This window comes from Acidovorax sp. Root70 (assembly GCF_001428225.1).
Taxonomy (GTDB): Bacteria; Pseudomonadota; Gammaproteobacteria; order Burkholderiales; family Burkholderiaceae_C; genus Acidovorax.
Map to the genome: position 1 here is coordinate 280,234 of NZ_LMHQ01000012.1, position 57,671 is coordinate 337,904.

At 65.7% G+C, this 57,671-nt stretch carries 47 protein-coding genes (2 of these 47 only partly in view); 17 read left to right on the plus strand and 30 right to left on the minus strand.

Features of this window, described 5'->3' with window-relative positions; all coding sequences use genetic code 11:
• Positions 1 to 365, minus strand: the 5' portion of a protein-coding gene (locus ASD94_RS08915; RefSeq protein ID WP_369750496.1) for a nucleoside deaminase. The gene continues 151 nt to the left of window position 1, outside the view; the window shows 365 of its 516 coding nt (coding positions 1-365); the start codon lies at positions 363 to 365; the stop codon falls past the left edge of the window.
• A gap of 450 nt (positions 366 to 815) precedes the next feature.
• Between ASD94_RS08915 and ASD94_RS08920 the strand changes: the two genes are divergently transcribed.
• Positions 816 to 1,811 carry an isopenicillin N synthase family oxygenase gene (locus tag ASD94_RS08920; RefSeq protein ID WP_056641498.1) on the plus strand — a complete coding sequence of 332 codons (996 nt, stop codon included), beginning with the start codon at positions 816 to 818 and terminating at the stop codon, positions 1,809 to 1,811.
• Positions 1,812 to 1,903: 92 nt separating this feature from the next.
• Here the strand turns inward: ASD94_RS08920 and ASD94_RS08925 are convergent, their stop codons facing one another.
• The 24 genes from ASD94_RS08925 to ASD94_RS09040 all read right to left on the minus strand — a co-directional run bounded on the left by ASD94_RS08925 (position 1,904) and on the right by ASD94_RS09040 (position 30,116).
• Positions 1,904 to 2,320, minus strand: a complete 417-nt coding sequence (locus ASD94_RS08925) for a VOC family protein (protein WP_056641501.1) — start codon at positions 2,318 to 2,320, stop codon at positions 1,904 to 1,906.
• On the minus strand, positions 2,317 to 3,324 hold the full coding sequence (locus ASD94_RS08930) for an isopenicillin N synthase family oxygenase (protein WP_056641505.1): 1,008 nt from the start codon (positions 3,322 to 3,324) through the stop codon (positions 2,317 to 2,319). The genes ASD94_RS08925 and ASD94_RS08930 overlap by 4 nt, the downstream gene beginning before the upstream one ends.
• A gap of 13 nt (positions 3,325 to 3,337) precedes the next feature.
• Positions 3,338 to 4,366, minus strand: a complete 1,029-nt coding sequence (locus ASD94_RS08935; RefSeq protein WP_056641508.1) for an ABC transporter substrate-binding protein — start codon at positions 4,364 to 4,366, stop codon at positions 3,338 to 3,340.
• 364 nt (positions 4,367 to 4,730) lie between these two features.
• Positions 4,731 to 5,528, minus strand: a complete 798-nt coding sequence (gene otnI, locus ASD94_RS08940) for a 2-oxo-tetronate isomerase (RefSeq protein ID WP_056641511.1) — start codon at positions 5,526 to 5,528, stop codon at positions 4,731 to 4,733.
• Between the two features lie 25 nt (positions 5,529 to 5,553).
• Positions 5,554 to 6,621 (minus strand): alpha/beta fold hydrolase, encoded by a 1,068-nt coding sequence (locus ASD94_RS08945; protein ID WP_056641514.1) that lies wholly within the window; start codon positions 6,619 to 6,621, stop codon positions 5,554 to 5,556.
• A gap of 63 nt (positions 6,622 to 6,684) precedes the next feature.
• Entirely contained in the window at positions 6,685 to 7,374 is a 690-nt protein-coding gene (locus ASD94_RS08950; RefSeq protein WP_056641800.1) for an aldolase, read from the minus strand.
• A gap of 17 nt (positions 7,375 to 7,391) precedes the next feature.
• The gene (gene otnK, locus ASD94_RS08955) at positions 7,392 to 8,669 is read right to left on the minus strand and encodes a 3-oxo-tetronate kinase (protein WP_056641517.1); all 1,278 of its coding nucleotides are present in this window, start codon (positions 8,667 to 8,669) and stop codon (positions 7,392 to 7,394) included.
• Entirely contained in the window at positions 8,666 to 9,580 is a 915-nt protein-coding gene (gene ltnD, locus ASD94_RS08960) for an L-threonate dehydrogenase (protein ID WP_056641520.1), read from the minus strand. The genes otnK and ltnD overlap by 4 nt, the downstream gene beginning before the upstream one ends.
• 37 nt (positions 9,581 to 9,617) lie before the next feature.
• Positions 9,618 to 10,985: a GntP family transporter gene (locus tag ASD94_RS08965; protein WP_056641522.1), complete on the minus strand. Its 1,368-nt coding sequence runs from the start codon at positions 10,983 to 10,985 to the stop codon at positions 9,618 to 9,620.
• 368 nt (positions 10,986 to 11,353) lie between these two features.
• The gene (locus tag ASD94_RS08970) at positions 11,354 to 12,133 is read right to left on the minus strand and encodes a FadR/GntR family transcriptional regulator (protein WP_056641525.1); all 780 of its coding nucleotides are present in this window, start codon (positions 12,131 to 12,133) and stop codon (positions 11,354 to 11,356) included.
• 112 nt (positions 12,134 to 12,245) lie between these two features.
• Entirely contained in the window at positions 12,246 to 13,289 is a 1,044-nt protein-coding gene (locus ASD94_RS08975) for a patatin-like phospholipase family protein (RefSeq protein ID WP_056641527.1), read from the minus strand.
• A gap of 130 nt (positions 13,290 to 13,419) precedes the next feature.
• On the minus strand, positions 13,420 to 13,908 hold the full coding sequence (locus ASD94_RS08980; RefSeq protein WP_255357434.1) for a nucleoside deaminase: 489 nt from the start codon (positions 13,906 to 13,908) through the stop codon (positions 13,420 to 13,422).
• Positions 13,901 to 14,668 carry an ABC transporter permease gene (locus ASD94_RS08985; RefSeq protein WP_055394856.1) on the minus strand — a complete coding sequence of 256 codons (768 nt, stop codon included), beginning with the start codon at positions 14,666 to 14,668 and terminating at the stop codon, positions 13,901 to 13,903. The genes ASD94_RS08980 and ASD94_RS08985 overlap by 8 nt, the downstream gene beginning before the upstream one ends.
• Positions 14,669 to 14,686: 18 nt before the next feature.
• Positions 14,687 to 15,511 (minus strand): ABC transporter ATP-binding protein, encoded by an 825-nt coding sequence (locus ASD94_RS08990; RefSeq protein WP_056641538.1) that lies wholly within the window; start codon positions 15,509 to 15,511, stop codon positions 14,687 to 14,689.
• A 72-nt stretch (positions 15,512 to 15,583) separates the two neighbouring features.
• Entirely contained in the window at positions 15,584 to 16,615 is a 1,032-nt protein-coding gene (locus ASD94_RS08995; protein ID WP_056641540.1) for an ABC transporter substrate-binding protein, read from the minus strand.
• A 280-nt stretch (positions 16,616 to 16,895) separates the two neighbouring features.
• The gene (locus ASD94_RS09000; RefSeq protein ID WP_056641544.1) at positions 16,896 to 19,202 is read right to left on the minus strand and encodes an NADP-dependent malic enzyme; all 2,307 of its coding nucleotides are present in this window, start codon (positions 19,200 to 19,202) and stop codon (positions 16,896 to 16,898) included.
• Between the two features lie 377 nt (positions 19,203 to 19,579).
• A complete protein-coding gene (locus tag ASD94_RS09005; RefSeq protein WP_056641548.1) occupies positions 19,580 to 21,067 on the minus strand; it encodes a nucleobase:cation symporter-2 family protein in 1,488 nt (495 codons plus the stop codon).
• A 198-nt stretch (positions 21,068 to 21,265) separates the two neighbouring features.
• Positions 21,266 to 21,970 carry a GntR family transcriptional regulator gene (locus ASD94_RS09010; RefSeq protein WP_056641552.1) on the minus strand — a complete coding sequence of 235 codons (705 nt, stop codon included), beginning with the start codon at positions 21,968 to 21,970 and terminating at the stop codon, positions 21,266 to 21,268.
• Positions 21,971 to 22,008: 38 nt separating this feature from the next.
• Positions 22,009 to 23,289 carry a C4-dicarboxylate transporter DctA gene (locus ASD94_RS09015; RefSeq protein ID WP_056641554.1) on the minus strand — a complete coding sequence of 427 codons (1,281 nt, stop codon included), beginning with the start codon at positions 23,287 to 23,289 and terminating at the stop codon, positions 22,009 to 22,011.
• Positions 23,290 to 23,481: 192 nt separating this feature from the next.
• A complete protein-coding gene (ggt, locus tag ASD94_RS09020; protein ID WP_056641557.1) occupies positions 23,482 to 25,269 on the minus strand; it encodes a gamma-glutamyltransferase in 1,788 nt (595 codons plus the stop codon).
• A gap of 168 nt (positions 25,270 to 25,437) precedes the next feature.
• Entirely contained in the window at positions 25,438 to 26,673 is a 1,236-nt protein-coding gene (locus tag ASD94_RS09025; RefSeq protein WP_056641560.1) for an ArgE/DapE family deacylase, read from the minus strand.
• Positions 26,670 to 28,448, minus strand: coding sequence for a 2-oxo-4-hydroxy-4-carboxy-5-ureidoimidazoline decarboxylase (gene uraD, locus ASD94_RS09030; RefSeq protein ID WP_056641562.1), 1,779 nt, complete (start codon positions 28,446 to 28,448; stop codon positions 26,670 to 26,672). The genes ASD94_RS09025 and uraD overlap by 4 nt, the downstream gene beginning before the upstream one ends.
• Positions 28,449 to 28,453: 5 nt before the next feature.
• Positions 28,454 to 29,434, minus strand: coding sequence for an allantoinase PuuE (gene puuE, locus ASD94_RS09035; RefSeq protein ID WP_056641565.1), 981 nt, complete (start codon positions 29,432 to 29,434; stop codon positions 28,454 to 28,456).
• Positions 29,435 to 29,447: 13 nt separating this feature from the next.
• Positions 29,448 to 30,116 (minus strand): GntR family transcriptional regulator, encoded by a 669-nt coding sequence (locus tag ASD94_RS09040; protein WP_015012869.1) that lies wholly within the window; start codon positions 30,114 to 30,116, stop codon positions 29,448 to 29,450.
• A 108-nt stretch (positions 30,117 to 30,224) separates the two neighbouring features.
• Here ASD94_RS09040 and uraH point away from each other — a divergent pair, with 108 nt between their 5' ends.
• Complete coding sequence (gene uraH / locus ASD94_RS09045; protein ID WP_056641567.1) at positions 30,225 to 30,575, plus strand: hydroxyisourate hydrolase; 351 nt, start codon at positions 30,225 to 30,227, stop codon at positions 30,573 to 30,575.
• Between the two features lie 49 nt (positions 30,576 to 30,624).
• Here uraH and ASD94_RS09050 read toward each other — a convergent pair whose 3' ends face one another.
• Positions 30,625 to 31,173, minus strand: coding sequence for a hypothetical protein (locus ASD94_RS09050; protein ID WP_082576810.1), 549 nt, complete (start codon positions 31,171 to 31,173; stop codon positions 30,625 to 30,627).
• A 174-nt stretch (positions 31,174 to 31,347) separates the two neighbouring features.
• On the opposite strand from ASD94_RS09050, the gene xdhC reads away from it, so the two are divergent.
• The 3 genes from xdhC (at position 31,348) to ASD94_RS09065 (ending at position 34,087) form a co-directional block, all read left to right on the plus strand.
• Positions 31,348 to 32,160, plus strand: a complete 813-nt coding sequence (xdhC, locus tag ASD94_RS09055) for a xanthine dehydrogenase accessory protein XdhC (RefSeq protein WP_056641569.1) — start codon at positions 31,348 to 31,350, stop codon at positions 32,158 to 32,160.
• A gap of 198 nt (positions 32,161 to 32,358) precedes the next feature.
• Positions 32,359 to 33,603, plus strand: a complete 1,245-nt coding sequence (locus ASD94_RS09060; protein ID WP_056641573.1) for a urate hydroxylase PuuD — start codon at positions 32,359 to 32,361, stop codon at positions 33,601 to 33,603.
• Between the two features lie 106 nt (positions 33,604 to 33,709).
• Positions 33,710 to 34,087, plus strand: a complete 378-nt coding sequence (locus tag ASD94_RS09065) for a DUF4288 domain-containing protein (protein ID WP_056641576.1) — start codon at positions 33,710 to 33,712, stop codon at positions 34,085 to 34,087.
• A 189-nt stretch (positions 34,088 to 34,276) separates the two neighbouring features.
• Here ASD94_RS09065 and ASD94_RS09070 read toward each other — a convergent pair whose 3' ends face one another.
• Positions 34,277 to 36,154 (minus strand): phosphodiesterase, encoded by a 1,878-nt coding sequence (locus tag ASD94_RS09070; RefSeq protein WP_056641578.1) that lies wholly within the window; start codon positions 36,152 to 36,154, stop codon positions 34,277 to 34,279.
• 101 nt (positions 36,155 to 36,255) lie between these two features.
• Here ASD94_RS09070 and ASD94_RS09075 point away from each other — a divergent pair, with 101 nt between their 5' ends.
• Entirely contained in the window at positions 36,256 to 37,611 is a 1,356-nt protein-coding gene (locus ASD94_RS09075) for a glycerate kinase (RefSeq protein WP_056641805.1), read from the plus strand.
• A 73-nt stretch (positions 37,612 to 37,684) separates the two neighbouring features.
• Here ASD94_RS09075 and ASD94_RS09080 read toward each other — a convergent pair whose 3' ends face one another.
• A complete protein-coding gene (locus tag ASD94_RS09080) occupies positions 37,685 to 38,725 on the minus strand; it encodes a porin (RefSeq protein ID WP_056641580.1) in 1,041 nt (346 codons plus the stop codon).
• A gap of 290 nt (positions 38,726 to 39,015) precedes the next feature.
• Between ASD94_RS09080 and ASD94_RS09085 the strand changes: the two genes are divergently transcribed.
• Both ASD94_RS09085 and ASD94_RS09090 read left to right on the plus strand, forming a co-directional pair.
• The gene (locus ASD94_RS09085; protein WP_056641584.1) at positions 39,016 to 39,639 is read left to right on the plus strand and encodes a Crp/Fnr family transcriptional regulator; all 624 of its coding nucleotides are present in this window, start codon (positions 39,016 to 39,018) and stop codon (positions 39,637 to 39,639) included.
• 336 nt (positions 39,640 to 39,975) lie between these two features.
• Entirely contained in the window at positions 39,976 to 42,132 is a 2,157-nt protein-coding gene (locus ASD94_RS09090; RefSeq protein ID WP_056641586.1) for a diguanylate cyclase domain-containing protein, read from the plus strand.
• A gap of 793 nt (positions 42,133 to 42,925) precedes the next feature.
• Here the strand turns inward: ASD94_RS09090 and xdhB are convergent.
• Both xdhB and xdhA read right to left on the minus strand, forming a co-directional pair.
• Positions 42,926 to 45,274: a xanthine dehydrogenase molybdopterin binding subunit gene (gene xdhB / locus ASD94_RS09095; RefSeq protein ID WP_056641589.1), complete on the minus strand. Its 2,349-nt coding sequence runs from the start codon at positions 45,272 to 45,274 to the stop codon at positions 42,926 to 42,928.
• The gene (gene xdhA, locus ASD94_RS09100; RefSeq protein WP_056641592.1) at positions 45,271 to 46,782 is read right to left on the minus strand and encodes a xanthine dehydrogenase small subunit; all 1,512 of its coding nucleotides are present in this window, start codon (positions 46,780 to 46,782) and stop codon (positions 45,271 to 45,273) included. The genes xdhB and xdhA overlap by 4 nt, the downstream gene beginning before the upstream one ends.
• A 104-nt stretch (positions 46,783 to 46,886) precedes the next feature.
• On the opposite strand from xdhA, the gene ASD94_RS09105 reads away from it, so the two are divergent.
• The 9 genes from ASD94_RS09105 to ASD94_RS09145 form a co-directional block, all read left to right on the plus strand.
• On the plus strand, positions 46,887 to 47,819 hold the full coding sequence (locus ASD94_RS09105) for a LysR family transcriptional regulator (RefSeq protein WP_082576811.1): 933 nt from the start codon (positions 46,887 to 46,889) through the stop codon (positions 47,817 to 47,819).
• A gap of 79 nt (positions 47,820 to 47,898) precedes the next feature.
• On the plus strand, positions 47,899 to 49,503 hold the full coding sequence (locus ASD94_RS09110; protein WP_056641600.1) for an ABC transporter ATP-binding protein: 1,605 nt from the start codon (positions 47,899 to 47,901) through the stop codon (positions 49,501 to 49,503).
• A complete protein-coding gene (locus ASD94_RS09115) occupies positions 49,496 to 50,566 on the plus strand; it encodes an ABC transporter permease (RefSeq protein ID WP_056641603.1) in 1,071 nt (356 codons plus the stop codon). Before ASD94_RS09110 ends, ASD94_RS09115 begins: the two co-directional genes overlap by 8 nt.
• Entirely contained in the window at positions 50,566 to 51,486 is a 921-nt protein-coding gene (locus tag ASD94_RS09120) for an ABC transporter permease (protein ID WP_056641606.1), read from the plus strand. Before ASD94_RS09115 ends, ASD94_RS09120 begins: the two co-directional genes overlap by 1 nt.
• A gap of 109 nt (positions 51,487 to 51,595) precedes the next feature.
• Entirely contained in the window at positions 51,596 to 52,762 is a 1,167-nt protein-coding gene (locus tag ASD94_RS09125; RefSeq protein WP_056641608.1) for a BMP family ABC transporter substrate-binding protein, read from the plus strand.
• Positions 52,763 to 52,891: 129 nt separating this feature from the next.
• Positions 52,892 to 53,875: an aromatic ring-hydroxylating dioxygenase subunit alpha gene (locus ASD94_RS09130; RefSeq protein WP_056641611.1), complete on the plus strand. Its 984-nt coding sequence runs from the start codon at positions 52,892 to 52,894 to the stop codon at positions 53,873 to 53,875.
• A complete protein-coding gene (locus ASD94_RS09135) occupies positions 53,875 to 54,927 on the plus strand; it encodes an adenosine deaminase (RefSeq protein WP_056641615.1) in 1,053 nt (350 codons plus the stop codon). The genes ASD94_RS09130 and ASD94_RS09135 overlap by 1 nt, the downstream gene beginning before the upstream one ends.
• A gap of 215 nt (positions 54,928 to 55,142) precedes the next feature.
• Positions 55,143 to 56,717, plus strand: a complete 1,575-nt coding sequence (locus tag ASD94_RS09140) for a methyl-accepting chemotaxis protein (protein ID WP_056641808.1) — start codon at positions 55,143 to 55,145, stop codon at positions 56,715 to 56,717.
• Positions 56,718 to 56,890: 173 nt separating this feature from the next.
• Positions 56,891 to 57,671, plus strand: the 5' portion of a protein-coding gene (locus ASD94_RS09145) for a BMP family ABC transporter substrate-binding protein (RefSeq protein ID WP_056641617.1). 320 nt of this gene lie beyond the right edge of the window; 781 of the gene's 1,101 nt are visible here — the first part of the coding sequence; it begins with the start codon at positions 56,891 to 56,893; its stop codon lies beyond the right edge, outside the window.

Below are 57,671 nucleotides of genomic sequence, written 5' to 3' on the forward strand. Positions count from 1 at the left end.
AGGCGCTCGGCATCAATGCCAAACACCACGCGCCCAATGCCCGACCAGAAGATGGCGCCCGCACACATCACGCAGGGCTCGGCCGATGAATACAGCGTGGCCTTGGCCAGGGCATCGCGCCCCACGCGCGGGCTGAGCTGGCGCACAGCATTGGTCTCGGCGTGGCCGGTGCAGTCGCCGGTCTCGGTGGTGTTGCAGTAGGCCTCGGCCAGCAGGCGCCCTTCGGCACTGATGACCACTGCACCAAACGGACGGTTGCCGCGCGCGCGGGCAGTGCACGACCACGCGATGGCCTGGCGCAGGTAGGTGCCGTCGGTGTCGTTGATGGGGGTGGGGTCGTCAAAGCTGGCTGGGGGTGCAGACATGAGCGCGTGCATGGTGTAGGTGTCTCCGTCGATGGTGGTGGGTGGCTGTCGTTGTGCAACGCAGGACTGTCTGCACGCCCGCCGTTGTGGTGCAGGGCGCTATGCATTTGGCATGCCAATCACAAACAGTGACATGTATGCATGGCTTTTGATGCGCTGTGCCCAAGCGCTCTAAACCTGCTTGGATACACAAACAAGGCGCCGCGGGCATTCTTCTTGCATCGCTTTTGGCAAGAGTAGAAGCGTTCACTGCGTTGCCCCCTGTGCCATCCTGCACGGGGCGATGCCAGTCGGAAATTGCTCTTGAAGCCCGCTGTGCGCACAGCGGTGTGCGTTGGCACATCGTGGCTTCAAGGGTTGAAAGGACGGCCGCCGCAGGCGGTGTCACCCACTCTTGAAGCACCCAGCGGGAGGGCCTTTCTTCCTTCCACTTGTCTTCAGGAGAACTGCATGACCACCACCGCCACCTACGACCTCGCCGAGCTGCAAAAAGAAACGCGCATGGGCGCGATGGGCTCGGAAACCGCAAGCCGCGAGATCCGCCGCATCGACCTCAGCGACTTTGCGCAGCGCAAGACCGAGATTGCCGACCAGCTGTGGGACGCCGCCGTCGATGTCGGCTTTTTCCAGATCGTGAACCACGGCATTGACCTGGCCGAGGTGCACAACGCCTTTGCGATGACCGAGCGCTTCTTTGCGCTGCCCGACGCCGTGAAGGCGCAGTACCCGCTCAAGAAAGCGCTGAATGTGGGCTGGGAGAGCCGCGCGCAGGTGCGCCCCTCCACTGGCACGCCGGACCAGAAGGAGTCGTACCAGATCACCCGCCCGCACATGGAGGGCCTGTGGCCCACCGACGAGGAGCTGGCGGGATTTCAGTCCACCATGCTCGCCTTCGAAGGCCAGTGCTGGCAGGTGGCCATGCAGGTGCTGTCGTGCTTTGCGTGGAAGCTGGGGTTTGACGAGGCCTTCTTTGCCCGCGCGCACGACCCTGTGCAGGCCAGCTACCAAAGCACCTTGCGCCTGCTGCACTACTTTGCGACCCCGCCCGAGCAACAAGCCAGCCTGGGCCTGTGGCGCGCCGGGGCGCATACCGACTTTGATTGCCTGACCCTGCTCTTTCAGCGCCAGGGCCAGGGCGGCTTGCAGGTGTGCCCAGGCAAGGAGATGGAAACCCAGGCGTGGACGTCCGTGGAGCCCGACGAGCAGGCCATCACCTGCAACATCGGCGACATGCTGATGCGCTGGAGCGACGACCAGTTGCCCAGCAACTTCCACCGTGTGAAGAACCCGCTGCCCGGCGAGTACATGGGGCCGCGCTACAGCATCGCTTTCTTTGCCCAGGCCAACCGCGATGCCATCATCGAAGGGCCGGGCAAGAAGTACCCGGCGATTGCTGCCGGCGACTACCTGAACCAGCGGGTGGCGGCCAACTTCAAGGCCTATTGAGGCGCGATGGATGGTACAGGGGTGGGCGTTGGTTCACCCCGCTCATGCTTTGGCGGGCACCGCCGTTGTTGGCCTGACCGGGTAGGGGCGGCTCAAGCAACGTTGCGCGGCACGCCCACAGCGCTGACCCGGAACACGTTGTCCTCCGGGTCCGCCAGCACCGCCTGCCATTGGCCGTAGTAGGTGGAGTAGGGTGGCTTGATGATCTGCCCGCCCAGGGCTTTTGCTTTCTCGCTGGTAGCGTCCACGGCGTCCGGTGCGTCCAGCATGAAGGTGGCGTAGCCTGTCACGCTGCGCGGTGACGGCAAGGTGGCACCGGGTTGCCGGTCGGCCAGGCCCAGCAGGGCATAGGCCTCGGGTGCGTTGAAGCCGAGCTGGAAATGCTCGGTCTCCACCGCCCGGTAGATGGCCGAGCGCGTCCCCGGCGCCTCGGGCAAGTGCAGCAGGGCTTGATAGAACTGCAGTTGTGCCTCGATGTCCTGGCACAGCAGGTTGAACCACAGCCTCATGCCATCACCGCCTCGCTGGCTGGGGCGGTGGATGTGGTGGTCTGACCCAGGCCGTAGGTCTTGCGGTACATGGCCTGCAGGTGCTCGCCCACAGTGCAGGGTGCAAAGCGCGGCGATTCACCGGCAGGCACGCAGGTGGGGATGGGGACCACCTGGGCCTCGTAGTCGGGCGTGTAGAAAAACGGAATGGAGTGGCGCGGTGCGCCCCCGCTGTGCATGTTGCGCACGCGGTGCGGGTTGGACCGGTACAGCCCGTTGGTCCAGCGCGGAATCATGTCGCCCAGGTTCACTACCAGCGCGCCCTCGATGGGTGTAGCGGCCACCCATTCGCCGGTGGGCAGCTTCACCTCCAGCCCGCCATGGTGGTCCTGGGCCAGCAGGGTGATGGCACCCCAGTCCGTGTGCTCGCCCGCGCCAAAGGTGAGTGCATCGGCGCTTTCAGGATGGGGTGGGTAGCGCAGCAGCCGCAGCGTGAGCATGGGGCTCTGGTGCGTGTGGTCGAAGTAGTCCTCGGGCAGGTCGAGCGAGAGTGCCAGCAGCTGCATCAGCCGCAGGGCCAGTTGCCGCATGGCGGCGATGTAGGTGCGGCTCTGGGTGGCCAGCTCGGGCAACCCCTCAGGCCACTGGTTGCTGCCATAGGAGTGGTAGCCGCGCTGCACGTACGGATGTTCGGCAGCGTAGTCCAGCCCGCAGTAGAAGCTCTCCTTAAGGTCTGGCCGAGCGCTGGCGTCCAGGGTCTGCCCGCCCAGGCTTTCGTAGCCCCGCATGGCGGGTGAGTGGTGCAGCGAAATCGCTTCCTTGGATCCCAGCGGCAGGTCGAAGAACTGCTGCGCCAATTCAAACTGGCGCGCAATGACGTCCAGCGGCACCCCGTGGTCGCTCACGTAGAAGAACCCTGCGCCCATGCAGGCCTGGCGCAGTTGGGCGGCTACGGCCGTTACTGCGGGGCTGCGCGGAGCACCCGGCTGCAGGGCGCCGCTGAGGTCGATGAGGGGGATGCCCATGGCTTTTCCCTGGTCAGGCTTTGAGCTTGCGGTCGGCGGCAGGGGGCAGGAAGCGGTCGGTCCAGATGTCGGCCACCGCCAGGCTGCTCTTGAGGCCGAAGGCCGCCACGGTCTCATCGATGGTGGCCTGCAGGCGCCCAGGTGTGGCAGCGCCCCAGCCGTTGGCGCGTGTCTCGGCGGTCTTCATGGTGCCGTCCACGATGAGCTGCAGGCGCTCGAACTCGATCTCTTCATGGGCTAGGGGCTCGCGGGCCTTGATGGCGGCAGCGCCGGCGCGCGGGTCGGCAATCGCATCGACCCAGCCGCGTGTGGTGGCCTTGACGAAGGCCTTCATGGCGTCCGGGTTGTCTTGCATGCTCTTGGGGTTGGCGATCAGCCCGTTGCCGTAGGACCTGAGGCCATAGTCCGAGAAGCGAAACACCGTGATTTGATCCGGTGTCAGGCCCCGCGCCTTCAGGTTGAGCAGACCGGTGAAGAAGAAGTACGCCGCTGCGTCAAAGTCACCTTTCACGAAACGCGTGTCGCCGATGTCGGGGGCCACGTTCTCCCATTTCACGCCGCTGCCGTCAAAGCCCTGCGCCTTGGCAAAGGCCGGGAAGAGCTTGCGTGAGGCATTGAAGGGCTGGCCCAGAATGGTCTTGCCCGCCAGGTCGGCGGGCTTCTTGATGGCGCCGTCTTTGCGCACCATGACCGAGTTGGGGTTCAGGTCGTACTGGATGGCGACCGCCGCCAGTTTGGACTGCGGGTTGGTGGTGTTGAACTCGATCATGGTCGAGAGGTCGGCCGACGCCACGTCATACGCACCGCCCGCCACCAGGCTGATGGCCGAGGCGGACCCGTTGCCCGTGTCGATGGTGACATCGAGGCCCGCATCCTTGTAGTAGCCCCGCTGCTGCGCCAGCAAAAAGCCCGCGCCCGAGGCCTCGACCTTCCAGCCCAGGTTGAACTTGAACTTTTGCAGATTGCCCTGGGCGCGCACAAATGGTGTGGCAGACAGCAGGGCAGCGGCGCCAGTGGCGCGGATGAGGGAACGGCGTTGCATGGTGGAGCACTCCTGGTCGTTGGCGGATAACCACGGGGGAGTGAAAAGCCAGGCTTCACACCCCTCCGAACGGGGTGCATGCAATCAACCGACAGGGCGCTGAGGCTGCAAGGCGGGAGCAGCGGCCTCCTGAAGACGCACAGTCCTGCGCGCCCGTGGTGGCGTCAGTCCATTGCATGCTTCAAGAGCAATTTCCGGGCGGTGGCCGCTGAACGCTTCTACTCTTGGCGCCGGCGTATTTGCAGGATCTGTGCCATGCGATCCCGTCGTATGGGCTATACCCGAACACCCTTGCGCGCCACACCGTGGTGCGCGCTGCACCAGCGTCTGGCGTGCAGCGGCAACTGTGGTGCGAGGTAGGTCTTTACAGCCAGGGCTTGAGCCAGCCCAGCCCGTCGCTGGTGGCGTGGGCGGCTGCTCCGCGCGCGGGGCGGTATTCGCAGCCAATCCAGCCGTCGTAGCCCAGGCTGTCCAGCAACTTGAACAGGTAGGTGTAGTTGATCTCGCCCACATCGGGCTCGTGGCGCTCGGGCACACCGGCAATCTGGAAGTGGCCGACGTTGCCGGTGGGCAGGTACTGGCGCACCTTCATGGCCAGGTCACCTTCCACGATCTGACAGTGGTACAGGTCCATCTGCACCCTCACGTTGGTGGCACCGATCTCGGCGATCAGCGCATGGGCCTGGTCCTGGCGGCTCAGGAAGAAGCCGGGCATGTCGCGGCCGTTGATGGGCTCCAGCAGGATCTGGATGCCGTGGGGCGCGGCCTGCTCGGCGGCGTAGCGCACGTTGGCGACGTAGGTGGCGCGCACGGTGGCGGCGTCTGCCCCTTGGGGCACCAGCCCGGCCATCACGTGGATGCGGGGGCATTGCAGGGCCTTGGCGTATTCAACGGCCTTGGCAATGCCTTCGCGGAACTCGGCTTCACGCCCCGGCAGGCAGGCCAGCCCGCGTTCGCCCGCGTCCCAGTTGCCGGGCGGGGCGTTGAACAGCACCTGTTGAAGGCCGTTGGCTTGCAGGCGTGTGGCCAGTTCTTGCGCAGGGTAGGCGTAGGGAAAGAGGTACTCCACCGCCTTGAAGCCATCGCGGGCAGCGGCGGCAAAACGGTCGAGAAAGTCCACGTCGTTGTAGAGCATGGACAGGTTGGCGGCAAAGCGGGGCATGAACAGGTTCCTGAGGAAAAAGAGGTCAGCGGCGGGGTGCGGTTGTGAGCACCTGCGCCAGCCGGTCTTGGTAAAAGCGCGCTAGGCCCACCGTGCTGTGGCCGAGGGTGTCGGCGCTGGCAGGGATCACGTAGGCCTGTGCGTGCGGGATGCGGGCGATGGCTTTGTCCAGCACACCCAGTTCGGGTGGGTTGCGCTCATCGTCTGCCGAGTTGATGGCCAGCACGCGCGCGGTGATGCGTTCCAGCCCTGGCTCGGGGTCGTAGTCGCGCGAGGCTTCCCACTGGTAGATGTGGTCGTTGGCATCGCCACGGAAAGGGGCTTTGAGCCGCTGCTCCACCAGCGCATCGGCCGCAGCGCGGTTGGGGGCCAGCTTTTGCAGGCCCTGGTTGCCGCCGTTGGTGCCGGTGCCAAAGAACACCGACGCAAACTGTAGGCTGCGGGGCTGGCGGGTGTAGTTGCCGCCTTGCCATTCGGGGTCGTTGCGGATGGCTTCGACCAGCAGGCGGCGCATCATCCAGTTGCGGCCCGACATGGCGGTGGGCAGCGAAGCCATGGGCACGGCAATGTCCATGAAGTCGGGGTAGCGCTGGGCCCACACCCAGGTGTGCATGCCGCCCATGGAGTTGCCGATGATGGCGCGCACATGGCGCACGCCCAGGTGTTCTGTCAGCAGGCGGTACTGGGCCTGCACCATGTCGTCATAGTTGTAGGCCGGAAAGGCGGCGCGCAGGCCGTCCGACGGCTTGCTGGAGCGGCCGGTGCCGATGGCATCCGGCAGGATGATGAAGTGCTTGCGTGCATCCAGCGGCTGGCCGGGGCCAAACAGCGTGCCCGCAAAGCCGGGCGTGAGCATGCTCTCTGCCGAGCCATTGGTGCCATGCAGCACCAGCACGGGCTCTCCGGTGGGCTCGCCCACGGTGGAGTAGGCCAGCTTGAGTTCGGGCAAGGTCTGGCCGGTGTGGAAGCGGAAGTCCTTGACAACCCATTCCCCGCGCTTGGGGGTAGGGTAGTCCGCAGCCGCCGAACTACCTGTGGCCAGCACGCCCAGCAGCATGGGTGCAAAGGCTTTGCGCCAGAAAGAAAGGGTCATGGTTTGTCTCCTTGTGTGTGTTCTTTCGTCCCCGTGTCTTGCGTGCAGCCAGTCCGTCACCAGTTACCAGTGGGCACCAAAGCTCTGGCGCAGCTCCTCGATCTGGGGCTCGGTCAGCGGTGTGGGGCGGGGCTGGCACAGCATCCACAGGCGCGCGGTTTCTTCCAGTTCCTCCAGCACAGCCATGGCGGCGGCGGGCGTTTCGTGCCACACGTTGGGCCCCAGGCGAGCCAGCATCACCGCGCGCACAGGGCTGCCCTGGGCGGCATAGCGGCCAATGGTCTGCGCCACCAGCGCCGCCGCAGCCGGGTCGCCAGGGCGGTGGTACGGGATGTGCGGCACGCGGCCCACCTTCATGACGAAGTAGGGCGTGATGGGCGGCAGCAATTGCGCGTCAGGCCCCAGCGGGTCGTTGGCCGTCATGTCGGCCTGCAATGAGCAGGCCACCAGATGCGTGCTGTGCGTATGGATCACGCAGCGCGCTGGGGCCGCTGTCGATGCCGAGGCCTCGTAAATCTGCCGGTGCAGCGCAATCGTCTTGCTGGCCCGGTCGCCTGCCACCTGCTGGCCTTGGGCGTCCAGGCGCGCCAGCCGATCGGGCTGCAGGGAGCCCAGGCAGGCGTCGGTGGGGGTGATGAGGTAGCCATCGGCCAGGCGCACGCTGATGTTGCCTGCGGTGGCGTGCACATAGCCCCGCTCAAACAGGCTGCGGCCCACGCGGCAGATCTCGTCGCGGGCTTGGGACTCATCCATGAAGGCGGGGGGAGAGGTCATGCCTGCAATTGTGCAAAAGCCTTGGTGAAAAAGTCGGTACTGCCAAAATTGCCCGACTTCAGCGTGATGTGCAGCCCGTCCTTGGCGGCGGGCGCCACCGCATGGCACCACGGCACCCCGGGGTCGATCTGGGCGCCAATGCGCATTTGCGTGATGCCCAGGGCCTGCACGCAGGCACCGGATGTTTCACCGCCCGCCACGATGAGCTGGCGCACACCGCGCTGCACCAGGCCGCGTGCAATGGCGGCAATGGTGTCTTCCACCATGGCCCCGGCCTTTTCAGAGCCCAGCTTGCCTTGAATGGCGCGCACGGCCGAGGGTTCGGCGGTGGAGTACACCAGCACCGGGCCTTTGCCGATGTGGCCTTCCGCCCAGGCCAGCGCTTCAGCGGCCACATCCACACCTGCGGCGATGCGCAGCGGGTCGATGGCCAGGGCGGGCTTGCCCGCCTTGATGAAATCCATGACCTGCTGGTTGGTCGCCACCGAGCAACTGCCCGACACGATGGCCTGCAGGCCCTGCGCAGCAGGCAGGCGGGCGGCCTCGTTGCTGGGCGCCACGCCAAAGTTGCCCGGCAGGCCAATCGCCACGCCCGAGCCTGCGGTGACCAGCGGCATGCCCTTGAGCGCGGGGCCCAGGCGCAGCAGGTCGGCGTTCGACACCGCATCCACCACGGCCATGCACACGCCCTCGGCCTTCAGTTGGTCGATGCGCGCGCGGATGGCAGCCTCGCCCTGTGCGACCACGCTGTGGTCGATCAGGCCCACGCGCCTTTCGGTCTGCGCCTGCAGCACGCGCACCAGGTTGGGGTCGGTCATGGGCGTGAGCGGGTGGTTTTGCATGCCGCTCTCGCTGAGCAGAACATCGCCCACAAACAGGTAGCCCTTGAACACGGTGCGCTTGTTGTCGGGGAAGGCGGGCGTGGCGATGGTGAAGTCAGTGCCCAGGGCCTGCATCAGCGCATCGGTCACGGGGCCGATGTTGCCTTCGGCCGTGCTGTCAAAGGTGGAGCAGTATTTGAAATAGATCTGCTCGGCGCCCTGCGCCTTGAGCCACTGCAGCGCAGCCAGCGACTGGGCAATGGCTTCGTCCTTGGGAATGGTGCGCGACTTGAGTGCGACCACGATGGCATCGGCCTCGGCATCCAAAGGTGCCGTGGGCACGCCCATGGCCTGCACCACGCGCATGCCTGCGCGTACCAGGTTGTTGGCCAGATCGGTCGCGCCGGTGAAGTCGTCGGCAATGCAGCCCAGCTGGGCACGTGCGCGTGTCATGCCTTTTTCTCCTTGCCTTCGGGCAGGGTGATGCCGGGGAAGATCTTGATCACGGCGCTGTCGTCTTCTTTGGCAAAGCCTGCGGTGGAGGCTTGCATGAACATCTGGTGCGCGGTGGCCGCCAGTGGCAGGGGGAATTTGCTGGCGCGTGCGGTGTCCAGCACCAGGCCCAGGTCCTTCACAAAGATATCGACGGCCGACAGCGGCGTGTAGTCGCCCGCCAGCACATGGGCCATGCGGTTTTCAAACATCCAGCTATTGCCCGCGCTGTTCGTGATCACTTCATACAAGGCGCTGGCTTCCACGCCTTCGCGCAGGCCCAGGGCCATGGCTTCGGCGGCCACGGCGATGTGCACACCGGCCAGCAGCTGGTTGATGATCTTGACCTTGCTGCCTGCGCCCGCCTTGTCGCCCAGGCGGTACACCTTGCCGGCCATGCCGTCGAGCACGGCGCCTGCAGCGGCATAGGCTTCTGGTTTGGCCGAGGTCATCATGGTCATCTGGCCCGATGCGGCCTTGGCGGCGCCGCCGGAGATGGGCGCGTCCACATAGTGCAGGCCCAGGGCGTTCAGGCGGGCTTCCAGCGCCACCGACCAGTTGGGGTCCACCGTGGAGCACATCACAAAGGTGCTGCCGGGGCGCATGGTGCTGGCCGCGCCGCCCTTGCCATCGTCGCCAAACAGCACGCTCTCGGTCTGCGCGGCGTTGACCACCACCGACACCACCACATCACTCACCGCTGCCAGTGCAGCCGTGCTGGCGTGTGCCGTGCCACCGTCTGCCACAAAGGCATCGGCTACGCCAGGGCGCACGTCGCACACGTGGATGGTGAAACCGTTGTTGCGCAGGGTCTTGGCAATGCCAGCGCCCATGGCGCCCAGGCCGATGATGCCGACGGTGGGTTTTGTCATGTTGTCAGTCCTTCAAAGAATTTCAATACGAGGGCACTCAGGCCACCAGCACCCACAGCAGGGCGGTGAGGGCAAAACCCGCCAGACCCAGCACGGTGGTCAGCACGGTCCAGGTGCGCAGGCCATCGCCCACGCTCAGGCCCAGGTAGCGGGTCACGATCCAGAAGCCCGAATCGTTGACGTGCGACAGGCCCAGGCTGCCAAAGCCAATCGCAACCGTGAGCAGCGCTACTTGCAAGGGGGAATACCCGCCACCCGCCATCGCATCGGCCAGCAAACCGCAGGTGGTGATGATGGCCACGGTGGCCGAGCCCTGCGCTGCGCGCAGCGCCAGCGAGATGATGAACGCCAGCAGGATCAGGGGCAGGTGCGTGGCCGTGAGGCTTTGCGACAGCGCAGCGCCAATGCCGCTGGCCGTGAGCACCTTGGCAAACACGCCGCCCGCGCCCGTCACCAGGATCACGGTGGCAGCAGGCGGCAGGGCGGACTCCATGATGGCGTTGGTGCGCTCGCGGTTCCAGCCCTGGTTGCGGCCCAGCAGAAACATCGCCAGCCCCACGGCCACCATCAGCGCAAAGATGGGCGAGCCGATGAAGCCCAGCACATTGCGCAGGTTGTCGCCCTTGGGCAGCAGCGTGGCGCCAGTGGTGCCCGCCATGATGAGGGCCAGGGGGATGACGATCAGCGCCATGATGGTGCTCACGCCAGGTGCGCTGCGTGCCTTGGACGCTGCACTGTCTTCGCTGTTGCCAAAAGCCGCAAACTGTTCAGCCGTGGTGGGCAGCAGCGGGTAGCCCTTGCGGTTGAGCCAGCCCGACACGACCTGCGCCAGCGCCGCCAGCGGGATGCAGATGGCCAGGCCAATGATGGTGATCCAGCCAATATCGCCCTTGACGATGGCCGCCCCGCCCACGATGCCGGGGTGCGGTGGCACCACCACGTGCGCGGCCAGCATGATGCCCGCTACGGGCAGGCCGAACTTGATGGGGTTGACGCCCGCTGCTTTGCAAAAGCCGTAGACGATGGGCACCAGGATGATGAAGCCCACATCAAAAAACACCGGGATGGCCAGCACCAGCGCGGCGGCCGTGAGGGCCATGGGCACCCGTGTGGGGCCCAGCAGCTGAGTAAAGCGGTTGGCCAGGCTGGCCGCGCCACCCGAGACCTCGATCATCCGCCCCAGCATGGAGCCCAGCGCTACCAGGATGGCCACCGACCCCAGCGTGCCGCCCATGCCCGCAATCAGCGTGCTGATGATGTCGCCAATCGGCATGCCGGTGGCAAACGCCACGAGAAAGCTCACCAGCATCATCGCCACGAAAGCGTGGACCTGCCAGCGGATGATGAGCAACAGGAGCAGGCCAATGCTGCCGGCGCCGATGCCGAGAAGTGCGAGGGTGGACATGGAAGGGATATCTCCGGGAGGAAAGGTGTGGCGCAACGACCCGAGGCGATGAGGGACCGCGAGGGGTGTTGTCATTCACCATGGTTGGTGTGTTTATATGGTTATCATACAAATTATCGCAAACCACAAGGATACGGGTTAACCCGTGGCCCACGGCTGTCCGCGCGGGTGGCGATGCAGTGTTTGAAGTGTTTTTGGGCTCAAGTGCCAGTGCGATATGCACTAATTGCTATCAAATAAATAGCAAAATGGCTGTGTGCCATGTCGTGAAGCCGTCGGCCCCCGCTCCCCAATACACCCTGTAAGGCATGCCGGGGCCCATCAAGCGCTCGCTCAAACCCTCGGACGGGCATGCCGCACAGAGCTCCTCAGAACACCAGCGGTGCTGACGCTGCCACCAGCGGCTGCGCGAGACGCGCGCCGTCTTGCGCCCAGAACGAGAGGTCGGCCTGCTCGATGCGGGCCAGTGCATTTCGCATGTGCTGCGCCGCGGCGGCGCGCGCGGCCACCGGATCGCCCTCCTCGATGGCTCGCACGATCTGCGTGTGCTCGTGGGTCACCGCGTCGGCAAAATCGGTGCGCCGCGCTTCGTTGGCGCGCGTGACGCGGGTGGCGCCTTTGAGAAACTGGGCCAGATAGTCCAGCGTGCTGATCATGAAAGGGTTGCCCGCCGCTTGGGCAATGGCGCGATGGAACAGCACGTCTTCCTCCACCCCGTCGCGGCCTGCGCGCACGGCGTCGGCAATCTGCTGCATGGCCTGGCGGATGGCGGCCAAGTCGGCATCGGTGCGCCGCAGGGCGGCCAGCTCAGCCACTTCGGCTTCGAGCGCGCGGCGCACTTCCACAATCTGCATCACGGCTTCGCGCGATGCCGCGAGGGGCATATCGAACTGCAGGGGCTCGATGCCAGGTGCCTGCACATACACCCCGCTGCCTTGGCGGGAGTCCACCAGACCCAGTGATTTGAGCCGCGAGATGGCCTCACGCACCACCGTCCGGCTGACCTGGAACTGCTGCGCCAGCGCGGCCTCGGTGGGCAGTTTGTCGGCCGCCTGGATGCGGCCCGCGCGGATCTCGGCCTCCAGCGCGCTGGCGACCTGGTCCGATAGCTTGGCGCTGGGCTTGACGGCGGAAAACGGCGAAGACATGGTGGGTCGGGCAGTGAATGAGCGTGAGGGCGGTGCCGGGCTGCATGGCGGCGCCCGGTCGCGATTGACTGTACCCGAAGGGCGTAATGGCCTGGATCGGTGGCTTGCCGCTCTACTTGGGCGTTGGGCAGGAGTCGTCCAGCTTGGCCAGGCCCGCCAACTTTTGCAGCCGGCTGCGGTTGTCCAGGCAGGCCTGGTACTGCGCCTCGGCCGCTTTCTGCTGGGCCTGCGCCGCCGCCTTGGCGCGTTCGGCCTGCAGCTGGGCCACACGCTCGCGGATTTGCGGCATCACGGCCAGTGCGGCCTTTTCGCCTTCCACGATGGCATTGGCGCGCTGGCTGAAGTCGGCGGCACCAATGTCCAGCACCTGCGGGCGGACGATCACATCGGCCCGCGCCAGCTCGGCCTGGCCCAGCTTCTGGCCCATGATGGCAATCGACTGGTTCAGCGCGCCAAGCATGTTGCCCGGCGCCTGGCCCCGGGCCTTGTTGGAGATGTCTACCGCGATCACGATGTCCGCGCCCAGCTGGCGTGCTGCATCCACCGGCACGGGGCTCACGATGCCGCCATCTACAAAGTGGTATTTGCCGATGGTGACGGGCTGGAACACGCCCGGCACGCTGCTCGACGCGCGCACGGCCTGGCCGGTGTTGCCGCGGGCGAACACGGTGCGCTCGCCGTCTTCCAGCCGCGTGGCGACGACGACAAAGGGCTTGGCCATCTGCTCCAGCGGTTTGCGGCGCACCTGCTCGTTCACATAGTCTTCCAGCTTCTGCCCCAGCACCAACCCGCCCGATGACAACTGCAGGTCGCGGATCTTGGCTTCGTCCAGCGCCACGGCTTTTTCTTGCATCTCGAAGGCGTTCATGCCACTGGCATACAGCGCGCCCACCACGCTGCCTGCGCTGGTGCCCGAGACCACGGCAGGCGCCAGTCCATTGGCCTCCAGCATCTTGATCACGCCAATGTGCGCAAAGCCCTTGGCCGCGCCGCCGCCCAAGGCGATGCCGATGCGGATGGGGGGCGTGGTGGATGGGGTCGCAGCGACCGATGTGGCGTCGCCCGCCGCTGGCTGTGTAGGTGCGGTGCCGCCGCATGCGGCCAGACCTGCTGCGGCCCCAAGGGCCAGAAGGCGCAAAAGAATGGTCAAGCGCATGCGGTGTGATCCTGCTGTCGTCCAAACGGGGCGGGCAGTATAGCGGCAGGGTGCCGGGGCACCCTTTGATGGTGTCTTTTGCTCCTGAAAGAGGAGCTGCTTGCGCTTGACATACAAGCGCGATAGCCCGCTACCGCCAGAAGTCGCGGTGCAGGGCCGTGATCTCGTCCTGCAGCGCGGGCACCGGGCCCAGTACCTCGGTGGGGCGCTGGCCGCTGGCAAACACCGTGCGGCAGGGCAGGGCCAGTGTGGGGTTCTCGGGGTGGTCGCCCGTCAGGGCGAGCAGGGCGGTTTCCTCAGCGCCATACAACACGCGGCCGATGCCCGCCCAGTAGATGGTGCCAGCGCACATGGCGCAGGGTTCAAAAGTGGTGACCAGCGTGCACTGGGCCAGGTAGGCGCCGGGGTAGTTGGCCGCCGCCGTGCGCGCCAGCGTGCTCTCTGCGTGGTTCACGGTGTCGATGTTGCCCTGCTCGGCCAGCACCGTCTCGCCATCGGGTGCAACCAGCAGCGCGCCAAACGGGTGGCGGCCCATGTCCTTGGCGCGCTGGGCTACGGCGTTGGCGCGGCGCAGCAGCGTGGCTGCCTGGGCTTCGCTCAACGCGGACGTGCTATTCACCTTGAGAACCCCGGTGCGCCCAACCCGTGGTGCGTTTTTCGATCCAGCTGAACAGCTCGTACATCACCATGGCCATGGCGCCCACCACCATCAGGCCCGCAAAGGCCAGGCCCATCTGCATGGACGAGCCCGCGCTGATGAGCAGGTAGCCGATGCCTTCGTTCGCAGCGGTCATCTCCGACACCGTGGTGCCGACAAAGGCCAGCGTGATGGCCACCTTGAGCGAGCCGTAGAAGTACGGCATGGAGCGGGGCAGGCCCACCTTGGTCAGCACGTCCCAGCGCTTGGCGCCCAGCACCCGCAGCACGTCTTCCAGCTCGGGCTCCAGCGTGGCGAGGCCCGTGGCGATGTTGACCATGATGGGGAAGAAGCTGATGAGGAACGCCGTGAGGATGGCCGGGCCCACGCCGATGCCGAACCACACCACCAGGATGGGCACAAAGGCGGCCTTGGGCAGGGCGTTGAAGGCGGTCATCAGCGGGTACACGGCGGCATAGGCCAGGCGCGAAGAGCCAATCACAAAGCCCAGCAACACGCCCACAACGATGGCAATGCCAAAGCCCGCCATCGTGACCCAATAGGTGCGCCAGGCGTGGGCGGCGATCACGCCGCTGAACTCGACCAGCTGCGTGGCAATGACCCAGGGACTGGGGAAGAGAAATTCAGGGACGCTGAAGGCCGAGCAGATGATTTGCCACAGCAGGATGGTGGCGGTCAGTAGCAGCCAGGGGGACCAGCGCTCTACGGTTTTCTTGTGCATGGTGGGGCGGTCTTCGGTTTACTGCTGGATGGGCGCGCCTGCTTTTCGCAGGGCGCCGATGTGGCCGCGCAGCTTGTGCACGATGTCGGTGAACTCCTTGGTGTAGGTCACCTCCAGGTCGCGCGGGCGGGGCAGCTCGATCTCTTTGCGCACCACAAACCGGCCGGGGCTCTTGCTCATCACATACACCGTGTCGGCCAGGAACACCGACTCGCGCAGATCGTGCGTGACCAGGATCACATTGAACTGCTGCTCGGTCCACAGGTCGCGCAGGATGCACCACAGCTCTTCGCGGGTGAAGGCATCGAGTGCGCCAAACGGCTCGTCCAGCAGCAGCATCTTGGGCTCGTGGATCAGCGCGCGGCAGATGCTGGCGCGCTGCTGCATGCCGCCCGACAGCTGCCAGGGGAACTTGTCTTCATAGCCAGCGAGTCCCACCTTTTGCAGCAGCTTGCGGGCGCGTTCTTCGTATTCCTTGCGCTTTTGCTTGAAGTGGCTGCGGTAGGGCTCAACGATTTCGAGCGGCAGCAGCACGTTGTCCACCGTGGTGCGCCAGGGCAGCAGCGAGGGCGCCTGGAAGGCCATGCCCGACACCTTGAGCGGACCCGTCACCGGCTGTCCGTCGATGAGGATCTTGCCCATCGACGGCATCTTCAGCCCCGTGGCCAGCTTCATGAAGGTGGACTTGCCACAGCCCGAGGGGCCGACGATGGCGATGAACTCGCCGCGCCGCACCTGCAGGTCGATGGCTTCGACCGCAAACTGGTTCTTGGCGCGCAGCTCGTCGTTGTAGGCGAGCCAGACGTCCCGGAAGTCCACAAAATAGTTGTCAGCAGCCTGCATGGAAGTTTTTATGCTCAGAATGGCCGAAAGCGCTAGTGAATCGTGCGCTTTCTGCTATCAAATTAATAGTAATTACTTCTTGGGCAGGATGTTCAGCTCGGCAGCGCTGGGCAAGAAGCTGGCGTTCCACACATCGTCGGCGTTCACACGGGTCTTGGTGTTGAACGCATCGGACACCTGCGACGCCATCAGCGAGAGGCGGCCGGGCTTGAGCTGGCCAAAGCCTTCGGCGCGGGCGTCGGGGCTGTTGATCACGGTGTCGATGGCCAGCTGCAGGCGGCGGGTTTCGAGCGGCACGTTCACGATGCCGTCGCGCGCCTTCACGTGTTCGATGGAGGCTGCAGGGTTGGCAATGACTTCCTTGGCGCCCTTGGTGAAGGCCGACAGGAACGCCTTGATGGCACCCGGGTTCTCCTTGATGAGCTTGGGGCTGGCGATGATCACGTTGCCGTACAGCTTCACGCCAAAGTCGGCATAGGGCAGCACCACCACGTCGGCGGCCTTGGCGCCACGGGCTTCCAGGTTGAGCAGCGAGGTGAAGGTGAAGCCGGTGATGGCGTCCACGTCGCCGCGCACCAGCATGGTTTCGCGCAGTGGCGGGTCCATGGCGGTCCAGGTCACGGCGCCGATGCCGTTGGCCTTCTGGAAGATGGGGAATGCGCGGCGGCCTGCGTCGAACACGGGGGCGCCCAGCTTCTTGCCGGCCAGGTCGGCGGGCTTGGTGATGCCACTCTTTTTCAGCGCCATGACCGAGGCGGGTGTGTTGTTGTAGACCACCATCACCGCCACGGGCTTGTTCTGCGCGTCGGGGTTGTTGGCGTGGAACTCCATCACCGCGGCCAGGTCGGCAAAACCCATGTCGTACGTGCCCGATGCCACGCGCTGCACCGCACCGCCGGAGCCGTTGCCCGCATCCACCGTCACGTCCAGGCCTGCGGCCTTGAAGTAGCCCTTGGCCACGGGTTGCAGGAACAGCGCCGCAGGGCCTTCAAAACGCCAGTCCAGCTGGAACTTGATGGGCGTAGAGGCCTGCGCCTGGGCCAGCGATGCGCTGCCGATCAGGGCCAGGGCGGCGGCGGTTTGCATGAACAGTCTTTTTTTCATTCGGGGCTCCTGTCGGGCAAGGGGAAATGCGGTGAGGGAAGGTATTGGCCCCATCCAGGGGCCATGCACCTGCAGTCAGCAAAAACGATGCCCGGTTTGCGGATGCGGGTGTTTTGCCGTGCCCCATTGTTCACCGAAGTGGTGCATGTCAGCATGCTGGGTTTCCCGAAATGGTGCAGACGTGATGCGGGGGGTGGTCGTGCCCATGAAAAACGGGGCCCTGGGGCCCCGTTGAATCGGTGGGTGAGCTGGCGCTCAGGGCCAGCGAGGCATAGCGCGCTCAGCGTGGCCGTGCGGCTGCGCTGGCCACGGCCAGGGCCGTCATGTTGAGCACGCGGCGCACGGTGGCGGCCGGGGTCAGGATGTAGGCCGTGGCAGCGGCGCCCATCAGGATGGGACCCACGGTGACGCCACCGCTGGTGGTGGTCTTGAGCACGTTGTAGAGGATGTTGGCGGCATCCAGGTTGGGGCAGATCAGCAGGTTGGCCGAGTCCGTCAGGGTCGAATCCGCCATGTAGGCGTTGCGGATGTTCGGCTCCAGCGCGGCGTCGCCGTGCAACTCGCCGTCGCATTCGATCTGGGGGTGAGCGGCCACAAACAGGTCGCGCGCCTCGCGCATCTTGCGGGCCGATGCGCGCTTGGACGAGCCATAGCTGGAGTGCGACAGGAAGGCGACCTTGGGCGGGATGCCAAAGCGCTGCACCTCCTGCACCGACATCCAGGCGATGTCGGCCAGCTGCTGGGCCGTGGGGTCCTCGTTCACATAGGTGTCGGCAATGAACAGCGTGCCCCGGTTGGTCATCAGCGCGTTCAGCGCCGCGTAGTTGTTGGCGCCTTCCTGGCGGCCGATGATGCTGTGGATGCGCTCCAGGTGCGTCTCGTACGTGCCCACCAGGCCGCAGATCATGGCGTCGGCATCACCCAGCGTGACCATCAGCGAGGCGATGATGGTGTTGGACCGGCGCACGGCGGCCTTGGCCACTTCGGGCGAGGCACCGTTGCGCTTCATGAGCTGGTGGTAGTGCTCCCAGTACTGGCGGAAGCGCGGGTCGTCCTCAGGGTTGCACACCTCCACGTCTTTGCCCAGCTGCATGCGCAGGCCGGCCTTGGCAATGCGTGCGGCAATCACGGCAGGGCGGCCGATGAGGATGGGGTGGGCGATCTTGTCGTCAATGGCCATCTGCGCGGCACGCAGGGCGCGCTCGTCTTCACCGTCGGCGTAGGCCACGCGCTTTTGCGCATCGGGCAGGGCCTTGGCCGCATTGATCACGGGGCGCATCAGCATGCCGGTCTGGTAGACAAAGCGCGACAGCGTTTCCTTGTAGGCCTCCATGTCTTCGATGGGACGCGTGGCCACGCCCGACTCGGCAGCGGCCTTGGCCACGGCGGGGGCGATCTTGAGGATCAGGCGCGAGTCGAACGGCGTGGGGATCAGGTAGTCGGGGCCGAAGGTCAGCTCTTTGCCCGCATAGGCGCTGGCCACTTCTTCGCTGATGTCGGCCTTGGCCAGGTCGGCGATCTGGCGCACGCAGGCCAGCTTCATGGCTTCGGTGATCTTGGTGGCGCCGCAGTCCAGCGCGCCACGGAAGATGTACGGGAAGCACAGGACGTTGTTGACCTGGTTCGGGTAGTCCGAGCGGCCCGTGGCGATGATGCAGTCAGGGCGGATGGCCTTGGCCAGTTCGGGGCGAATTTCAGGCTCGGGGTTGGCCAGCGCCAGGATGATGGGCTTGGGGCCCATGGTCTTGACCATCTCGGCCGTGAGCACGCCGGGGGCCGAGCAGCCCAGGAACACGTCGGCGCCGTTGACCGCATCGGCCAGCGTGCGGGCGTCGGTCTTTTGCGCGTAGGCCGCTTTCGATTCGTCGTAGCCGCCGGGGCGGCCTTCGTAGATCACGCCCTTGGAGTCGCACACAAAGATGTTCTCGACCTTCACTCCCAGGCCTACCATCACGTTCAGGCAGGCAATGGCGGCTGCGCCCGCGCCCGACACGGCAATCTTGACCTGGTCGATCTGCTTGCCCACCAGCTCAAGGCCGTTGAGCAGCGCTGCGCTGCTGATGATGGCCGTGCCGTGCTGGTCGTCATGGAACACCGGGATGTTCATGCGCTTGCTGAGTTCGCGCTCGATGTAGAAGCACTCGGGCGCCTTGATGTCTTCCAGGTTGATGCCGCCCAGCGTGGGCTCCAGCGCCGCGATGATCTCGATGAGCTTGTCGGGGTCGCGCTCGGCCAGTTCGATGTCGAACACATCGACGCCGGCAAACTTCTTGAACAGGCAGCCCTTGCCTTCCATCACCGGCTTGCTGGCCAGCGGGCCGATGTCGCCCAGGCCCAGCACCGCCGTGCCGTTGGTGATCACCGCGACCAGGTTGCCGCGCGAGGTGAAGTCAAACGCCTTGGAGGGGTCGGCGGCGATGTCGAGGCACGGATAGGCCACGCCCGGCGAGTAGGCCAGCGACAGGTCGCGCTGGTTGGACAAAGGCTTGGTGGGGGTGACCGAAATCTTGCCCCGGGTGGGGTTGCGGTGGTATTCGCGCGCAGCGTCGCGCAGGGCCTGTTCGGCGGCGGAAATGTTCTGTGTCATGCGGAAATCCTGGAAGTCCTGGGCGGAAAGCAAAAACAAGGGTACCCGATGGCGTGGGCGGCTAGCATGCAGGTTTATGCGGATGCAGCATAAGAGCCTGTTCAAAGTCTTTTTGGAGTCGCACAAGTCCCTTGCCGGGATGGGATGCAAGGCACGGGGCGCAGTGGATAGCCCGGCTATCCACAAGCGCCGCAACGCCGCAGACCGCCCGGCAAGGCACTTGCCCGAAGGGTTGGAGTGAAATCGGGTGATTGAACGCCCCGGCTGCTTGCATGGGCACGAGCCCCTCTAAGGCCAAAACCCCCTGGCAGCCGTGGCGGACAGGGGGCGGGGCCACGCGGGCGGTGGCGGGTTTTCGGCAGCGGGCAGGCGGGATGCTAGTGGGCGTCGGCCTGGCGTGCGGCGTTGACAGCGGCGGAGGTGTCGCGGCTGGCGCCATTGAAGAAAACGTTCAGGGCCACCGCCGTGATCGAGGCCAGGAGGATACCGGATTCGATCAGGGGGTGGATGGCATGCGGCATCCACTGGCGGAAGTTGGGCGCGATCAGCGGCACCATGCCCACGCCGATGGAGACGGCCACGATCATGGCGTTGAAGCGGTTGGTCTTGAAGTCCACCCCGCCCAGAATGCGGATGCCCGTGGCGGCCACCATGCCGAACATCACCAGCCCCGCGCCGCCCAGCACCATGGTGGGCAGCGACTCGACCAGCGCGGCCATCTTGGGCAGCACGCCCAGCACGATCAGGATCACACCACCGGCCACGCACACAAAGCGGCTCTTGACGCCGGTGACGGCCACCAGCCCAACGTTCTGCGAGAAGCTGGTGTACGGAAAGGTGTTGAAGATACCGCCCAGCAGCGTGCCCAGGCCGTCGGTGCGCAGGCCGCGCGTGAGGGCCGCCTGGTCCACCTTGCGGTCGGTCATCTCGCCCAGTGCCAGGAACATGCCGGTGGATTCGATCATGACCACGATCATCACCAGGGTCATGGTCAGGATCAGGATGGGATCGAACACGGGCCCGGCAATCTCGAACGGCAGCACCAGGTCAAACCACTGCGCCTTGGCCACCTTGTCGAAATTCATCATGCCCAGCGCCACGGCCACCACTGCGCCGATGACGATGCCCAGCAGCACCGAGATGTTGGCAATGAAGCCCTTGGCGAACTTGGCGATCAGCAGGATGGACAGCAGCACCAGGCCCGAGATGCCCACGCCGGTCAGGTCCGCGTACTTTGGGTTGGGCACCGTAGGCACCACGGCAAAGCCCTTGGGAATGGGGGGCAGTGATGAGCCCGGTGCGCCAGCGACGGACTGCATCTCGCTCAGCCACTTGACGTGTTCGGGGTTCACCACATTGGGCGCCGTGGGGCCCACGGGGTTGCCGAAGATCCAGTTGATGCCCACGCGCATCAGGCTGATGCCGATGACCGCAATGATGGTGCCAGTGACCACGGGCGGGAAGAAACGGAGCATGCGGCTCACCAGCGGAGCAATCAGGATGGAGATCACGCCCGCGCCGATCACCGAACCAAAGATCAGCCCGGCCCCGGCCGTGCCGCCCGTGCTCTGCGCCATCGAGATCATGGGCGCCACCGAGGCAAAGGTCACCCCCATCATCACCGGCAGCTGAATGCCAAACCAGCGCGAGGCGCCCAGTGCCTGGATCAGCGTGACCAGCCCGCACACAAACAGGTCGGCCGAGATCAGCTTGGCCACCTGGTCGGGCGTGAGGTTGAGCGCGCGGCCCACGATGAGCGGCACCGCCACGGCACCCGCATACATCACCAGCACATGCTGCAGGCCAAGCGCCGTCAGTCGCCCCAGGGGCAGGTGTTCGTCCACGGGGTGTACGGGCGGGTTCATGGGGGTCCTTCGGCGGGTTGGGAGTGTGAATACGAGAGGAACACTGGCGCCAGATGGTGCACAGATGTCCATACAAAAATCGTATACAAAATGACCGGGCGCGCTTATCCCGGTTAACCCTTAGACGGGCGCAGCAATTTCCCGCCTGCCGTGGTGGAGGCGGTTGTACGGAGGGTGGCCTGTGTGCCTTCGGTGTGGCTAGCTCAGGTCCGTGGCTGCCGCCTTGGTGCGTGGGCTGGTCAGCGGTGCCAGCGATTCCCGCAGCCGGTCGCGCACCAGCGGCTGGCCGGGGTTGAGGGCGCCTTCCACATGGCCGATGTGGGCCAGCATGCGTTCGCGGGCCAGGGAAGTGTTGCCGGCCTCCAGCGCCTCGACGATGGCGGCATGCTCGGCGCAGGACTGGCTGGCCGCGTGCTGCGACTGGTACAGCGATGCGGCCAGGGTGGTACGCGCCGTGAGGTCGCGCAGGATGTCGCTCAGGCTGCGGTGGCCCATTGCCTCGGCCAGGCAGACGTGAAAGTCTGCGAGCAGAAAGGCGCGCGTGGCAGCGTCCGCGCCTTCGATGGCCTGCTGCTCGTCGGCGATGTGCGCACGCAGGCGGCGGGTCACGCTTTGCAGCGGTCGGCCCGCATCGGCCAGGATGCCTGATTCGATGATGCGCCGGGCGGAGAACGCGTCGCGTGCATCCTCCACCGAGGGCTCCACCACGTACCAGCCCCGGCGTGAGCGCACTTCCACAAAGCCCCGTGCCTGCAGCTGCATCAGGGCCTCGCGCACCAGCGTGCGGCTCACGCCGAACAGGTCGGCCAGCTCCTGCTCGCCCAGGCGCTCGCCGGGCGAGAGTTTTTGCGCGAGGATGGATTCCACCACCTGCTGGGCGATCTGGGTCTGGTTGATGCTCATGGCCGGATTGTCGCGTGCTGCAAAGGTGCGGCGCCCAATCAGGCGCGTGGCATGGGTGGCTCGCGGCCGTCCAGCACGGCATGGGCGCGTTCGCGGTCGATGTCGCCCTCCCACGCCGCCACGGCCACGGTGGCGACGCAGTTGCCAATGAGGTTGCCCAGCGCGCGGGCGATGCCCATGAACCAGTCCACCGACAGCACCAGCACAAGACCAATCGCCGGGATGGCAGGGATGGCCTGCAAGGTGGCGGCCAGCACGACGATGGCCGAGCCGGGCACGCCGTGTGCACCCTTGGAGGTGACCAGCGAGATCGCCAGGATGGTCAGCAGGTCGGCCATGGAAATCGGCGTGTTGGTGGCCTGGGCGATGAACACGGCCGCCAGCGTGATGTAGATCGAGAATGCGTCGAGGTTGAACGAGTAGCCCGTGGGGATCACCAAGCCTACGGTGGAGTCGCGAATGCCCATGTGCTTGAGCTTGGCCATGATCTGCGGCAGCACGCTGTCGGACGACGTGGTGGCAAACACCACGGCCAGCTCCTCGCGCAGATAGCGCAGCAGCTTGAAGAGGCTGAAGCCCGACACCCGCATGATGAGGCCCAGCACCACCACCACAAAGATGGCCACAGCGGCGTAGAACAGCGCCACCAGCATGCCCAGCTGCTTGAGGGAGCCCAGTCCGTACTTGCCCACGGTGAACGCAATGGCGCCCAGCACGCCCAGCGGAGCCAGCTTGATGATCAGGCCCATGGTCTTGAACAGCACATGCGACAGGTCGTCGATCAGGCTGGTGACCCGTGCGCCACGTTCACCGATCAATGCCAGGGCGCACCCAAAAACGATGGAGAAAAGCAGGACCTGCAGCACATCGCCGTTGGCAAACGCGCTCACGGCAGTGGTGGGGATCAGCTTGAGCAAGAAGTCGGTGAAGCCGCCCCCGGTGAGCTTGCTGGCGTTCTCGGCGTAGGCGCCCATGGCTTTGGGGTCGAGCGCCTTGGGGTCCACGTTCATGCCCACACCAGGCTCGAACCAGAACGCCAGCGCCAGGCCCAGCACCAGCGCGATGGAGGTGACCACCTCAAAGTAGATCAGCGATTTGACGCCCACCCGGCCCACCCGCTTCAGGTCGCCCGTGCCTGCGATGCCATGTACCACCACGCAGAAGACGATGAGCGGGATCAGCATCTTGATGAGCTTGATGAAGCCGTCGCCCAGGGGCTTGAGCGCGATGGCGGTGTCAGGCCACACCAGCCCCACCACCACACCGGCTATCAAGGCCAGCACCACCTGGCCAAAAAGGGATTTGAAAAACCGGGGCATGACAACTCCTTCAGTGGCTTTTTGAACGCAAATCTTGCATACAAGAACTGTAGGCAAGTCTGCAGAGCGGCGTATGAGGGTATGCCCGCATGGTGTCGCGAAGGCTGCAATAAAAAAGGCCACGCATTTGTGGTGCGTGGCCTGGCAAATGCTGACAAGCGCAGCTAGCCCGCACTTGGCGGGCACTGGCAATCAATAGCCGAGGGTCTTGCCGTCGGGGTTGCGCGGGTCCGAGTAGCCGTACAGCGCGCCACCGCGGATCTGGATGGTCTGCGTGCGGCCCATCGAGGGCTTGACCGCAATGTTGTGGCCGCGCTGCTTGAGCAGGGCGATGGTGTCGGGCGACAGGCCCTTTTCCACGCGCAGCTCGTCGGGCGTCCACTGGTGGTGCACGCGGGGTGCGGCAGCGGCCTCGGCGGGGTTCATGCCGAAGTCGATGGTGTTGACCACCGTCTGCAGCACCGTGGTGATGATGCGCGCGCCGCCGGGGCTGCCGGTGACCAGCGTGGGCTTGCCGTCCTTCAGCACCAGGGTGGGCGTCATGGACGACAAGGGGCGCTTCTTGGCGGCCACGGCGTTGGCGTCACCGCCGACCAGGCCGTAGGCATTGGCCACGCCGGGCTTGGCCGAGAAGTCGTCCATCTCGTTGTTGAGCAGGATGCCCGTGCCCTTGGCCACGATGCCGCTGCCGAAGTTGGTGTTGAGCGTATACGTCACGGCCACGGCGTTGCCGGCCTTGTCCACCACCGAGTAGTGGGTGGTCTGGTCGCTCTCATACGGCTGGGGCTGACCCGGCTTGATGCTCTTGCCGCTGCGCGCGGTGTTGGCGTCGATGCCCTTGGCCAGCGATGCTGCGTAGCGCTTGGAGGTCAGGCCCTTGAGCGGGATCTTCACGAAATCCGGGTCGCCCAGGTACTCAGCGCGGTCGGCGTAGGCGAGCTTCATGCTCTCGGCCATGTAGTGGATGGTCTGCGCACTGTTCGGGCCCCACTGGGCCAGGGGCAGGGGCTCCAGCATGTTCAAAATCTGCACCAGGTGCGGGCCGCCAGAGGAGGGGGGCGGCATGGTCACGATCTCATAGCCACGGTAGGTGCCGCGCGTGGGCACGCGCTCGGCCACCTTGTATTCGCGCAGGTCCTGCAGTGTGAGGGCTCCGGCGTGCGGCGCCATTTCTGCGGCGATCTTCTGGGCGATATCGCCTTCGTAGAAGGCCCTGGCGCCCTGCTGGCCGATCAGGCGCATGGACTGGGCCAGGTCTTTCTGCACCAGCGGGTCGCCCATCTTCAGGGGCTCGCCGTTCTTCCAGAAGATGGCCTGGGTGGCGGGCCAGTTGCCCATGTTCTTCTTCTCTTGCTGCAGGATCTTGGCGAGCGTCTCGCTGACCGGGAAGCCCTTGTCAGCCAACTCGATGGCGGGGGCGATCACGCGCGACAGGGGCAGGGTGCCCCAGGTCTTGAGCGCATGCTCCATGCCGGCCACGGTGCCGGGCACGCCCACGGCGTAGTGGGTGTACAGCGACTTGCCGTCCACCACATTGCCCTTGGCATCCAGGTACATGTCCCGCGTGGCCTTGATGGGCGCCACTTCGCGGAAGTCGAGCGCAACGCTCTTGCCGGTCTTGGCATCGTGCACCATCATGAAACCGCCGCCGCCCAGGTTGCCCGCGTTGGGCAGCGCCACGGCCAGCGCAAAGCCAATGCCCACGGCGGCATCCACGGCGTTGCCACCGGCCTTGAGGATGTCCAGGCCAATCTGCGAGGCCAGTTCCTGCTCGGTGGCGACCATGCCATTGCGTGCCACCACGGGGTGGAACACATCCATGTCGAAGTCGTAGGCTGCGCTGGCAGCCTGGGCTGAGGCGGTCTGCTGTACTGCGGCTACCGGCTGAGCCTTGGCCACCGGCGGCGTGCTGCCGCAGGCCGTGAGGCTGGCCAGGGCCAGCGCGACGCTGCCGGCCAGCAGCGTTTGGCGAATGTTCATCGGATATCTCCTGGGGTGTTGGTTTTGCAAATGACAACGGGCGAACCCATCGGATGGGTGCGCCAGCGTCAGTGTAGGTCGGTCAATGGGTGGCTGGAGGCAACCCAGTCATGACATTGAAGCGCGGTAGCGATGCGCTTCTTGCATTACCGATTGTGATGCTGCAAATCAGGCGAGCAGGTCATTCAATGCACGCGCAATCACCTTGGTCGCGCGGCGCAGGTCTTCCAGCTGCAGGCGCTCGTCGGCGCGCTTGGCATGCGACTCCAGCACCGTTCGGGGGCCCGCGCCATAAATCACGCCGGGGATGCCGCGCTCCACATACAGGCGTACGTCGGTGTACAGCGGTGTGCCCACGGCAGGCACTGGTTCGCCGATCACTGCTTGTGCGTGCTTCTGGATGGCGTCCACCAGCGGTTGGTTGCCGGCCAGCGGCGTCATCGCGTTGGCCAGCAGCAGGCGCTTGATCTCCACGCTGACACCGGCGCGCTCACCTGCGGCCTGTTCGATCACGCGGCGGATGGTGGCTTCGACCTCCACCGGGTTTTCCTCGGGGATCATGCGGCGGTCGAGCTTGAACATCACCTTGCCGGGTACGACGTTGGTGTTGGTGCCGCCCTCAATGCGGCCCACGTTCAGGTAGGGGTGCTTGATCCCCTCGACCTTGGACGTGACCTTCTTGTACTCGTCGTTCTGTGCGTACAGCGCGTTCAGGATGTGCACGGCGCCCTGCAGGGCATCCACGCCGGTGTGGGGCACGGCGGCATGGGCCATCTTGCCGTGCACCGTAACTTCCATCTGCAGGCAGCCGTTGTGGGCGGTGACCACTTCATAGCTGAAGCCTGCGGCAATCATCAGGTCCGGCTTGGTCAGTCCCTTTTGCAGCAGCCAGCCGGGGCCGAGTTCGCCGCCAAACTCTTCGTCGTAAGTGAAGTGCAGCTCTACCGCGCCCTGGGTGGGCTTGGCCACGGCTTCGAGCGCGCGCACCGCGAACGTGAAGCTCGCAAAGTCGCTCTTGCTCACGGCGGTGGCGCGGCCGTACATGGCGCCATCGACGATCTCGGCACCGTAGGGGTCGTGCGTCCAGCCTTCGCCGGGCGGAACCACGTCGCCGTGGGCGTTCAGGGCGATGGTCTTACCGCCGCTACCGTACGGTCTGCGTACGATGAGGTTGGTGATGGACTCCATGCCGTAGGCCTGCACGTCGGCGGTGGGCACGGCGTGCTTTTCGGCCTCGTAGCCAAAGTCCTTCAGCAGCTCGGCGGTGCGCTCGGCATGGGGCGCGTTGTTGCCCGGGGGCGTGTCGGTGGGAACGCGCACCAGGGCCTGCAGAAAGCGCACTTCTTCATCAAAGTGCTGGTCGATCCAGGCGTCCAGCGCGGCGTGGTGGTTCGGGGTGGTCATGGTTGTTGTTCCTCGGCAAGCTGGTGCAGCACCTGGGTGAAGGCGTCCACGGCCAGTTGCATGTCGTTGTTGGTGGTGGATTCGAGCGGGTTGTGGCTGATGCCGGAGTTTTCTCCGCGTACGAACAGCATGGCCTGCGGCATGATTTCGTGGAGCTTCATCGCATCGTGGCCTGCGCCACTGGGCATGCGGAACACGGGCACGCCCAGGTGGTCCACCGCGCGCTCCCAGTGGTGCTGCAGCGCCGGGGCGCTGGGGGCTGCGGCGGCGCGCATGGACTCCTCCAGCGTGTAGCGCAGGCCGCGCCGGGCGGCGATCTGGCCCAGGTGGTCCAGCACATCGCGCACCAGTGCGTCGCGTTGTGGATCGGTGGGCGCACGCAGGTCCAGGCTGAACTGGCAGCGGCCCGGCACCACATTGATGGAGCCGCCGGGCACGTTAAGCAGGCCAATCGTGCCCACCGAGTCTCCGTCCTGGGCGGCGCGCTGCTCGATGTACAGCGCCAGTTCTGCCACTGCCACGGCCGCATCACGGCGGCGGTCCATGGGGGTGGTGCCTGCGTGGCTGGCGGTGCCGATCATTTCGCCCACAAAGCGCACACCCCCATTGATGGAGGTGACCACGCCCAGCGGCAGGTCCAGCTCGTTGAGCACCGGGCCCTGTTCGATGTGGACTTCAATAAAGCCCAGGTACTGGGCCGGGTCGCGTTGCAGCTTGGCGATGTCGTCGATGCACAGCCCCGCGTGCTGCATGGCCGCGCGCATGGTCACGCCATCGGCATCCTTCTGGTCCAGCCAGGCAGGGTTGAAGTGCCCGATAAGCGCGCCCGAACCCAGGAAGGTGGCCTTGTAGCGCTGGCCTTCTTCTTCGGCAAAGGCAATCACCTCGATGCCAAACGGCAGGCGCTTGCCCGCTTGGTGCAGTGCACGCACGCAGGCCATGGGCACAAAAATACCCAGGCGCCCGTCGTACTTGCCGCCATTGCGCACGGTGTCGTAGTGTGAGCCGGTCATGAGGTACTTTGCACCGGGTGTGGCGGCGCGATACCGTCCCACCACGTTGCCCACGGCGTCCACCTCGACCTCGTCAAAACCGCAGTCGCGCATCCAGTGGCTGATGCGCTGGGCGCAGGCGCGGTGGGCGTCGGTGAGGTAGGTGACGGTGAGCTGGCCCTTTTCGGCAAAGCCGGGGTCGGAATGTTCGGCCAGCTTTTCATGCCAGTCCCACACGTCATTGCCCAGCACGGGTTCGGCGGCGAACTTGTCGTTCAGCCGGATCTCGGCGATGCGGTGGATGTTGCGCAAGGCCTCTGCCACCTCGAACTCGGGGTGGTTGTCGAGCCGCCGCGCAAAGGTGTCGATGATCTGCTGCTTGTTCAACCCCGCGCCGCGCGGCCCGCGCACGGCCAGAATGAAGGGGAAACCAAAGCGAGCGTTGTAGTCCGCATTGAACTGCTGGATGCGGGCAAATTCTTCGGGCGTGCACTGCGTCAGGCCCGCCTTGGACTGCTCGTTGGTCGATTCGGCGGTGAGGCTTTTCGCCACCATGGCCTTGCCCGCCAGCTCGGGGTGGGCGCGGATCAGGCCGAGCTGCGCCTCGGTGCTGGCGGTGCGCACCGCGTGGGCCAGGGCGTGTTTGAGGTGCGCCAGCGAGCGGAATGGCCGCTGGGTGAGCGCCTGCTCGGCAATCCAGGGGGAATGCTCGTACACGCCGTCCAGCGCCTCCAGGGCCTGTGCGGGCGTGGCGGCATTCAGTTGGTCAAGGGTCCATGTCATGGTCGTCAGGCCTTTGTGGTGGGGTAGGGGTGCACGGCCTTCCAGTGGCGCGCGATGTCGATGCGGCGGGCCACCCACACCTTGTCGTGCTGTGCGATGTGGTCCAGAAAGCGCTGCAGCGCCGTGATGCGGCCTGGGCGGCCCAGCAGGCGGCAGTGCATGCCAATGCTCATCATCTTGGGCGCGTTGTCGCCGGCGGGGTCACCCTCGGCATACAGCGCATCAAAGGTGTCCTTCAGGTACTGGAAGAACGGGTCGGCGTGCGAGTAGCCCTGGGGCAGCGCAAACCGCATGTCGTTGCAGTCCAGCGTGTACGGCACGATGAGCTGGGGCACCACGCTGCCGTCGGTCTTGCGCACCTTCATCCAGAAGGGCAGGTCGTCGCCGTAGTAGTCGCTGTCGTATTCAAAGCCGCCGTAGTCAGCCACCAGGCGGTGGGTGTTGGGGCTGTCGCGGCCGGTGTACCAGCCCAGACCATGTACATGGTCTTGCGAACTTCCTCTTGCGCCCGTCATTCGTTGGATGATGTCCATCGCCTCTTGCATGTGGGCGCGCTCCACCTCTTCGGGAATGTGCTGGTAGTGGATCCACTTGAGGCCATGGCAGGCTATCTCGTGGCCCAGCTCCATAAAAGCCGCCGTGAGGTCGGGGTGGCGCTGCAGGGCCGTGGACACGCCAAACACCGTGAGGGGCAGTTGCCGCTTTTCAAACTCGCGCAGGATGCGCCACACACCGGCACGCGAGCCGTATTCATAAATGCCCTCCATGCTCATGTGCCGCTCGGGATAGCTGGCCGGGTTGAACATTTCGGACAGGAACTGCTCGCTGCCTGCATCACCATGCAGCACTGCGTTTTCGCCGCCTTCTTCGTAGTTCAAAACGAATTGCACGGCAATGCGCGCGCCACCGGGCCACTGGGCATGGGGCGGTGTCTTGCCGTAGCCGATGAGGTCGCGGGGGTAGGCCTGGGTGGTGTCGTAGATCATGGTGGGGTGGTTTTCAAGAGGCCAGGGCGGCGGCCAGGTCACTGGCCGGGCGCTTGCGGTCAAAGGTCAGGCTGGCTTCGACATGTTCGAGGTGGCTTTGCATCAGGGCCACTGCGCGCTCCTCGTCGCGTGCGGCCAGGGCCGCCACGATGTCGGCATGCTCCTCGTGCGAGTGCTCGGCCGCGCTGGCCGACTGGTACATCAGCGTGATGAGGGCACAGCGCGAGATCAGGTCACCCAGCATCTGCGCCAGCACCTCGTTGCCCATCAGCTCAGCCATGCGCACATGGAAGTCGCCCAGCAACTCCGTGCGGGTGCTGGCGTCGTGCGTGCCCATGGCGGCCTTCTCGCTGGCCACGTGGGCGCGCAGTGCCTTGAGCTTGGCGGGCGTCACGCTGCGCACAAATGCGCGGGTCATCTCCGTCTCCAGCATGCGGCGCACGGCAAACACCTGGCGCGCCTCCTCGACCGAGGGTGTCGCCACAAACGCGCCCCGTGCGGGCTCCAGCGTGACCAGCCGGTTTTGCGCCAGCTGAAACAGTGCCTGGCGCACCAGCGTGCGCGACACGCCAAAGTGGTCGGCCAGCTTTTGCTCGGCCAGCTTGGTGCCGGGTTGCAGGCGGTGTTCTACGATGGCGCGGGTCAGCGCTTCGACGATGGCGCTGGTGGAGGAAGATTCCATGGCTGCATGATACGGTGGATGGTGAAAAGTGTATACACTTTTGGTCTACACACTGCGATCTGGCAATCGTCGCCGATTGGACAGACTCTTACTTCAGGAGATTCCCCCATGGGATTGAGCACCCACGTTCTGGACACCATGAACGGCTGCCCTGCGGCCGGCATGGAAGTGGCCCTGTATTCCACCGACGGCGACAACGCCACCCTCATCAAGCGCCTGGTGCTGAACCACGACGGCCGCACCGATGCACCGCTGTTCGACAACGCCAGCCTGCGCACCGGCACGTACCGGTTGCGCTTTGATGTGGCGGGCTATTTCAAGGCCCGGGGCACGCAGCTGCCCGAGCCCAATTTTCTGAACCAGGTGAGTCTGGACTTTGGCATTGCGCATGCCGACCAGCACTACCACGTGCCGCTGCTGGTCAGCCCCTGGAGCTATTCGACCTACCGCGGCTCGTAGCAAGCGCTGCCAGAGGGCGGAAGCGGCGTAGCCGCTCAGGGGGATGTCGCTACAGCTGCCCTTCGGTCAGTGTATCGAGCTGAAAGTGCCCGCTCTTGTCCCACAGCCAGGTCTCGGTGTAGGTGACCTTGCCCATGCGGGCCGGGACTGGGAAGGGGGCCGCAGCGCGTACCGTGCGCTCGATTTCAGTGACCACCTCGGGGGCATGGCGCGGGGCGCGCATCCAGTGCAGGCGGGTGATCTTGCCTGCGCGGTCGATGTCGAGCTGCAGCACACCGATTGCATACAGCTGCGGCGGCAGCTTACCTTTGAAGATGCGTTCACGGTTCAGACCGTACAGATGGGTGGCAGCGTCCTGGCGGTAGGCCAGGGGTGTGGCGGCGGCCGAGGGGCGCGCAGAGCCAGCGGTCGCTGGCACCGGGCCTTTGACACCGCTGGCATCGGGGCCGGTGGAGGGGATGCTGTCAGGCGCCGGGGCCGGCGTGGGCTCTGGCGGGGACTTGCAGGCTGAGACCAGCGCCGCGCCCACGGCCATGATGCCTGCCAGGAGCCAGTGGCTGCGCTTTCCAGTGGAGCGGGGAGAGGGCGTGTCGGGCATGGTGTGAAAGGTTCCTGAGACTGCGGGCACGATAACCCAGCGGCGAAGGTGGTACGTTACAAAATGACGACGATCGCAACGGGGGCTACAACAGCTGCCTCACTGGAGGGTGAGCCGCTGGCAGTGCCTCGTTTTGCGTCCGTCACGATAAGGATCGCGGTGAAAAATTTGCAAATGCTGCTGGACGGCCTGGGGGCCGCGCCAGCCTGCCTCGTGACCGTGGAGTCTACCCAAGGGTCCGTGCCCCGGGAGCCCGGCGCCTGGATGGCCGTGTTCGCCGACCAGCTGGTGGGCACCATCGGCGGCGGGCATCTGGAGCTGCAGGCGATTGCCGAAGCACGCCGCCGCCTGGCGGGTGGGCCGGTCACCGCGCCGGGGCCGATGCGGTTTGCGCTGGGCCCGGCGCTGGGCCAGTGCTGTGGCGGGGTGGTGCACCTGGGGTTTGAGTTGCTCACGGCGCAAGACGCGCCAGGCCTGGCCCAGCGCCTCACGCCCCTCCTGCACCCGGTGGCGCTGTTTGGCGGCGGGCATGTGGGCCATGCGCTGGCTCGCGTGCTGGCGCCACTGCCCTTTGCGCTGACCTGGATCGACAGTCGGGACGGCATATTCCCGTCCGATCCGCCAGAGGGTGTGGTCTGCGAACACTCCGAGCCGGTGCAACTTGCGGTGCCCCGCCTGGCACCCGGCAGCCGCGTGCTGATCATGAGCTTCAGCCACGCCGAGGACCTGGACGTGGTGGCCGCCTGCCTGCGCCGCCAGCGCGAGCAGGGCGACCTGCCTTTCATCGGGCTGATCGGCAGCCAAACCAAGTGGGCCACCTTCAGCAACCGCCTGCATGGGCGCGGGTTCGCGCCCGAGGAGCTGGCGCAGGTGACCTGCCCCATCGGCATTCCCGGCATTGGCGGCAAGGAGCCTGAGGTGATTGCCGTGGCCGTGGCAGCGCAGTTGCTGCAGACGCTGCAGCCAACTCCAAAGGCTGGGGAATGAGGGTAATTCCGGCCCCGAATGCCCCAGGTTGGGGCTGGAATCGGGAACAATTCCTGCATACACTTTGACGTACCGGTCGCAGCGGTGCCCCGGCCAGCAACCCACTGGCCAAGGTGCGCGACCTCAATGTCTGCTCAGAGCGCCCGCAGTGGTGAGCAGGTTTGCTGTTTGGTGCTAACGCACCATCAAGGTTGAGATATGGAAAGCTACTTTCTCGACTGGGCCAACCTGCTTTTGCGCTGGGTCCATGTCATTACGGCCATCGCCTGGATCGGCTCGTCGTTCTATTTCGTTTTTCTGGACAGCAGCCTCACGCCGCCCGAGGACGAAGACCTCAAGAAACAAGGCGTGAGCGGCGAGCTCTGGGCCGTGCACGGCGGCGGGTTCTACCACCCGGTCAAGTTTGCGGTGTCGCCGCCGCAGTTGCCGAAACACCTGCACTGGTTCTTCTGGGAGAGCTACAGCACCTGGATCAGCGGGTTTGCGCTGTTCACCGTGTCCTACCTCTACAGCGCCAGCACCTACCTCATCGACAAGTCGCGCATGGACTGGGCACCCGCCACGGCCATCGTGGTGGCGCTGGGCTTCTTTGTGGTGTTCTGGCTGCTGTACGACGCCATCTGCCGCATCTTCGGCCAGCGCAAGAACGGCGACGCGATTGTCGGTGCGCTGGTCCTGGTGCTGGTGTGCGTGGCCTCGTGGCTGGCCTGCCACTGGTTTGCGGGCCGCGCAGCCTTCCTGCTGGTGGGGGCGATGATCGCCACATCCATGAGCGCCAACGTGTTCTTCTGGATCATCCCCGGCCAGCGCACTGTCATCAGCCAGATCAAGGCCGGCCAGCCGGTAGACCCGATCCACGGCAAACGCGGCAAGCAGCGCAGCGTGCACAACACCTATTTCACGCTGCCCGTGTTGTTTGCCATGCTGAGCAACCACTACAGCTTCACCTGGAGCCACCCGCAAAACTGGCTGGTGCTGATCCTGATGATGTTTGCGGGCGCGGCCATCCGCCAGTTCTTTGTGATGCGCCACGGCTACAAGCTGGGCCGCAATGGCAACCCGCTGCCCTATGCCCTGGTGGGCGTGGCCGTGATCGTGTGCGTCATCGCCTGGATGCGCCCTGCGCCGGTGGCCGCGCCCGTGGCGAATGCTCCTGTTTCAGGAGCTGCCAGCGCAGATAAAACGGGCGCTAGCGGCCAAAATGACTTCAAGGCCGTGCAAGCGGTGCTGGAGCAGCGCTGCTACATGTGCCACGGCGAGCAGATGCAAATGAAGAACCTGCGGCTTGATTCGCCCGACAGCGTGAAGCAACACGCCCAGGCCATCTACCAGCAGGCCGTGGTGCAAAAGCTCATGCCCATGAACAATGCGACGGGCATCACCGATGCGGAGCGTGCGCTGATTGGGAAGTGGTTTGAGGCGGGGGCGCCTACGGGGCCTTGAGAGAGTCGAGTGCGGCGGCAGCAATCGGCCAGAAGCTGCCGCTCAGAGTTTCGATTGAGTGGGTGGTGCTTCGTTTGGTACTGGCTACAGGTTTGAGAATTTTTGCATGACACACGACAAAAATCTTTCCCCAGTGGGCTGGTACGTGGTCTCGTATCTGCTGCGCTTCGTTGAGTTGGAAGACGACAGAAAGGACGACGATGAAGCTCGATTCCTGTCGTGGGAAAACACAATCCTTGTACGTGCACCGAACCTTGAAGAGGCCTATGAAAAGGGCATGACGGTAGCTCGCAAGAATGCGAAACCATACAAGGGCGGAACTCAAGGAGTACCTGTGCAATGGAAGTTGGTAGGTATCACCGATGTCCTTCCAATCTACGAAGAATTGGAAGATGGGGCAGAAATTTCATGGACTGAGCGCGCGCCTCGAAAGCTCAAGAATCTCAAACAGATGGTGAGACCGAAGGGCTCGTTTCGGCAGTAGCTGCCAACCCAGGAGCAGGGGCGACGAATGTGTAACAGAGGCCCGCTTTCCAGAAAGTTTTATGTCGCCTTAGGGCCCGAAGCGGACTTGTTTGCCACAAGCCATGCAGCGTCAATCGCCTACTGTCGCTGAGCCAAAACAGCGGTTTTGCATCGACGTCGCGTCCTTGGGACGCGGTCCAAACAGTCCCTACGCCGCCAACACATCCTGCAACGCCCGCGCGGCCGCCAGCGCCCCCAGGCTCGACTCGGTAAACCCGCCATGCAGCACCACTCCCGTGGATGCCTGCTTCGCCTCATGCTTGGCCACTGCGGCCAGGTTGGCCACTTCTTCGGCGTGCCGGAATCGACCGGGCTTGATGCGCACCGCACCAATGGCCAGCGTGGTGCAAGGAAAGAACCGCTGCACGCCATGTCGGTCCTCGGCCTGGATGCCGCCTGCCAGACGGGCGCTGTCGTCAAACAGCGTGACGGCCTCGCGCGCAAACTCGTCCACGATGTTCTTGCAGCGCTGCAGCCAGTTGCTGCTCTGGAAGATCAGCATGAAGTCGTCCCCGCCCACATGGCCCACAAAGTCGCTGCGTGCGTCGCAGTGCGCCGTGGCCAGGCGCGCCACCAGGCGGATCATCTGGTCGCCGCGCCAGTAGCCATAGTGGTCGTTGAAGGGCTTGAAGTTGTTCAGGTCTGCGTAGCAGGCCACGAACTCGGTGCCGCTTTCCAGCAAGCGCTGGATGTGCAGGCTGATCGGAATGTTGCCGGGCAGAAAAGTGAGCGGATTGGCGTGGCGCGCGGCCTCGATGCGGGTCTCGGTCACGGCGCGCACCAGCTGGTCGCCGGTGCCCAGGCCCAGGTAGCGGCCATTGTCGGTGACGATGTAGCCGTCGCTCAGGTAGCGCTGGTCCTGCGAGGTGAGGATGCCCACGAGTTGGTCCACATCGCAGTCCAGCTCCACCACGCGCGGCGACAGGTTGGCAAACGCCAGGCACGACTTGCGGCCGTGCACCTCGCGGAAGTACGGCGTGGCGTAGTGGTTCATGAACTGCTGGCGGTTGATAAGGGCCACGGGGCGTGACCCGTCCACCACCGCCAATGCGTGCAGGTCCGTGTGCTGGCGGAACAGGGCGGCTACGGCGTCGTTGTTGGTGGCGGGCGCTGCGGTGGGCGCCTGCACCACCAGCAAGCTGCGCAGGATGCCCGGGCGCGCGGTCTGGCCCAGGTGCGGCAGCACGGCCACGCGGCGGTCGTGCATGACCTCCAGCGCTGCGTCGTCCACGGCCTCGCGCGGCGCCATGGCAGGGCGGCCCAGCAGCCAGCCCTGGCCCAGGGGGATGTCCAGGTCGCGCAGCGCGCGCAGGTCGTCGCGGGTTTCGATGCCCTCTGCGATGAGCTGGGTGCCAAACACGTCGGCGATGCCCTTGATGGCCTGCAGCATCTGCAGGTTCTCGGGGTGGTCGCTGATGTCTCGGATGAAGTATTTGTCGATCTTCACGAAGTCGGGCTTCACCTCGGACCACAGCCGCAGGCTGGAGCGGCCGTCGCCAAAGTCGTCCAGCGCCAGCCGCGCGCCGCAGGCGTGTACGGCCTTGATGGCCTGGCGCAGCTGGGGCATGTCGGTCACGCGCTCGTGCTCGGTGATCTCCAGCACCAGCATGCGGGCGCTCAGGCCCAGGCTGCGCACGGTGTCGCCCAGCGCTGTGGCGCCGATCAGCTGGACGCCATGCACCAGCGCGTCGGCGCTGATGTTCACAAACAGCCGGCCCGGGGCGTCGTGCCGCCCCCATTGCTCCATGGCGGTGTAGACGCACAGCAACTCAAAGTCCTGCAGGAGGCCCTCGCGCCGGGCCAGCTCCAGCAGTTTGTCGGGGGTGTGCAAGGGGGTGTTCTGCGGCCCCCGGATCAGCGCCTCGTGTGCGTACACCTGGCCCTCGCGCAGGTCGGCCAGGGGCTGGAACACGCAGTACAGCTCGCCTTCGCGCATCAGCCGCGCCAGGGGGCCGGTGCCCTGGCGGGCGGCGGGTGACAGCAGTGCCATCATCGCCTCCAGTCGGCTCCATGGGGTGTTGTGCATGGCTGTTGTGGGTCCCTGAGCAAGGGTGCCGACGATACCTGTGGCGTGTGACAAGTTGGTTACAGCCGGGTGACTGGCCCTGCCGCTGCACAATGCGCGGCATGCACCCAGAAACCCAGCCAGCCAGCCCCTCCCTGCCGGATTACCGCACCCACCCCCGCGCCTTTCTGAAGGCGCTGTTTGATGCCGCCGTGCACAGCGCACAACCCCTGCACGGCATGCGCCAGTGGCTGCCCCAGCCGCCCAACCGCGAGAGCGGGGGCCGCACGCTGGTGCTGGGCGCGGGCAAGGCAGGGGGCGCCATGGCGCAGGCGCTGGAGGCTCTGTGGCCGCAGGACGCGCCCCTCTCGGGCCTGGTGGTCACGCGCTACGGGCATGTGCCGCCCCGGCCTGTGGGCGTGCCCCAGCGCATCGAGGTGGTGGAGGCCGCGCACCCCGTGCCCGATGCGGCGGGGCTGGCGGCTGCGCAGCGCATTCTGGACATGACCCAGGGGCTGACGGAGCACGACCTGGTGCTGTGCCTGATCTCGGGCGGTGGCTCGTCCCTGCTGACCTTGCCCTGCGACGGGGTGACGCTGGAAGACAAGCAGCGCATCAACCGCGCCCTGCTCGACAGCGGCGCGCACATTGGCGAGATGAACTGCGTGCGTAAGCACCTCTCGCGCATCAAGGGTGGGCGCCTGGCGGCAGCCTGTGCGCCGGCGCGCGTGGTCACGCTCACCATCAGCGATGTGCCGGGCGACGACCCGTCGGTGATCGCCAGTGGCCCCACCGTGCCGGACGCGACCACCTGTGCTGATGCGCTGGCCATTCTGGCGCGCTACGGCATCGATGTGCCTCCGGCCATCCGCACTGCGCTGGAGGCGGGCAGCCTGGAAACCCCCAAACCCGGCGACGCGCGTTTTGCTGGCCATGCGGTGCACATGATTGCTACGCCCCAGCAGGCGCTAGAGGCCGCTGCCGCGCTGGCCCGTTCGGCGGGGCTGCCTGCGCATGTGCTGTCGGACGAGATGGAGGGCGAGTCGCGCGAAGTGGGCAAGGTGCATGCAGCACTGGCCCGTGCGGTGGCGCGGCGCGGCCAGCCGTTTGCGGCGCCGTGTGTAATTCTTTCGGGGGGCGAAACCACCGTCACCGTGCGTCCGCGTGCGCCCGGCGTGCCCCGGGGGCGGGGCGGGCGTGCGGGCGAGTTTTGCCTGGGCCTGGCGCAGGCGCTGCAGGGCGAGCCTGCGGTGTGGGCGCTGGCGGCCGATACCGACGGCATCGACGGCAGCGAAGACAACGCGGGGGCCTTTGTGTGCCCCGACACGCTGGCGCGTGCAGGCGCAGCGGGCCTGCGCATCGACGACCACCTGGCACGCAATGACGCCTGGGGATTTTTTGCGGGGCTGGACGACCTGCTGGTCACCGGCCCCACGCACACTAACGTGAACGATTTTCGGGTGCTACTGATTTTGTAGCTGCTCAGGCATATTGCACTAGCGCCTGGGGCTGCTGGGGCTTAAAAATGGCCCCAGGCGCTGTGCGCAGGCCTCAGAACCGGTGGCGGATGCCCACGCCGAAGCTGTTGCCCTTGGTCTGGTTGGTGATGCGGTCGTTCATGGCCATCACGTACACGTCGGTGCGCTTGGACAGGAAGTAGTCATACCCCACGGTGAAGGTCTTGCGCGAGATGTCGGTGGCCGTCATCTTGGTCTGCGCCCACGAGGCCAGCACCTTGCCGGTGGCGCCTGCGGGCACCGACACGCCCAGCTGCGTGGTCTTGGCCTTGTTGGTGGTGTTGTCGGCCTTGGCCTGGCCGTAGCTGGCAAAGGCCTTCACGACGGCAAAGTCATACGCGCCGCCCAGCATCCAGTCGGTCTTGGTGGTGCCCAGGTAGGTGCTGGGCACGGCGGGGTTGCTCATCTGGTCGCGCTCGTAAAAGCCAGTGAGGGTGATGGGGCCGTTGAAGTACAGCGCGTTGATGCCCACGTTCTTCTTGCTGCTGTCACCCGCGACCTCGCCAAACTGGTAGTGCAGGTTGGCGGTCAGACCGCCCAGGTTGGGCGTGCTGTAGATGATTTCGTTGGACCAGCCGGTGTCGGACGGCGTGGTGGAACCCCAGCCCGTGCCGTTGAACAGGGGCACGTTCATGTGCAGGATCAGCGGCGCAAAGGTGAACGAGTCGCCCAGCGGGTTCGACAGGATGGACGGCAGGAAGTTGGGGGCCAGGCCGCGCCCCACTGTGACGGTGCCCCAGCTGTCGCTCAGGCCGACGTTGGCATCGCGCGAGAAGAAGGTGTCGTTGGCAAAGCGACCCTGGATGCCGCTATCCACCTTGATGAACGAGGTGAGCGCAAAGTTGGCCTTGAGCCCGCCGCCCAGGTCTTCGGTGCCCTTGACGCCGAACCACGACGTGGTCATGCCGCCGCTGTTGACCACCTTGCTGCTGCCGGCGTCACCGGCGTTTTTCATGGAGCCCACAAACACATCGGTCAGGCCCATCAGCTGGACGGAGCTTTGGGCCTGGGCCCCGGTGGCACACAGCAGGGCGCCGCCGAGCGATAGAGACAGTGCAATCAGGTTTTTCTTCATGGAGTGATTCCTGGGGATGAAAGCGCCGGAGGTCCGGCGGGGCAAAGGAGACGCGGCCCCTGTTGCACCGTGGTGCAGGGCGGGGCCCGCCGGTAGGGCTTCGCAAGTTCCATGCCCTGGTGCAACACCTGTTTACATCCCTGTCGGGCCTCTCAGCGCGCATCCATGCACGTTGCTGGCGCAGTTTTCGTGTGTTTTGGCGCAAACCTGGGGCGCGCAGGGCGGGCGACATGGTGCGGCTTTGATGTGGCTCAATGCCGCAGGCGCGGTCGCACGGCACAGTAACCTCCATGCTGCCATCTACCCTTTTTTCTCTGCCCGCTGACACCGAGGTCATCGCTCCCGGCGAAGTGCTGCGCAGGCGCAATGAGGTGCTGACGACGGTGTTGCACCTCGAAAGCGGCCGCGTGCTGCGCGGTGTGCTGGACGACGGTTTTCTGCGCCACCAGCTGGGCGCGGTCGAGGGGCCGTTCTGGCTCGACGCCGCGTCGGCTCTGCTGGGCCTGCCGTTGCCGGTCGACATGGTGTCCGACACACGTGTGCATGTGCGGCGCGTGCCCATCGAAGACTTTCGTCGTGGCCTGGCTGCCATGCCTCCGGGCGCACGTGGCCTGCTGCTGGACATGGCCCAGGGCTACCGGCAACAGTCTGAGCTGGCCGTGAGCCGCCTGGCGCAGGACGCCGAATCGCGCTGCGCCCAGTGGCTGCTGAACCACGCCCAGCCCGACCACAGCGGCGCCATGCAGGTCACCCTGCACCAGCGCAAACGCCTGATCGCCGCCCAGCTGGGCATTGCGCCCGAAACCTTCTCGCGCGTGCTGCGCCACCTGCGCGAGCTGGGCCTGATCCATGGCACCGGCAACGTGCTGGCGCTGCCCCAGCCGCGGGCACTGCAGTCGATGGCGGGCTGCTGATACCGCACAGCTGATACCGGGGCAGCGCGCCTCGGCAACCTCGGGCTCTAGAGCACCGGCTGCGTTGCAATTGCTCACAAACCATCGCGTGCGTTGGTGAACCCTGCGGGGGTGGGCTGTGCCGCTTGGCCCTGGGCGCACGCGCTGCGGCGGGCAGCCCCGCCGCCTTCCCTGTGGTGCCCCTGCTGGCTCAGGGTTTTTCCTTGGCTTTTACCAAGGGTTCCACCCAAGCCCCGGGGCACAGGGCCTGCGTATATTTGTTGGGACATGTCTGCAATGACCCGTCCCCATGCCGAACTCTGAGCGTGCCCACCCCTCCCAGGTGCGGGAGCGTCCATGACGCCCCCTCCCGCACCCACGGCTGCACCGGACCCTGCGCCGGGCTGGCTGGTGCCTGGCGCGCTGGTGCTGCGGCTCATGCTGGTGGCGGCGCTGGCGGTGGCCCTGTCGGGAGCGGTGGCGGCCTGGCTAGTCACCCGTGCCTCGGGGCAAGAGGCGATGCGCCGGGTGGTGAGCCAGCAGACCGACGAGGTCGAGGTGGTGGCCCGGTTGCTGGCCAGCAAGATCGAGCAGAGCCAGAAGGTGCTGCGCACTGTGGCCGCCGGCATCACGCCGGGCATGCTGGAGTCGCCCTCGTCACTGGAATGGCTGCTGCAGCAAGGCCTGCCTGCGGTGCAGTTCTTTGACACCATGCAGGTCGCCCGCGACAACGGCGAGCTGCGCCTGAGCCTGCGCGCCGGCCAGCTCGAAAAAGCCGCCGACCTCGACCCCACCGAACGCGATGCGCTGCGCCGCACCCTAGTGGATGGCAAGCCGCTGGTGTCCGAGCTGATTGCGGGGCGCACGGGCGAGGCCCGGGTGATGTTCACCATGCCGCTGCACCGCGAAGACGGCACGGTGATGGGCGTGGTGGCAGGTGCGCTGCGCCTGCAGTCGCAAAGCCTTCTGCCGCCGTCGATGACGCTGCCCGCGCGCGATGATTCGCAGCTCATCGTCTTCACGCGCGACGGCACCATCCTGTCGCACTCCGACCCCACCCGCGTGCTGGGCCAGGTACGGGATGAGGCGGGCCTGGCCCCCGTGTACACGCGCTGGCAAAGCCAAGCCCAGCCCGTGGTGGGGCGGGGCATGACCCATGTGCAGTCTGGCCACATCGTGAGCATGGCGGGCATGCCGCTGCCGCAGTGGATTGTGGCGCGCGTGAGCCAGTCGCAGGCGCTGCTGGCGCCGCTGCATGGCGCCCAGCGTGAAGCGTGGTGGCTGGCGGTGGCTAGCATGGTGCTATGCATGCTGCTGGCCGTGGCCCTGATGGGCTGGATGGCGCAGCCGCTGGCGCGGCTCACCTTCAAGGCGCGCCAACTGCTCCAGACCAGCGCGCGCCAGCAGCCGGCGACAGACATGGACTGGCCCCGCGCGGGCGGTGAGGTGGGCGAGCTGGTGCGGGTGTTCCAGGGCCTGGTGCAGCAGGGCAGCCTGCAGCAGTCGCGCCAGGACACGGTGGTCGGCCAGTTCCAGGCCGTGCTGGACAGCGCCACGGTAGGTATCGTCATCACCCGCCACAGCATGCTGGAGGTGGTGAGCCACCAGGCCTGTGTGATGCTGGGCTATACCGCGCAAGAGCTGCAGGGACGCCCCGCGCGCACCCTGTATGCCAGCGATGCGGACTACGCCCAGGTAGGCGTTCGCGTGCGGGCCGAGGTGGCTGCGCATGGAGCGTTTGACGGCGACATCTGCTTTTTGCGCAAGGACGGCACCTCCGTGTGGGCCCGCGTGCAGGGCCGGGGCGTGCGCCCCGATGAGGTGCATGGTGGCACCGTGTGGATATTGGAAGACATCACCGCCGCGCGCGAGGCCCAGGTGCAGCAGTCCTGGGGCCGCACGCACGATGCGCTCACGCAGCTGTACAACCGCGCCGCGTTTGACGAGCGCCTGGGCCAGTTGATGGCCGAGCGGTCCGCCCGCCAGCGCCCAGTGGGTGCTGTTGTTGCTACTGCTGCTTCCGCTGCCGGTGCCGCCGACGAGGAAGGCAGCGATGCGCAGGGCGACGGCGTGGTGCTGTTCCTCGACTTGGACCATTTCACCGTGGTCAACGATATTGCGGGCCACGACGCGGGCGACGATGTACTGCGCCATGTGGCCCGGCTGCTGGCATCCCATGTGCGCCAGATTGGCTGGGCGGCGCGCCTGGGTGGGGACGAGTTTGCGGTGGTGTTGCCCGGCTGTGCACTGGCACGCGGCCAGGCCGTGGCCGAGCAGTTGCGTGCGGCGGTGCATGCGTGGGAGCCGTCGTACCAGGGACGCAGTTTTACGCTGGGGGTGAGTATTGGGCTGGTGGTGCTCGATGCCAGCTTGCAGGATGTGCCGTCGGTGCTGTATGCGGCGGACATGGCTTGTTATGACGCCAAGCGGGCGGGGCGCAACCGGGTGGAGACGCGGCATGCGAGGGATGCGTCGGTGACTTCGTCGGGGCGGATGGCTTTGGGGCCTGTTTGAGGGGTTTTGGGCTGGATGCGCTAGTGGGATATGTGGTGTTTGCTATTGATTTTGTAGTGTTGATTTTTGTGCGCTGATTGAACCGCATGCCTTTGTTGAGGGCGGAGGCCGGGAGTCGCCCCGGCGGGCGAGGTACTTTTCTTTGCTTCGCCAAAGAAAAGTACCCAAAAGAAAGGCGACCCCCAGTCTGCGACCCTGCGAAGGGGCAGACCTGCGTCGGGGCGGTTGCGGGGTGCGCCGTGGAACTCGCTTTGCGCTGCGCGCGCCGCTCGGACAGCCACGGCGAGTCAGTTCACGAGGCATGGGCGCTCCGACGCCCATGCTCACCCCGCAACCGCCCCGACGCAGGCGCAGCCAGCAGGGGTTGGGAGCCAAACAGCCAAACAGCCGGACATCCATTCAGGCCATCGCTTTGCTCGGCCGGGGCTGCGCAGCGCGCGGCGCGTGCGCCCGCGAGGTGGGGCCGAGCGCAGCGATGGCCCGAGTGGATGTTCTGCTCCCTTTGCCCCTCTGAATGCGCCGAGGAGCGCAGGGTTTGGCGGATCAGGGCTCGCGATTGTCTGAGCGAAGCGAGTTCGAGCGAGACCCCGCCAAACCCGAGTACCGCAGGTTGCCCCGTAGCGAAGCGCAGGGGACGCAGACAGTGGGGTCGCCCTTTCTTTGGTTCCTTTCTTTCGGCGACGCGAAAGAAAGGGACTCGAGTCACACCGGCACATCAATCGACGAACAGGGAGGTTGATTCAAAATTGATAGCTACCAGCGAATATCCAAAAAGCGCCAGCGGCCAAAAACATCACTCTCCTAACCGCCCCAACGCCCTGAGCACATTCTCCGCAGTCGCCGGAGCCGTCAAAACCACTGGCGCCGCCGCATCCACCCCGCTACGCCCCGCCGCCACCGCATTGCGCAGCGCCTCATACACACTGATTGCCAGCATGAACGGCGGCTCCCCTACCGCCTTGCTGCCGCCCACGTTGTCCTCCCGATTCGCCTCGGGCCACAGGTGGACGTTGAAGTGCTCCGGAATATCGCCCGTGGCCGGGATCTTGTAGGTGCTCGGCGCGTGAGTGGCCAGATAACCCTTGTCGTTCCACACCAGCTGCTCGGTCGTCAGCCAGCCCATGCCCTGCACAAACCCGCCCTCGATCTGGCCGATGTCGATGGCCGGGTTGATGCTGTGGCCCACGTCGTGCAGGATGTCCACCTTCAGCACGCGGCTCTCGCCGGTGAGGGTGTCGATGGCCACCTCGGTGCAGGCGGCGCCGTAGGCAAAGTAATAGAACGGGCGCCCGGTGAGGGTCGTCTTGTCGTAGTGGATCTTGGGCGTGCGGTAAAAGCCGTCGCTCCACAGCTGGATGCGGTTGGCGTACGCGGCCTGCACCACCTCTTCAAAACTGCGCACCGTCTTGGGCGAGATCACCTGGCCGCCCGCAAACCGGATCGCGCCGGCGCCGCAGCCGTCCAGGCCGCACACAAACGAGGCCAGGTTGTCGCGCACGTTGCGCGCGGCGTACTGGGCGGCGCGGCCGTTCAGGTCGGTGCCGCTGCTGGCGGCAGTGGCGCTGGCGTTGGGCACCTTGCTGGTGTCGCTGGCCGTCACCAGCACGCGGTGCAGCGGCACGCCCAGCTCGTCGGCCACGATCTGCGCCACCTTGGTGTGCAGGCCCTGGCCCATTTCGGTGCCGCCGTGGTTCACCTGCACGCTGCCGTCGGTGTACACATGCACCAGCGCACCCGCCTGGTTGAACAGCGTGGCGGTGAAGCTGATGCCGAACTTGACGGGCGTGATGGCCATGCCACGCTTGATGACCGCATTGCGTGCGTTCCAGTCCGCAATTTCGGCCTGGCGCTGGCGGTAGTGCGAGGTCTGCTCCAGCGTGGGCAGCAGCTCGTGCAGGATATTGTCTTCCACCGCCATCTGGTAGTGGGTCACATGGCGGCCACTGCTCGCGTCCTTGCCATACAGGTTGGCTAGGCGCACGTCCTGCGCATCGCGGCCCAGCGCGCGGGCGATGTCGCCCAGGATGGCCTCGATCACGATCACGCCCTGCGGGCCGCCAAAGCCGCGGAAGGCGGTGTGGCTTTGTGTGTTGGTCTTGCAGCGGTACGACGCGATCTCGACGTCGCTCAGGTAATACGCGTTGTCGGCGTGGAACACCGCGCGGTCGGCCACGGGGCCCGACAGGTCGGCGCTGAAGCCGCAGTTGGCCGCCATCTGCAGCTTCAGGCCCGTGATGCGGCCGGTGTCGTCAAAGCCCACGTTGTACTCGTACGCAAACGGATGGCGCTTGCCGGTGACCATGAAGTCCTCGTCACGGTCCAGCCGCAGCTTGATGGGGCGGCCCAGCTTGTTGGCGGCGACGGCGGCCCACACGGCCAGGTGCCCGGCCTGCGTCTCCTTGCCGCCAAAGCCGCCACCCATGCGGCGGCATTCCACCTTGACCGCGTGGTTGTCGATGCCCAGCGCGTGCGCCACCCAGTGCTGCACCTCACCGGGGTGCTGCGTGCTGGAGTAGATCCACCACTGCTTTTGCTCCAGCGGCATGGCGTAGGCGATCTGGCCTTCGAGATAGAAATGCTCCTGGCCGCCGACTTCAAACGCTCCCTGCATGCGGTGCGCCGATTGCGCGAGGCCCGTGGCCGCATCGCCCCGGCGGACAAACACCGGCGGCAGCACATAGCTTTGCGCCTTCAACGCGTCCTGCACCGTCAGCACGGCGGGCAGGGGGGTGATGTCGAGCTTCACGGCGCGCACCGCGCGGCGTGCCTGCATGACCGAGTCGGCCACCACCAGGCCGATCACCTGGCCGACAAACTGCACGCTGTCCAGTGCAAACACGGGCTCGTCGTGTCCGAACGCGGCGAGGATCTTGTCGCCGGGCACATCGCTGGCCAGCACCACGCCGCGCACGCCGGGCAGGGCCAGTGCGGCGGTGGCATCCACACTGTTCAGGGTGCCGTGGGCCACGGTCGAGAGGATGGGCGCGGCATACAGCGTGCCCTTCACCTCCGGCAGGTCGTCGATGTAGTGCGCGGCGCCCGCCACCTGGGCGCGGGCGCTTTCGTGGATGTGCGACTGGCCCATGGCGGCGCGGGCGGGCGCGGGCAGGGCGGTTTCGGCGATGGTGTGGGGGGCGTTCATACGGCAGCCTCCAGCGTCAAGGTGTCCAGACTGACCGAGGACTGGCCCTGGCTCTCCAGCCAGTAGCGCTGCAGCAGACTGCCCAGCACCTGGCGGCGGTAGGCGCCACTGGCGCGCATGTCGGAGATGGGGCTGAACTCGGCCTGCAGCACGGCAGCGGCACGCTGCGCGGTGGCCTCGGTCCAGGGCTGGCCGGTCAGGGCGGCCTCGGTTTGCTGCGCGCGGGCCGGGGTGGCGGCCACGCCGCCTGCACCAATGCTGGCGCGCTGCACGGTACCGCCCGCGATGTCGAGGTTGAGCACCAGGCAGACGGCAGAGATGTCGTCGTCAAAGCGTTTGGAAATTTTGTACGCCCGCAGTTGTTCTTGGACCGAGGGGCGCGGCACCACGATGCGCACCAGCAGCTCGTCGGCCGCCATCACGTTTTGCCGGTAGCCGGTGTACAGGTCTTCCAGCGGCAGCTGGCGCTCGCCCCGGGCCTGGCTGGCCAGCACCACCTGGGCGCGCAGCGCCATCAAGAGGGGCATGGAATCGCCAATGGGCGAGCCGTTGGCGACATTGCCGCCCAGCGTGCCCGAGTTGCGCACCGGCAGCCCCGCAAACCGCGTGGCAAATCGGTGCAGCTGCGGCCACTGCGCAGTGAGGGCGGCAAACGCGTCGGTCAGCGTGACGGCGGCGCCGATGTGGATGGCGTCGGTGCGCTGTGTGACTTCGCGCAGCTCGGCCGCACGGGTCACGTCCAGCACCTGGGTGTACTGCTTGTGCTGCTTGGTCACCCACAGCCCCACGTCGGTACAGCCCGCCACCACCTGGGCGCCTGGGTGGGCGGCGCGGGCTGCAAGCAGTTCAGGGAGGGTGAGGGGCGCGATATAGGCCGAATCGGCCGCATGTGCTAGTGCATCATGCCGCAGTAGCTTCAATTTTTGTAGCACTTCGGATTCATTGACCGCCATGCCGGGCAGCGACGCCATCTGCTGGGCGGCATCGAGGATGGGGCGGTAGCCGGTGCAGCGGCACAGGTTGCCCGAGAGTTCTTCCTGGGCCAGTTCGCGGGTGATGGGTTGGCCGTGGCAGACATGGTTCTGGTACATGCCGAAGAGGCTCATCACGAAGCCTGGGGTGCAGAAGCCGCACTGGGAGCCGTGGCACTGGACCATGGCTTCTTGTGCAGGGTGCAAGGTAATCGCTTGCCGCGCCGCAGCGGGGGAGTCGCCCACGGGCTGGATCAGTGGATCTTCCGCCAGGTCTTCCACCGTCCACAGCGCCATGCCGTCCACCGAATGGGCCAGGCGGATGCAGCTGTTCACGGCGCTGTAGTGCAGCTGGCCGTCGCGTTCTTCGCCCAGCACCACGGTGCAGGCGCCGCAGTCGCCTTCGCCGCAGCCCTCCTTGGTGCCGGTACAGCCCAGGTCTTCGCGCAGCACCTCCAGCAGGGTGCGGTCGGGTGGTACATTGCCCAGCGCCACGGGCTGGCCTCGGCGCAGGAATTGCAAGGGTCTTGTTGTCATGACAAACGCCACTTCGATCTTGGATGGAAAGGTTCAGCAGAGGGTAGAACGCAGTACCGTTACCGGCATATGCGCAAGCTTATGGCACCCATGCCCCCACCGCTATGAGAGACCACGCCCTTTTCGACAAGATAGACCTCCATCTCATAAGGGTCTTGCACACCGTGCTCACAGAACGCAGCGTATCGAGGGCCGCCGTCCGCCTTGGCATGCACCAGCCGGCGGTATCGGCTGCGTTGAAAAGGCTGCGCGACCTGTCGGGCGACCCGCTGCTGGTGCGCTCCGGCGCCAGCATGATGCCCACCGACGCCGCGCTGCGCATGGTGGAGCCCGCCGGGGCCATCCTGCGTGCGGCGGAGGCACTGTTTTCGGATGCGCGTGGGTTTGACCCGCGCACCGCCACCCGCACCTTTCGCGTGGCGGCCAGCGACTACCTCGACCCACTGTTCCTGCCCCAGCTCGTGGCCCGCATCAAGGTCGAGGCGCCTCTGTGCCCCATCGAGATCCTGCCCCTGTCGGCCGACGCGCACTACCACGCGCACCTGGCCCAGGGCGACGTGGATGTGGTGATCGGCAACTGGCCCCAGCCCCCCGACGACCTGCACATGGGCCGCCTGTTTGGCGACGAGGTGGTGTGCTTGGTTGGCAAGGACCACCCCGCCGTGCGGCGCGGCTGGGATGTGGAGGGCTGGCTGGCGGCCGAGCACATCGCGCCCACGCCCACCCACCCCGGCGCGCGGGGTGTGATCGACGCCCACCTGGACAGCCTGGGCATGCAGCGCCACATCACGGCGCGCTGCGCGCATTTCAGCCTCATCCCCAGCATCGTGGCATCGAGCTTGCTTGTGCTGACCACGGGCCGCCAGTATTGCGAGCGGTATGTGGACCAGCTGCCCCTGGCCATCCTGCCGTGCCCGGTGCCGTTTCCCCGGCTCATGTATTACCAGCTGTGGCATGCCCGCACGCACCATTCTGCCGCTGCGGCGTGGCTGCGTGACTGCGTGAAAACCGTGGCTGCTTCGCTACGAAAAGAATAGCTGCTTGGGCATGCTGAACAAGCACCATGAGGTATTTTCATTCTTATAACAAGTTGTAAAACTGAGAGACAATCCCCGCATGAGTTCTCCCCCCAATCCTTCAGCGCCTGGTGCGGCGCCGCCACGGCTGCAGCTGGTGGGCATCACCAAGCGCTACCCGGCCGTGGTGGCCAACAGCGGCGTGTCGCTCACGGTGCTGCCGGGTGAAATCCACGCCGTGCTGGGCGAAAACGGCGCGGGTAAGTCCACGCTGATGAAAATCATCTACGGCTCGGTCAAGCCCGATGAAGGCAGCGTGTTCTTCAACGGCCAGGCCGTGCAGGTGCGCAACCCGCAAGAGGCGCGTGCCCTGGGCATTGCGATGGTGTTCCAGCATTTCAGCCTGTTCGACACCCTCACGGTGGCCGAAAACGTGTGGCTGGGCCTGGACAAAAGCCTCGCGCTGGCCGAGGTCACGCAGCGCATCACCGCCAAGGCCGCCGAATACGGCCTCGACATCGACCCCCTGCGCCCCGTGCACACGCTGAGTGTGGGCGAGATGCAGCGGGTGGAAATCATCCGCGCGCTGCTCACCAACCCCAAGGTGCTGATCCTGGACGAGCCCACGTCGGTGCTCACGCCCCAGGCGGTCGAGAAGCTCTTCGTGGTGCTGCGCAAGCTGGCCAGCGAGGGCTGCAGCATTCTCTACATCAGCCACAAGCTGCACGAAATTCGCGCGCTGTGCACCGCCTGCACCGTGCTGCGCGGCGGCAAGGTCACGGGCGTGTGCAACCCGGCCGAGGAATCCAATGCCTCCCTGTCGCGCCTGATGATCGGCGCAGAGCCGCCAGCGCTGGAGCACCGCGCGGTGCAGACCGGTGCCACGGTGCTGCGCGTGCAGGGCCTGTCGCTGCCACGCGCCGACCAGTTTGGCGTAGACCTGATCGACCTGCAGTTCGAGGTGAAGGCGGGTGAGGTGGTGGGCATTGCCGGGGTGTCGGGCAACGGGCAAAAAGAGCTGCTCTATGCGCTGTCGGGCGAAGACCAGCGCGCCGAGCCTGCGAGCATCCAGGTGACGGGCCAGAACGCGGGCCGCATGGGCCCCGGCCAGCGCCGGGCGCTGGGCCTGCACTTTGTGCCCGAAGAGCGCCTGGGCCGGGGCGCCGTGCCCACCATGGGCCTGGCGCACAACCTGCTGCTCACGCGCACCAATTCGGTTAGCGGCAGTGGCTGGATCAAGGTGGGTGCGCTGCAAAAGCATGCCGAGGACATCATCCGGCGCTTCAATGTGAAGGCGGGTGGCCCCAATGCGGCGGCCAAGTCGCTGTCAGGCGGCAACCTGCAGAAGTTCATCGTGGGACGCGAGATCGACGCTGCACCCAAGCTGCTCATCGTCTCGCAACCCACCTGGGGCGTGGACGTGGGCGCGGCGGCGCAGATCCGGGGCTCCATCCTGGCGCTGCGCGATGCGGGCTGTGCCGTGCTGGTGGTGAGTGAGGAGCTGGACGAATTGTTTGAGATCTGCGACCGGCTGCATGTGGTGGCCAAGGGGCATCTGTCGCCCTCGGTGCCGCGCGCCGAGGCCACGGTGGAGCGCATTGGCGAATGGATGAGCGGCCTGTGGCATGCCGATGTGCAGGCCCACCTGGCGCAGCAACAGCAGCAACAGCAGCAACAACAAGCCGGGGAGGTGCAGCATGCTTAAGCTGGAACCGCGCCCTCAGGCGTCCAAGCTCTGGACCTATGGCTCGCCCCTGCTGGCGCTGGCCTTCACGGTGCTGATCGGTGTGGCCCTGTTCATCGCGCTGGGCAAAGACCCGGTGCGTGGGCTGCAGGTGTTCTTCTGGGAGCCCATCAAGACCCAGTACGCCATTGGCGAACTCATGGTCAAGGCCACGCCGTTGCTGCTGATAGCGCTGGGGCTGGCCGTGTGCTTTCGCTCCAACGTATGGAATATCGGCGCCGAAGGCCAGTTTGTGATCGGCGCCGTGGTGGCGGGCGGTGTGGCGCTGCTGGCCGACAAAACCACGGGCCCCTGGATCGTGCCCGCCATCCTGCTCGCCGGGGTGCTGGGCGGCATGGCCTGGGCGGGGCTCACGGCGCTGCTGCGCGACAAGTTCAACGCCAACGAAATCCTGGTGAGTCTGATGCTCGTCTATGTGGCCACGCTGGTGCTGGGCTACCTGGTCTATGGCCCGTGGAAGGACCCCATGGGCTACAACTTTCCGCAGACCAAAAATTTTGAAAAGATCACCCAGATCCCGCGCCTGATGCAGGGCTCGCGCATGTCTATCGGGCTGTTGCTGGCGCTGGCCGGTGCGGGGGCCTTGTGGGTGTTTCTGTTCCGCACGCGGGCGGGCTTTGCCCAGCAGGTGGGCGGGCTGGCCCCGGCGGCGGCGCGGTATGCCGGCTTTTCGTCGCGCCGGGCGCTGTGGACGGCGCTCTTGATCTCGGGTGGCGCAGCCGGCCTGGCGGGTGCGCTGGAGGTGGCCGGGCCCATCGGCCAGCTCACGCCCTATGTGCCGGCCGGCTATGGCTTCGCGGCCATCATCGTGGCCTTTGTGGGACGGCTGCACCCGGTGGGCATGATCCTCTCGGCCATTCTCATGAGCATGTTCTACATCGGTGGCGAGCTGGCGCAGTCGCGCCTGGGCCTGCCCAAGTCGCTCACCGGCGTGTTCCAGGGCCTGCTGCTGTTCACGCTGCTGGCTTGCGACACATTGATCGCCTACCGCATCCGCTGGGTGGCCTCGAAGGGAGGCAAATGATGGAATCCTACGCACTGCTTATCGGCGCCACGCTGAGCGCGGGCACCGTGCTGGCCATCGCTGCCTTGGGCCTGCTCATCAACGAAAAGGCGGGCATCGTCAACTTGGGCGCCGAGGGCATGATGCTCTGCGCTGCCATCGCGGGCTTTGCCACCGTGGTGCACACGGGCAACACCTGGCTGGGTTTTGCCGCAGGCATGGCCGCGGGCGCCGTGCTGGCCGCCATCTTTGGCGTGCTGGTGATCTGGCTCAACACCAACCAGTACGCCACCGGGCTCGCGCTCAGCCTCTTTGGTGTGGGCTTCTCGGCGTTTGCGGGCATCAGCTACGTGCAGGCCAAGCTGCCCGAGCTGCCCAAGTACGCCATTCCGGTGCTGGGCGATGTGCCGCTGCTCGGCCCTGCACTGTTTCAGCAGCACCCACTGGTGTACCTCACCATGCTGCTGGTGGTGGGGTTGATCTGGTTCCTGTACCGCTCGCGCGCCGGGCTGGTGCTGCGGTCGGTGGGCGAGTCGCCCGAGTCGGCGCACGCACTGGGCTACCCGGTGCGGCGCATCCGGCTGGCGGCCGTGGTGGTGGGCGGTGCCCTGTGCGGGCTGGCCGGGGCCTACATCTCCACCGTCTACACCCCCCTGTGGGTGGAGGGCATGGTGGCCGGGCGCGGCTGGATCGCGCTGGCACTCACCACCTTTGCCACCTGGCGCCCGGCACGGGTGTTGCTTGGTGCTTATCTGTTTGGTGGTGTGACCATGCTGCAGTTCCATTTGCAGGCCACGGGCGTGCAGGTGGCCAGCCAGTTGCTGAGCATGCTTCCGTATGTGGCCACCATCGTGGTGCTGGCGTTGATCTCGCGCAATCCAACCTGGATTCGCATCAACATGCCAGCATCGCTCGGCAAACCGTTTTATCCGGGCTCGTGATAAGGATTGCGCGCGCGAAAATCTGGTTACCCTGCGGTAGATCGCACCATAATTGATAGCTTCGTCCCCCAACCTTTGCAAGTCTTACTTCTTCGATAAGGAAACCGACATGACTGATCTGCAGAAACGCTCCCTGCTCAAGGTGGCAGCGCTCTCCGCTGTGGCCGCTGCCGCCCTCGTGGGTTGTGGCAAGAAGGAAGAACCGGCACCGGCCCCCGCGCCTGCTCCGGCCCCTGCCGCAGAAGCACCGGCCCCCAAGCCCGAGCCACTGAAGATCGCGTTTGCCTATGTCGGCCCTGTGGGTGACGGCGGCTGGTCGTTTGCCCACGACAACGGCCGCAAGGCCATCGAGAAGGAATTCGGCGACAAGGTTGTGACGAGCTTTGTGGAAAGCGTGCCCGAGTCCGCCGACGCCGAGCGCGTGCTGCGCGACCTGGCCGGCCAGGGCAGCAAGCTGATCTTCGGCACCACCTTCGGCTACATGGAATCCATGCTCAAGGTGGCGGAAGACAACAAGGGCGTGAAGTTTGAACACGCCACCGGCTACAAGACGGCCGAGAACCTGCGCACCTACGACAGCCGCACCTACGAAGGCGCTTACATGGCCGGCATCATCGCTGGCGCCATGACCAAGTCCAACACGCTGGGCGTGGTGGGCTCGGTGCCGATTCCTGAGGTGATCCGCAACATCAACAGCTTCACGCTGGGTGCGCAGTCGGTCAACCCCAAGATCAAGACCAAGGTGGTGTGGGTGAATGAATGGTTCAGCCCACCGAAGGAAACCGAAGCTGCCACCTCGCTGATCAACGGCGGCGCCGACATCCTGTTCCAGAACACCGACTCTCCCGCCGTGCTCAAGACTGCTCAAGAGAAGGGCAAGCGTGCCTTCGGCTGGGACAGCGACATGACCGCCTACGGCCCCAAGGCCCACCTGGCATCGGCCGTGATCAACTGGGGCCCGTACTACGTCAAGGCCACCAAGGACGTGCTGGACGGCACCTGGGCTTCGGGCCAGAGCTGGTGGGGCGTGAAGGAAGGCGCGATCGACATCGTCTCCATCGCTGAAGACGTGCCTGCCGACACCAAGGCCAAGGTCGAAGCCGTGAAGAAGGGCCTGGCCGACGGCAGCTTCAGCATCTGGAAGGGCCCCATCGTGGGTCAGGACGGCAAGCCCGTGCTCGAAAAGGACGCTGTGGCCGACGACAAGTTCCTGGGCGGCATCAACTTCTACGTCAAGGGCGTGGAAGGCAAGATCCCTGGCGGCGACAAGAAGTAATTTGCACCGCGTTCATCAGCAGTTCTTGCGGGCTGCTGTGACAAAGGGCCGCCCTGGGGTGGCCCTTTTGTTTTGCAGAGGCATTGCGCGGCCTGCAGCTTTAAGAACCTGTTCAAAGGAACAAGAACGATGGTGGAATCAACGTTATGGCACCCGGTGGCCCTGTCAGAGGCCGTGGCTGCGCAGGCACCGCTGGCCTTGCAATTGCTGGAACAACCCGTGGTGTTGTGGCGCGACCGTAAAGGCATCGTGCACGCACTGGCCGACCAGTGCCCGCACCGGGGCGCCCGCCTGTCGCTGGGCCGCGTAACGCCCCAGGGCCAGCTGGAGTGCCCCTACCATGGCTGGCAGTTTGCCGCCGGTGGACAATGCACGCACGTGCCAGCACTGCCCACCTTTGTGCCTCCGGCCACGCACTGCGCCCGCCATTTCGAGGTGCAGGAGGCCTATGGCCTGGTGTGGTTGCGCATCGCACCGGGCGAGCAGGGACTGCCTGTGTTTGCGGCGGAAGGGGACGCCCGCCTGCGCAAGCTCAACTGCGGCCCTTACGACGTAGCGGCCAGCGCGCCGCGCATCATCGAGAATTTTTTGGACATGTCGCATTTCGGCTTTGTGCACGAAGGCTGGCTGGGCAGCCGCGAAGCGACAGCCATCGACGACTACCGGGTGGAGCCCACGCCCACGGGCCTGCTGGCCACGGGCTGCAAGGCTTGGCAACCGCAATCCAACCTGCATTCCACGGCGGCCGCCCAGGTCGAATACACCTACGAAGTCACGGCGCCCTATGCGGCCATGCTGACCAAGGTGCCCGAGGCGGGCACCACGGCGGTGGAGGGCTGGCGCGAGTCCATAGCGCTGTTCATCTGCCCGGTGACGCCCGTGCGCAGCCGGGCGTGGTTCCGGCTGGCGGTGGCCGATTTCGATTCGCCAGACGAGAAACTGCAGGCCTTCCAGGACACCATCTTCACGCAGGACCAGCCCGTGCTGGAGTCGCAGGCGCCACAGTGTCTGCCGCTCGACCTGCGCGCGGAGTTGCATACCGCTGCCGACAAGGCATCATCTGCCTATCGCCGCTTTCTGCGCCAGAGTGGCATCACCTTTGGAGTCTGCTGATGTTCAAGATCCCCCCCATTTCCGCAGAGCGCCTTCCCGGTCTGCTGCGCGCCATGCCCAAGGCCGAGTTGCATATTCACATCGAGGGTTCGCTGGAACCCGAGCTGATCTTTGCGCTCGCGCAGCGCAACGGGTTGACGCTGCCCTACGCCACCGTGGACGCCTTGCGCAGCGCCTATGCGTTCACCAACTTGCAGAGTTTTCTGGACATCTACTACGCGGGCGCCAGCGTGTTGCTGCATGAGCAGGACTTTTATGACATGGCGCGCGCCTACCTGGGCCGCGCGGCGCGCGACAACGTGCTGCACGCCGAACTCTTCTTCGACCCGCAAACCCATACCGCACGCGGCGTGCCCATGGAGACCGTCATCAACGGCCTGCACCGTGCCTGCCAGGATGCGCGCGCCGAGCTGGGCATCAGCGCCACGCTGATTTTGTGTTTCCTGCGCCACCTGAGCGAAGAGTCGGCGTTTGAAACGCTGGAGCAGGCCATGCCGCTCCTCGACAAGATCGTGGGTGTGGGGCTGGACTCCAGCGAACTGGGTCACCCCCCCGAAAAGTTCGCCCGAGTATTTGCCCGCTGCCGCGAACTGGGCCTGCACTTGGTCGCCCATGCGGGGGAGGAGGGACCCCCCGCCTACATCTGGAGCGCGCTCGATGTGCTCAAGGTCGAGCGCATTGACCACGGCGTGCAGGCCGTGCACGACGCGGCACTGATGCAGCGCCTGGCGCAAGACCGCATAGCGCTCACGGTGTGCCCGCTGTCCAACCAGAAGCTGTGTGTGTTCCCCAATCTGGCAGACCACAACCTCGGCAAGCTGCTCGATGCCGGGCTGGCCGCCACGGTCAATTCAGACGACCCGGCCTACTTTGGTGGCTACATCAACGAGAACTTCACCCAGGTGTTTGCGGCCACGGGCCTCACGGCCAAGCATGCCTATCAGTTGGCGTTCAACAGTTTCGAAGCCAGCTTTGCGGGCAATGCCGACAAGCGGGTGTGGGAGCACAAGCTCAAGGAAACGTTTGAGCGGTGCGTGGAGCACGATTACTGAGCTTCGGGTAGCGCGCAGTGGGCTTGGGAAATGACGCCCGAGGGGCTGTCGCCCGTGCGGCAGGGGCGTGATCTGGGTAAACCCTTAAAATAGTAAGTATTCGTTTGAATTGTGTCCGGCCCAGGCCCACGGGGTGATCCACCGCCATGGCCCTTACCCTGCGCCCCTTTGCGGAGTGCACGGGTGCCGTGTCGTCCCCCTTTTTGGAGCCTTCCATGTTTCTCAGTCAAATCTCCATTGGCAAGCGCCTGACCTTGGTGCTCGGTCTGATCCTGGCATTGTTTTTTGCCAGCAGCGTGGTGGCCGTGGTCAAGCTCAGCCAGCTGGGCCGGGAGATCGATGCCATGGTCAACGACAACATCAAGACGGAGCGCGCTGGTTCGGACTGGCTGCGCCACACCACGTCCGGCGTGCAGCGCGCGGCGGCCATCGCCAAGAGCAGTGATGCCAGCCTGATTCCCTACTTTGCGCCTGCCACGGCGGCGTCGATCCGCGACACCAACGAGCTGCAGAAATTCATCGAGTCCAAAATGGACACGCCGGAAAAGAAGCAGCTCTTTGCCAAGGTGGGTGACCTGCGCAAGGACTACCTGGCGGCCCGCGAGGAAGTGAGCAAGTTCAAGCAGGCGGGCGATGCCGAGAATGCCAACAAGGTCTTCTCCGAGCGGTTCGAACCCACCTCCCGCAGCTACCTGGCGGGCGTGCAACAGATGGTGGACGGCCAGCGCGCCGAGCTGGATGCGGCCGGCAAGCGCAGCGAAGAGCTGCGCGCGCAGACCACGCTGCTGCTGCAGATCTGCACTGGCGTGTCGCTGCTGCTGGGTGCGTTGCTGGCCTGGCTGCTGACCACCAGCATCACGCGCCCCCTGCGCCAGGCTGAGGCCATTGCCGAGACCATCGCCAACATGGACCTGACGGGCGCCCCCCAAGCGAGCTATGCCAACGACGAAACCGGCCACCTGCTGCGCGCCCTGGATGCCATGCGCAGTGCGCTGCACCGTTCGCTGCAGCAAGTGCGTGGCGTGGTGGACAGTATCTCCACGGCCAGCACCCAGATTGCGATTGGCAACCAGGACCTGAGCGCACGCACCGAGCAGACGGCCAGCAGCCTGCAGGAGACCGCCAGCTCCATGGAAGAGCTGACCAGCACCGTGCGCCAGAGCGCGGATTCGGCCGTGCAGGCCAACCAGCTGGCCGTGTCGGCGGCGCAGGTGGCCCAGCGCGGGGGCGATGTGGTGGCCCAGGTGGTGACCACCATGGACGAGATCAACACCAGCAGCAAGAAGATCGCCGACATCATCGGCACCATCGACGGCATTGCCTTCCAGACCAACATCCTGGCGCTGAACGCGGCCGTGGAAGCCGCCCGTGCGGGCGAGCAGGGCCGGGGCTTTGCCGTGGTGGCCAGCGAAGTGCGCTCGCTGGCCCAGCGCTCGGCCCAGGCGGCCAAAGAAATCAAGACGCTGATCGGCGTGTCCGTGGAAAAGGTCGAGTCGGGTGCTGCGCTGGTGCAGAACGCCGGCACCACCATGGGCGAGATCGTGAGCTCGGTGCGCCGCGTGACCGACATCATTGGCGAGATCAGCGCAGCCGCCTCGGAGCAGAGCCAGGGCATTGGCCAGGTGAATGTGGCGGTGACCCAGCTGGACCAGATGACCCAACAAAACGCAGCCCTAGTGGAAGAGTCCACCGCCGCCGCTGAAAGCCTCAAAGACCAGGCGTCGCGCCTGGCTGAAGTCGTGGGGGCCTTCCGCCTGGGGGCGGGCCAGCAGGCGCTGCGGTTGAACTGAATGCCTTTCCGGGGCTTTGCACACGGCGGCAGGGCCCGCTCCAGGCTTCAATCCAGATCGTTTCAATCAGGACAATTTCAACGTAGTTTCAACACCGTTTGATTTCCCCTCGGAGGCACCGTCGTCCTGCGGTGCTTCCGTTCCATTCCATCAGGGCCATGTAGAGGAACACCATGTACAAAAACCTCGCAGCCACGCTCGTGGCCGCCTGTTTTTTCTCCCCCGTCTTTTCCCAGACTGCTCCTGCCAAGGGCGGTACAGCCGAGCCCGTCAAGGCCGGTTTTGTCTATGTCTCGCCCATCACCGAGGCAGGCTGGACGCGCCAGCACGATGAGGGTCGCAAGGCCGTCGAGGCCGCGCTGGGCAACCAGGTGAAGACCACCTTTGTCGAGAACGTGGCCGAAGGGGCCGACGCCGAGCGGGTGATCCGCGACCTGGCAGCTACCGGCCACCAGATCATCTTCACCCCCAGCTTTGGCTACATGGAGCCCACGCTCAAGGTGGCGCAGGACTACCCGCAGGTGAAGTTCGAGTCCATCACCGGCTACAAGACCACGCCTAACGTGGCGGCTGCCAATGCGCGCTATTACGAGGGGCGCTACCTCGCGGGCATCGCCGCGGGCCGCATGAGCAAGACCGGCGTGGCAGGGTTTGTGGCCGGGTTTCCCATTCCGGAAGTGCTGCAGGGCATCAACGCCTTCACGCTGGGCATGCGCTCGGTGAACCCCAAGGCCTCCGTGAAGGTGGTGTGGCTCAATGTGTGGTTTGACCCACCCAAGGAGCGGGATGCGGCCATGGCGCTGTTCAACCAGGACGTGGACGTGATCGCGTTCCATACGGGCTCCACCGCCGTGATGGCGGCGGCGCAAGAGCGCGGCAAGATGGCCGTCGCCTACCACTCCGACATGCGCAAGACCGGGCCTGACGCCCAGATCGTGGCTGTGACGCACCAGT

Coding starts and splice junctions, on each gene's coding strand:
- ASD94_RS09090 (WP_056641586.1), top strand. CDS start 39,976: ATGACGCCCCCTCCCGCACCCACGGCTGCACCGGACCCTGCGCCGGGC.
- ASD94_RS09060 (WP_056641573.1), top strand. CDS start 32,359: ATGGAAAGCTACTTTCTCGACTGGGCCAACCTGCTTTTGCGCTGGGTC.
- ASD94_RS08965 (WP_056641522.1), bottom strand. CDS start 10,985: ATGTCCACCCTCGCACTTCTCGGCATCGGCGCCGGCAGCATTGGCCTG.
- ASD94_RS09125 (WP_056641608.1), top strand. CDS start 51,596: ATGACTGATCTGCAGAAACGCTCCCTGCTCAAGGTGGCAGCGCTCTCC.
- ASD94_RS09140 (WP_056641808.1), top strand. CDS start 55,143: ATGTTTCTCAGTCAAATCTCCATTGGCAAGCGCCTGACCTTGGTGCTC.
- ASD94_RS09050 (WP_082576810.1), bottom strand. CDS start 31,173: ATGCCCGACACGCCCTCTCCCCGCTCCACTGGAAAGCGCAGCCACTGG.
- ASD94_RS08970 (WP_056641525.1), bottom strand. CDS start 12,133: ATGTCTTCGCCGTTTTCCGCCGTCAAGCCCAGCGCCAAGCTATCGGAC.
- ASD94_RS09105 (WP_082576811.1), top strand. CDS start 46,887: ATGAGAGACCACGCCCTTTTCGACAAGATAGACCTCCATCTCATAAGG.
- ASD94_RS09120 (WP_056641606.1), top strand. CDS start 50,566: ATGGAATCCTACGCACTGCTTATCGGCGCCACGCTGAGCGCGGGCACC.
- ASD94_RS08985 (WP_055394856.1), bottom strand. CDS start 14,668: ATGCACAAGAAAACCGTAGAGCGCTGGTCCCCCTGGCTGCTACTGACC.
- ASD94_RS08935 (WP_056641508.1), bottom strand. CDS start 4,366: ATGCAACGCCGTTCCCTCATCCGCGCCACTGGCGCCGCTGCCCTGCTG.
- ASD94_RS09025 (WP_056641560.1), bottom strand. CDS start 26,673: ATGACCACCCCGAACCACCACGCCGCGCTGGACGCCTGGATCGACCAG.
- ASD94_RS08925 (WP_056641501.1), bottom strand. CDS start 2,320: ATGAGGCTGTGGTTCAACCTGCTGTGCCAGGACATCGAGGCACAACTG.
- ASD94_RS09135 (WP_056641615.1), top strand. CDS start 53,875: ATGTTCAAGATCCCCCCCATTTCCGCAGAGCGCCTTCCCGGTCTGCTG.
- ggt (WP_056641557.1), bottom strand. CDS start 25,269: ATGAACATTCGCCAAACGCTGCTGGCCGGCAGCGTCGCGCTGGCCCTG.
- ASD94_RS08920 (WP_056641498.1), top strand. CDS start 816: ATGACCACCACCGCCACCTACGACCTCGCCGAGCTGCAAAAAGAAACG.
- ASD94_RS08990 (WP_056641538.1), bottom strand. CDS start 15,511: ATGCAGGCTGCTGACAACTATTTTGTGGACTTCCGGGACGTCTGGCTC.
- ASD94_RS09010 (WP_056641552.1), bottom strand. CDS start 21,970: ATGAGCATCAACCAGACCCAGATCGCCCAGCAGGTGGTGGAATCCATC.
- ASD94_RS09040 (WP_015012869.1), bottom strand. CDS start 30,116: ATGGAATCTTCCTCCACCAGCGCCATCGTCGAAGCGCTGACCCGCGCC.
- xdhB (WP_056641589.1), bottom strand. CDS start 45,274: ATGAACGCCCCCCACACCATCGCCGAAACCGCCCTGCCCGCGCCCGCC.
- ASD94_RS09075 (WP_056641805.1), top strand. CDS start 36,256: ATGCACCCAGAAACCCAGCCAGCCAGCCCCTCCCTGCCGGATTACCGC.
- ASD94_RS09115 (WP_056641603.1), top strand. CDS start 49,496: ATGCTTAAGCTGGAACCGCGCCCTCAGGCGTCCAAGCTCTGGACCTAT.
- ASD94_RS09015 (WP_056641554.1), bottom strand. CDS start 23,289: ATGCCCCGGTTTTTCAAATCCCTTTTTGGCCAGGTGGTGCTGGCCTTG.
- ASD94_RS08945 (WP_056641514.1), bottom strand. CDS start 6,621: ATGACCCTTTCTTTCTGGCGCAAAGCCTTTGCACCCATGCTGCTGGGC.
- ASD94_RS09080 (WP_056641580.1), bottom strand. CDS start 38,725: ATGAAGAAAAACCTGATTGCACTGTCTCTATCGCTCGGCGGCGCCCTG.
- ltnD (WP_056641520.1), bottom strand. CDS start 9,580: ATGACAAAACCCACCGTCGGCATCATCGGCCTGGGCGCCATGGGCGCT.
- ASD94_RS08950 (WP_056641800.1), bottom strand. CDS start 7,374: ATGGATGAGTCCCAAGCCCGCGACGAGATCTGCCGCGTGGGCCGCAGC.
- xdhC (WP_056641569.1), top strand. CDS start 31,348: ATGCTGCTGGACGGCCTGGGGGCCGCGCCAGCCTGCCTCGTGACCGTG.
- xdhA (WP_056641592.1), bottom strand. CDS start 46,782: ATGACAACAAGACCCTTGCAATTCCTGCGCCGAGGCCAGCCCGTGGCG.
- uraD (WP_056641562.1), bottom strand. CDS start 28,448: ATGACATGGACCCTTGACCAACTGAATGCCGCCACGCCCGCACAGGCC.
- ASD94_RS08975 (WP_056641527.1), bottom strand. CDS start 13,289: ATGCGCTTGACCATTCTTTTGCGCCTTCTGGCCCTTGGGGCCGCAGCA.
- otnI (WP_056641511.1), bottom strand. CDS start 5,528: ATGCCCCGCTTTGCCGCCAACCTGTCCATGCTCTACAACGACGTGGAC.
- puuE (WP_056641565.1), bottom strand. CDS start 29,434: ATGATCTACGACACCACCCAGGCCTACCCCCGCGACCTCATCGGCTAC.
- ASD94_RS09005 (WP_056641548.1), bottom strand. CDS start 21,067: ATGAACCCGCCCGTACACCCCGTGGACGAACACCTGCCCCTGGGGCGA.
- ASD94_RS08995 (WP_056641540.1), bottom strand. CDS start 16,615: ATGAAAAAAAGACTGTTCATGCAAACCGCCGCCGCCCTGGCCCTGATC.
- ASD94_RS09065 (WP_056641576.1), top strand. CDS start 33,710: ATGACACACGACAAAAATCTTTCCCCAGTGGGCTGGTACGTGGTCTCG.
- otnK (WP_056641517.1), bottom strand. CDS start 8,669: ATGACACGCGCACGTGCCCAGCTGGGCTGCATTGCCGACGACTTCACC.
- ASD94_RS09085 (WP_056641584.1), top strand. CDS start 39,016: ATGCTGCCATCTACCCTTTTTTCTCTGCCCGCTGACACCGAGGTCATC.
- ASD94_RS09130 (WP_056641611.1), top strand. CDS start 52,892: ATGGTGGAATCAACGTTATGGCACCCGGTGGCCCTGTCAGAGGCCGTG.
- ASD94_RS09070 (WP_056641578.1), bottom strand. CDS start 36,154: ATGCACAACACCCCATGGAGCCGACTGGAGGCGATGATGGCACTGCTG.
- ASD94_RS08930 (WP_056641505.1), bottom strand. CDS start 3,324: ATGGGCATCCCCCTCATCGACCTCAGCGGCGCCCTGCAGCCGGGTGCT.
- uraH (WP_056641567.1), top strand. CDS start 30,225: ATGGGATTGAGCACCCACGTTCTGGACACCATGAACGGCTGCCCTGCG.
- ASD94_RS09110 (WP_056641600.1), top strand. CDS start 47,899: ATGAGTTCTCCCCCCAATCCTTCAGCGCCTGGTGCGGCGCCGCCACGG.
- ASD94_RS09000 (WP_056641544.1), bottom strand. CDS start 19,202: ATGACACAGAACATTTCCGCCGCCGAACAGGCCCTGCGCGACGCTGCG.